Genomic DNA, 57,671 nt, shown 5'->3' with positions numbered 1-57,671 from the left:
CTGCGCCCGGACCGCTGGACGATCCGCACCGTGCTGGACCGCCTGGCCGAGCGCGGTGACCCGTTCCAGGCGCTGATCGGCGCGGCCCAGGAGCTGCCCGAGATCAGCTGACGGGGACCGGAGAGGGTGCGGCTCACAGCCGCGGGTCGACCGGCTCCGACTCCAGCGCGAGCACCGCGAACACCGCCTGGTGCACCTTCCACAGCGGCTCGTTGCCCACGAACGCCGTGAGCGCGTCGAGGCCCAGTCCGTGCTCGCGCAGCGCGAGCTGCCGCTTCCTGCCGAGGTGCCGCTGCCGCAGTACGTCGAGGGAGCCGGTGTAGTCGGGCCCGTAGATGATCCGCAGGTACTCCCGTCCGCGCACCTTCAGGCCCGGCTGCACGCGGGCGTCGACGAGATGGGCCGGCTTGACGACGATGCCCTCGCCGCCGGCGGCGGTGAGGTCGAGCCACCAGCGGGTCGCCGCCTCGCGGTCGGCCGGCGAGGACAGGTCGACCCGGCGGTACCGGGTCGGCGTGATCAGGTCGCCCTCCAGCGCGGCGAGCTGTGCCAGGTGCCACGGGTGCGGCTCGGTGTGCGCGAGCACCCGGCCCTCGGCCGCCAGGATCTGGAAGGGCGCGACAGTCACGCCGTCGAGGCCGTCGGTCGGCCGGCAGTACGCCGCGTACGCGTCCCGGAACGCGGCCGCGTCGACCTGGCGCTGCGCCACGCGGCCGGCCAGTGCCGCGACGTCGAGCCCCCGGGCGCCGGCCCGGGCGAGCACGTCCGCCGCCTCGGGGAGCACCGCGCGGGCGGCGGCCCCCACGGCGGCGTACTGGTCCTTGATCAGGTCCAGGGCCTTGGCCGACCAGGGCAGCAGCTCGCAGTCGAGCGCCAGCCAGTCGGTGTCGAGCGTCGCGAAGAGCGGCGCGGCGGCGGCCCGGAGCCGGTCGACCAGCGCGGCGGTGACCACGGGGTCGGCGAAGAAGGGCCGGCCGGTGCCGGTGTGGACGGTGCCCGACGAGCCGTCGCCCACACCGAAGCGGCGCTCGGCCACGACGGCGTCGCGCGCGATCACCGCGATCGCGCGCGAGCCCATGTGCTTCTCCTCGCACACGACCTCGGTGACGCCCCAGCCGGCGTACTCCTCGAAGGCCTGGGCGGGGTGCTCCAGGAAGCCGTCCTCCCGTGACGTGGCCACCGGCGACATCGTCGGGGGCAGGTGGAGCAGCCAGCGCGGGTCGACCGCGAACCGGCTCATCACCTCGAGCGCGGCCGCGGCGTTCTCCTCGGGCACCTTCACCTTGCCGGCGTGCGGCGAGTCGATCCAGCGGGTGCCGGCGACGTCGCCGATGGCCAGTACCGACGGCTCCCGGCCGGCGCCCGTGGGCGCGAGCGGCCGGACCGGCTCGTACCACTGCTGCTCGGCCGGCACGGACACGATCTCCCGCTCCGGGTAGCGCAGCGCGGTGAGGGCGCCGCCGAAGACGACCCCGGTGTCGAGGCAGATCGTGTTGTTGACCCACACAGCCGCGGGGACGGGGGTGTGGCCGTAGACGACCATCGCGTCACCGCGGTACTCCTCGGCCCAGGGATAGCGCACGGGCAGCCCGAACTCATCCGTCTCGCCGGTGGTGTCGCCGTACAGCGCGAAGGCACGCACCCGGCCCGACGCACGACCGTGGTAGGCCTCCTTGAGCCCGGCGTGCGCCACGACCAGGCGACCCTCGTCGAGGACGTAGTGGCTGATCAGGCCGTCCATGAACGCCAGCGCCCGCGCGCGGAGGTCCTCAGGCTCGGCGGCGAGCTGGTCGAGCGACTCGGCCAGCCCGTGGGCGACCGTGACGTTCGCGCCCTTCAGGGCCCGGACCAGCTTGGCCTCGTGGTTGCCCGAGACGCACAGCGCGGTGCCGGCGGCGACCATCCCCATCACCAGGCGGAGCACGCCGGGCGTGTCCGGGCCCCGGTCGACGAGGTCGCCGACGAAGACCGCCTGCCGGCCCTCGGGGTGGGTCGCCCCGACCGCGGTGCCCGCGTCGTCGTACTCCAGCCGCCAGCCGAGCTCGCCGAGCAGGGTCCGCAGCTCGCGAGCACAGCCGTGGACGTCGCCGATCAGGTCGAACGGCCCGGTCACGTCGCGCAGGTCGTTCCACGAGCGCTCGCGGACGATGGTGGCCGCGGCGATCTCGTCGGTGCCGCGCAGCACGTGGACGCGGCGGAAGCCCTCCTTGCGGAGCCGGCCCAGCGACCGTCGCAGGTCGCGGTGCTGGCGGGTGACGACGTGCTTGCCGAAGGTGCGGTCGGGCCGGGTCGCGTTGCGCTCGATCGCCGTCGCCTCGGGTACGTCGAGCACGATCGCGTCGACCATCACGTCGTGGCTCTTGGCGAGCTTGACCAGGGAGGCCCGCGCCGCCTGCTGGACGTTGGTGGCGTCGACGACGGTGAGCAGGCCGCGCCGCAGCCGGGTGCCGACGATGTAGTGCAACACGTCGAAGGCGTCACGGGTGGCCGACTGGTCGTTCTCGTCGTCGGCGACCAGGCCGCGGCAGAAGTCGCTCGAGACGACCTCGGTCGGCTTGAAGTGCTCGCGGGCGAAGGTCGACTTGCCGCTGCCGGACACGCCCACGAGCACGACGAGCCCCAGGGCGGGGATGCTGAGCTCAGTCATCGGTCGTCGTCTCCTTGCGGGTGAGAATCGCCAGCTGGGTGGGCGATCCGTGCGTGCTGTCGGCCTCGCCGACGCCCCACAGCTCCACGGCATAGCCGTACGTCGAGCCGACCCGCTCGCACCACGCGGCGAACTCCGCGCGGTCCCACTCGAAGCGGTGGTCGGGATGCCGCATCCCGACGAGGCCCTCGTAGAGCACGTTGTACTCCCGGTTCGGGGTGGTCACCACCACCGCTCCCGGCCGCGCGGCCCCGAGGACCACCTGCTCCAGCGCCGCGAGCCGCGGTGGGTCGACATGCTCGACGACCTCCATGAGCACCGCGGCGTCGTACCCGGCGAACCGCGGGTCCTCGTAGGTCAGCGCGCCCTGGAAGAGCTCGAGCCGGCCGGCCTGGCGCTCGGTCATCCGGTCGACGTGCAGCCGGCGGGCCGCCTGCTGGAGGGAGCGGGCCGACACGTCGCAGCCCGCGACCCGCTCGATGCCGGCGACCTTCAGCAGCCGGTCGAGGAGCTGGCCAGGCCCGCAGCCGAGGTCGATGACCGACCGCGCGCCGAGCTCCGCCAGCACCTGCAGGACGGCGTCGTGACGCTGGGCGTTGAGCGGCAGCCGCCGCTCCGCGGGCTGGAGCACGTCCTCCGCAGCCCCGTCGGCGTCGGCCACCCCGTCGGTCGTCACCTGCTCGTCGAGCTCGGCCAGCCGCGCGAGCGCGACCCGGGTCAGGCCGCCGCGGCGGCCGAGATAGCGCCGGGTGATCAGGGTCCGGTCCGGATGCGCCGCGAGCCAGTCACCGCCGGAGCGGAGCAGTTTGTCGACCTCGTCGGGCCCCTGCCAGTAGTGCTTCGACTCGTCGAGCACGGGCAGCAGCACGTGCAGCTGGCTCAGCGCGTCGGCCAGCCGCACGTCGCCGGTGAGCACCAGCCGCACGTAACGCGAGTCGCCCCACTCCGGGAAGCGCTCGTCGAGCGCGATCGCGGTGGCACCGACCCGCCAGCCGAGCGGCTCGAACAGGCGGTGCGCGATCTCCGCGCCGCCGCGGCAGGGCAGCACGGGGATCTCGATCTCCAGCGGGATCGCCCGGTCGGCCAGCTCCGGCCGCGCCTTGCAGATCCCGCTGCGGGCGGTGCTGAACACGTCGGCCAGCGCGACGCCGAGCAGCGACGACGCGGCGTAGGACCGGTCGTTGACGTACTGCGCCAGGCTGAAGTCGGGCGTGCTCCGCCCCAGCCGGCGGGCCAGCCGCACCGGGTCCACCTCCAGCAGCAGCGCCGCCGTGCACCGCTCCTCCCCCGCCTCCGGGTAGAGCACGGTCGCGGTCCCGAAGGACTGCGCGAACTCCTGGACCCGGTCGGGGTGCTTGTGCAGCAGGTAGCCCAGGTCCGTCGCGGGTCGGTGGGTCGTCGAGATGGTCAACAGCACCTCGCCATCCTGCCCGGACCCGCAACGGGTTTACGGGATCAGCCGGCGAGCACCGCGACGTACCGCTCCAGGTAGACCGGCCAACCCTGCGGACCGTCGACCCCTTCGCGCACCGACTCCCACCCGGCGCCGTGCCGCTCGAGGTGCCGGTGCTCGAGCTCGACCCGGGTCCGGTCGGGCCCGTCCGCGACGAAGCGCACCTCGACCTCGCTCGCCTCGGCCGGGTCGGTGACGACCTGCCAGGTGGGCGAGATGTCCCAGCTGATCACGAAGCGGGTCGGCGGGTCGAAGGCGAGCACGCGTGCCCAGCGGCACACCGAGCCGTTCTCGCCGCGGTCGTAGACGTGCCCGCCGACCCGGGCCTCGAAGACCGTCTCCGCGATCGCCTCGGGAGCGAGCAGGTTGTGCTCGCGCGGCTTGATCCGGTCGAACTGCTCGGTGAACACCCGGAAGGCGCGCTCGACCGGCGCCGCCACCGTCACCTCGAACCGCACCGCCTCACCCGATGTCGTACCACTCATGTCGTGCTCCGATCCTCCGGCTCGCCCTCGACGAGCTCCTTGAAGTTGGCCAGCGTCGCGCTCCAGAACCCCTCGAGCTCCGCGCGCAGCACCTGCAGACCCGCGGGGTCGGCGGAGTAGATCCGCCGGGTGCCCTCGGCCCGCACCCGGACCAGGGCGGCGTCCTTCAGCACACGCAGATGCTGGGACACCGCCGGCCGGCTGACCGGCAGCTCGCCGGCCAGATCGGTGACCGAGCGCGGGCGCCGCGCGACGCGGGCGAAGATCTCCCGCCGCGTCGGGTCGGCCAGTGCCGTCCATGCGTCGGCGACGTCCGTGGTCACAAAGCGTAAGTTACTGCTTACGGAAGGGCGGCACAAGGTTCAGAGGCCGGCCGTCAGCGGCCCGGCAGCACGAAGGTCTCGAGCCAGGCCTCGAAGACGGTGCTGGCCACCTTCCGGTTCGCCTCGGCGGTGTCGGCCAGCTCGTCGAGGACCCGCTGCGTGCCCGCCGCGCCGTAGAGCCGCTCGAGCGCGCTGCGGTAGGACTCGACGACGGCCCACTCCGCGGCGAGACCGGCACCGACCTCGACGTGGAACTGCACGCCGTAGGCCGAGCCGACCGCGAACACCTGGTTGTCGTAGGCCGCGGACGCCGCCAGGCGTCGCGCCCCGGCCGGGAGGTCGAAGGTGTCGCTGTGCCACTGGAAGACCGAGAACCGGTCGGGGAGCAGGCCGAAGACCGGGTCGTTCGCCGCCTCGGCGGTCAGTTCGACGTCATAGGTGCCGACCTCGGGGGACGCGCCGGTGTAGACGCGGGCGCCGAGGGCAGCCGCGAGCAGTTGGGCGCCCAGGCACACCCCCCAGTACGGCACCCCCGCGGCCACCGCGCGCGCGATGTAGGCGCGCTCGGCAGCCAGCCACGGGTGCTCGGCGTCGTCGAGCGCGCCCATCGGTCCTCCCATTACGATCAGCGCCGCGAAGTCGTGGTGATCGGGCAGCGGCCCGCCCTCGTCGAGCTCGACGCGGTGCACCCGGTAGCCGTGCGCGTCGAGGATCTCCTCGTAGGTGGCGGGCGGCTCGCAGCTGATGTGCTGCAGCACGAGGACGGTGGGGCGCTCGGTCGGGTTCATCTTCTCCGTCTTCTCAAGGGACGCCGGCCTGCTCGTCCGAGCAGGCCGGGCGGGGTTGTTAGAGTCCGGGCGGGTGGCTCACGAATGCTTCTACCGTTCGTGAGCCACCCGTGCTCCGGGGCGGTTCGGTCGCTCCGGCCGCTTCTACCGGCCGGTGCGGGTCAGTACATCCGGAAGTACTCGCGCTGCTCCCAGTCGGTGACCTCGTCCTGGTCGTCCGCGAGGCCGTCGGCGGCGAGGGCCTCGGTGTAGCGGCGCCACTCGTTGCGCTTGAGCCGCAGGTAGTAGTCGACGAACTCGTCGCCGAACTCCTTGCGGAACAGCGCGCTCTGGTCCAGCTCGTCGGCCGCCTCGGCCAGGCTGCCGGGCAACCGCGGCAGGCTGGTGTCATGCGGGTCGACCGACATCGGGCCCGGATCGATCCCCTCGTCGATGCCGTTGAGCCCGGCCACCAGCTGCGAGGCGATGTAGAGATAGGGGTTGGCCGCCGGCTCCCCGACCCGGTTCTCGAAGTGGGACGCCGGGTCGTCGACCTCGCCCAGCACCCGCAGGTAGGTGCCGCGGTTGTCCGCCGACCAGGTGGCCCGGTCCGGCGAGAGCGAGAACCGCTCGCTCAGCCGCTTGTAGCCGTTGACGGTGGGCGCGGCGAAGATCGTCGTCGCCGGCGCGTGCGCGAGCAGTCCGCCGGCATAGGCGCGGGCGAGGTCCGAGACGATCTGATCGCCACCGTTCGCCATGAACGCGTTGGTCGCGCTCGCGGTGTCGAAGATCGACTGGTGCAGGTGCCAGCCACTGGCGTCGAAGCCGGACAGCTTGGGCGCGCACATGAAGCTGGCGTGCAGTCCCTGCCGCGCGCTGATCTGTTTGGCCGCCGTCCGGAAGAGAACCATCGCGTCGGCGGCCGCGAGCGCATCCATCGGCGCGAAGGTGAACTCCATCTGCCCCGGCCCCGACTCGTGCTCGGTGGTGCGCAGCGGGAGGCCGAAGGCCGTGATCGCGCGGCGGAGCTCGCGAATGTGCTCCTCGGCCTCGTCGCAGAGGTTCTCGCTCATGAACTGGTAGCCGAGGTTGAGCGGTGCGACGACCGGTGCCTCCCCCGGGCTGCCGAAGCCGCCGATGGCGTCGACCTCGTAGCGGCGGTCGACGAGATGGGTGAGGTACCACTCGACCTCCAGCCCGACGACCATCTGCAGGCCGCGCTCGGCCAGCCGGGCCAACGCCTGCTTGAGCAGCAGCCGCGAGGAGTACGGCAGCGGCGTGGCGGACTTCAGGTACTCGTCGGCCAGGATCCAGCCGGTGCCCGCGCACCACGGCAGCACCTGGAAGGTGTCCGGGTCCGGGACCAGCAGGAAGTCGGCCGCGCCGGTCATCCCCTCGTTGCCGAGGCCGCCGCCTTCCTCGAACGGGTTGAACACCAGATCCAGCCCGGTGTCGAAGATGACACCGCCGGGGCTGGTGTCGATGCCGTTGCGCATCGTGGACCGGAAGGCCGCCGGCGACAGCGACTTGCTGCGGGTCAGCCCGTGCGGGTCGACGTACACGACCCGGATCACGTCCAGGCCCTGCTCGTCGACCGCGGCCAGCACCTCGTCGGCCTTGCGCTGCTGGTCCGCCGACCACAGCCCGTGGTCCGCGATGAAGCCCACACGGCCTGTGGCCAGGTCCTCCAGGCGGGGGTTGGTTCGTTGGTTCATCGGCCTTCGTCTCCTTCGGTTGGGTGGTCGATGTGCGGGTCGAGGCCGGGATAGTCGGGGCGCCACGGCCGGTTGGCCTCGTAGTCGGAGGCCGTGGCGAGCACGTCGCCGTCGCGGTGCAGCAGCCCCACCAGCTGGATGCCGAGCGGGAGGCCCGCGCGGCTGAGTCCGGCCGGGACCGAGACGGCGGGCTGCCCGGTCAGGTTGAAGAGGTAGGTGAACGGCGTCCAGCCGAGTCCCACCACGTCGGCCGCCGCCTCCTCCGGCGGGGCGTCGAGACCCAGCGCGAAGGCCGTGCCCGGCATGGTCGGGGTGAGCAGGACGTCGAAGGCCCCCATCTCCTCCCGCATCCGCTGGCGGAGCTCGGCGCGATCGGCGTGGGCTGCCGCCAGGTCGTAGGCCGAGAGGGTGCGGCCGTACCGGATCAGGGCGAGCAACCCGGGGTCGAGCCGGTCCGCGACCCGATCGAGGTCGGCGCCGTAGGACACCGACTCGTGGCCCGCCCAGAGGGTCATCATGGTGCCGAGCTGGTCGGGGAGGTCGAGGTCGCGCTCAACGACGTCGTGGCCGGCCCGGGCGAGCACGGCGGCCGCCGAGCGGGTCGCCGCGCAGGCCTCGGGACCCGCGGTCGCGAAGCCGAGCGAGGTCGCCATCCGGATCCGCAGCGGCCGTCCCGGCATCGGTACGACGGCGCCCCGGCCCGGCACACTCGTCGGGTCCCGCGGGTCGTAGCCGGCCATGTGGCGCACCGCCGTCGCTGCGTCGGCGACGGTGCGGGTGAGCGGGCCGATGTGTGAGAGGCCCTCCGGGGACGGCGGGTGGTACGGGATCCGGCCGAAGGTCGGCTTGTAGCCGACGACCCCGCAGTAGGCCGCGGGGATCCGGACGCTGCCTCCGCCGTCGGTGCCCACGGCGATCGGGCCGAGCCCGAGCGCGGCCGCCACTCCGGCGCCGCCGCTGGAGCCGCCGGACGTGAACCGCGGGTCCCAGGGGTTCGCGCTCGGGCCGATCAGCCGATTGCCGGCATCGCCCTTCCAGCCGCCCTCGCTGGTGTTCGTCTTGCCGACCACCACGGCGCCGGCGGCGCGCAGCCGGGCCACGGCCGGCGCGTCCTCGTCGGGCACATGGTCGGCGGTGAGCAGCGAGCCGCGGGTGGTGCGCAGCCCTTCGGTCCGCAGCAGGTCCTTGATCGTCACCGGGACGCCGAGTAGTGGTGGGGCCGGCACCTGCGCGCCACGGGCGTACCCGTCGTCGGCCAGCCGGGCCGCCCGGCGGGCACCGTCCGGGTCGACGGTGAGGAAGGGCTTGAGGGCGGCGAAGCGCTCGGCCCGGACCAGGATCTCGTCGAGGACCTCCGAGGGCGAGAAGTCCCGCGAGCGGAAGCCGGTCAGGAGCTCGTCGACCGAGCGGAAGGCCAGCTCGGCGCCCGTCGCCCGCTCCGCGGGTGCGAGAGGGCTCATGCGCTCGCGACCTCCAGCGTGGCGACCGGCCGGCGGATGGTCGCCACGGCGACGAAGACCACGACCACCGCGACCTGGGCGGCGACCACGACGCCCGTCGGCACGTCGTCCCAGCGGCCGGTCAGCATGAGCGCACCGGGGAGGGTCGTGGTCGTGAAGGCCTGGAGCACGGCGAGCCAGCCCGTCGCCACGGTCAGGCTGTCGAGACCGGCGGCGAGGACGAGGAAGAACGCCGAGAAGAGCACGGCCCACGACAGCCAGATCGCCCCGAACTTCGGGTCGTCGAACCTGTCGAAGTTGACCCAGGCCAGCATCAGCGAGACCAGCACCGCCCAACCGCAGTACCACCCCAGGCCCTGACCGGGCAGGTCGCGGAAGTTGTTGAGCGCGACGTAGAGGTAGGTGAACGCGAACAGCAGGAAGCCCGCGCTGCCGAGGACCGTCGAGAGCTCGGCGTCGCTGCTGCCCGCGACGGGCAGGGCGGTGACGCCGACGGTCGCGACCAGGGTGAGGCCGATGAAGAGGTTGATCGGCGCGGTGTCCTTGGGGCTGAGCCGCCCCAACAACCCGAGGCCGTTGCACAGCAGGACGGAACCCACGAAGAAGAGGGCCAGGCTACTCATAGTGAAACTCCTTGATGATCGTGCTGAGGGAGGACGAACGTGTCGAGCCACGTCGTGAGGAGGGCGCGCGCCAGCAGGTGGCCGGCGGGCGCGTGGACGGCGGTCGGGGCCAGGACGGCATCGACGTAGCCGGGGCCGTGCCGGGCCCGCAGGTCGGCCGCGAACGAGGGATGCTCGGCCCAGGTGCGCACCGCGTCGACCCCGACCTCGGCGTGGAACTGCACGCCGTAGGCCGAGCCGACGGCGAACGCCTGGTTCGCGTAGAGGTCCGAGCCGGCCAGCCGGCGCGCCCCCTCCGGGAACGTGAAGGTGTCCCGGTGCCACTGCAGCACCGGCATCCGGACGGGCAGCATCGCGCCGACCGGGTCGTTCTCGGCACCGGCCGCCCGGACGAGGTCGTGCATGCCGAGCTCGGGCCGCTCGCCGCGCCGGACATCACCGCCGAGCGCGGCCGCGAGCAGCTGGGCGCCGAGGCACACCCCCCACACGGGTACGCCGGACGCGACCGCCTCGGCGAGCAGTCGGCGCTCGTGCGCCAGCGCCGGCAGCACGTGGTCGTCGAGCGCACCCATCGGCCCGCCCAGCGTCACGATCCCCCGACAGCCGTCGAGCGGCGGGAGCGGCGCCCCCGCGTGCAGCTCGACGTGCTCGACCGGCGCCCCGCACCCGGCCAGCACGTCGCCGTACTCGCCCGACGGCACCGCCGCATCGTGGTGGATCACGAGGATCCGTCCAGAGAAGTCCATTTTGGCACCTCCATCACCTGTCCGATTGGCCCGAGGTGTCGGTATCGTTGCGATGTGACGGGGTTCATACAAGAGGCCAATTCGAGGTAATGGACGTCACATGATGGATCTGTCCGCGGCGTTGACCGCCGAGCTGAGCACCCGGCTGCGCCAGGACGGAGAGCGTCACCGGATCGTCAGCGACACCCTCCTGGAGCTGATCCGCGACGGTCGGATCGCGGCCGGGCAACGACTCCCCGCCGAGCGCCGGCTCGCCACCGCGCTCGGCGTCTCGCGCACGACCGTGGTCCGGGCCTACGCCAGCCTGGAGGCGATCGCCGTCCTCGACCGCCGGGTCGGCAGCGGCAGCTACGTGACCTCGACGCCCGGCGCCGCCAGACTGCCGCGGATGATGGACCTGACCGACGGCACGGCCGACCGCGAGCCGGCACACAGTCAGGGCCTGATCAATCTCTCGATCAGCACGCCGGCGGTGCTGGGCGAGATGCGCGACGCGATCCGCTCGACTGCCGACGAGGTCTTCGCCCGGGCCATGCTCGCGACCCAGCACACCGAGGGCGAACCAGAGCTGCGCGCCTGGGTGGCCGCCTGGTACACCCGACGCGGCCTGCCGACCGACCCGGCCCAGGTCCTGATCACCGCCGGCGCCCAACAGGGACTGGCGATGAGCACCCAGCTGCTGCGCCGTCGTACCGCACCGTTCGTGGTCGAGGCGCCGACCTACCTCGGCCTGCTCGACCTGGCCCGGATGCGTCGCGCCCGGCTGCTGAGCGTGCCCGCCCTGACCGACCCGCGGCGCATCGCCGCGGCGGCCGAGCACGTCGCCGGCCAGACACAGCCGCTGTTCTACGTGATGACGACCTGCCACACGGTGACCGGACACTCGATGCCCGCCGCCGACCGCGAGTTGCTCGCCCGGCTGGTCCACGACAGCGGCGGTCTCGTGGTCGACGACGACATCCTGGCCGACCAGCTCTTCGAGCCCGAGACCGCGCCGCCCCTGGCGGCCTTCCTCGACGAGCGGCGGGTGATCACCGTGGGTGGCACCAGCAAGCTGCTCTGGGACGGCCTGCGGGTCGGCTGGCTGCGTGCGCCGCAGTCACTGATCCAGAGCCTGGTGCGGATGAAGAGCGCCTACGACCTCGGCACCTCGGTCATCTCCCAGCTGGTGGCCCTCGACCTGCTCCAGCGGGCCGACGAGATCGCCGCGCGGCGGGTGGACGAGGCCCGCACGAAGCTCGAGCTCACCACCTCGCTGCTCCGTGAGCGGATGCCGGAGTGGCGCTGGCAGCAGCCGCACGGCGGGCGGTCGCTGTGGGTGGAGCTACCCACCGGCAGCGACGCGGCCCGCTTCGCCGCCCAGGCGGTCGGCGGCGGCGTCGCGGTCGCCACCGGCGAGACCTTCACCGGCAACGGATCGCACCACGACCACCTGCGGCTCGGGTTCGTGCAGCCGACCTCCGCGCTGACCGAGGGACTCGCCCGACTGGCGGCCACCTGGGCCGGCTACGGGAACGACGCCGACCGCTCCGCGACGAGGCCGGCCAGGCGGCGTACCCCTTCGGCGATCTGGGGTTCCGACGCCGCGCTGTAGGACAGCCGGACGTACGGCGCCGGCGGCTCGTCGACGAAGAAGTGCGCCCCGTCGCCAACGAGGACTCCGGCCGCCTGGGCGGCCACCGCGAGCCCGCCGGTGTCGATGCTCTCCGGGAGCCGGACCCACAGGTGGATGCCACCGCGCGGGGAATGCGTCAGCCGCAGCTGCGCGCCGTGCGCGTGCAAGTGACCGACCATCGCGTCGCGGCGCTCGGCCAGCCGGGAGCGCAGCAGCTTGAGGTGGCGCGGCCAGGCGGGCGACGTCAGCAGACCGAGCGCCGTCTCCTGGAGCAGCGCCGGCACGCACATGTCCTCCGCGATCCGCGCGGTCCGCAGCCGCTCCCCGGCCGGTCCGCGGGCCACGACGGCGGCGATCCGCAGGCCGGGCGCGACGACCTTGGTCAGCGTGGCGATGGCGAGGACGTGCCCGTGCGGGTCCTCGGTGAGCAGCGGCGGCGGGGGCGGCCCGTCCAGCCCGAGGTGCCGGGCCCAGTCGTCCTCGACGACGAAGGCGCCGTGCTCGGCGGCGAGAGCGAGCACCCGTGCTCTCCGTTCGGCGCTGAGGACCGCGCCCGTGGGGTTCGCGCAGCCGGGCTGGAGGTAGACGACCCGGGCCCGGGTCCGCTCCAGCACGTCGGCGAGCAGGTCCGGTCGGATCCCGTCGAGATCGGCCGGCACCGCGGCGAGCGCGAGGCCGGCGGCCTGGGCGGCGAGGACCATGCCCGGGTAGGTCGGGCTCTCGGTGATGACGGTGTCGCCTGGATCGGCCAGGGTGCGCAGCACGAAGACGAGCGCCTGCTGGCCGCCCGGCACGACCAGCACGTCGCCGGGCTCGGCGCCGTAGTCCGCGGCGAGCACCCGGCGCAGGTCGGGCAGGCCGGCGACCGGCACCATCGACCAGGCCCGGGCCCCGCGGGCGGCCCGCGACGCCTGCGCCCGCAGCGCCTCGGCCGGCTGCAGCTCGGCCGCGGTGTAGCCCCACGAGAGCTGGATGTCCTCCGCTCCCCCGTGGGCGCCCAGCCGGCCGGCGCGACGGGGGTCGACCCGGGCGCGGCCGAGGGCCGGGGACTGCCAGCTGTAGTCCGGGTCGGGGCTGCTCCGGCGGCCCGCGACGAAGGTGCCCCGGCCCGGCTCGGCGCGGAGCAGGCCGAGCGCGGCGAGCCGGGCGAGCGCCGCGGAGACGGTCGCGGCGCTCGCCGCGAACTCCCGCGAGAGCTGCCGGACACCGGGAAGCCGATCGCCGACCGCCATCGTCTCGGCGCGACGACGCAGGACCTCCGCGATCTCGGCAGCTCTGTTATCGTCATTCATGAAGGCAGTAGATAACGTTACCGTCCCTGTTCGCAAGGCGTTACGCACGGTCGCCCGCGACGCGTCGCTGTCCGCCGTCGTCGCCGGGATCATCTCGGCGCTGGTGAACTACTCCGGCCCGTTCCTGATCGTCCTCGCGGCCACCCGGGCGGCCGGACTGGACGAGGCGCACACCGCGTCGTGGGTGTGGGCGGTGTCGATCGGCAACGGGTTGTGCAGCATCGCGCTCAGCGCGTTCACCCGGATCCCGGTCATCGTCGCCTGGTCGACCCCCGGCGCGGCGCTGCTCATCGCCTCACTCGGCGGCTTCGCCTTCTCCGACGCCGTCGGCGCCTTCCTGGTCGCCTCGGTCGCCGCGGCGATCGCCGGCTGGACCGGATGGTTCGGCTGGCTGCTGGACCACGTCCCCGCCCCGGTACTGCAGGCCCTCCTGGCCGGCGTACTGCTGCCCTTCGTCGTGACCGCGACCGACGCGTTCGCCTCGGCGCCGCTGCTGGCCGGGAGCGTGATCGTCGCCTTCTTCGTCGGCAAGCGCCTCGTCGACCGGTACGCCGTCCCGCTCGCCCTGGTCGTCGGCATCGCCGTGGCGGCCGTCGCCGGCGCCTTCGAGCCGGTGACGACCGGCTTCTCCGTGACCGTCCCGGTGCTCACCGTGCCGACCTTCGACCCGGCCGCACTGGTCAGCATCGGGCTGCCGCTCTTCATCGTCACGATGGCCTCGCAGAACGCCCCCGGCCTCGCACTGCTGCGCTCCGAGGGCTACCGCCCCGACGACCGGCTGCTCGTCGGCTCGATCTCCACGGCCTCCGCGGTGCTGACGCCCTTCGGCAACCACGGCATCAACATCGCCGCGATCACCGCCGCCATCGCGACCGGGCCCGAGTCGCACCCGGACCGCAGCCGGCGCTGGATCGCCGGCCTCTCCGCCGGCACCGTCTACCTGCTGGTCGGCGTCTTCGGCGGCTTCCTGGTCGCGGGCTTCCAGTCGATCCCGGCCGAGACCATCACCGCGCTGGCGGCGGTCGCGCTGCTCGCCTCGACCCTCACCGCGCTGAGCGGCGCCGTGAGTGGGGCGACGAACGGCGCGCCGCACAGCGCGGTCGCCGCGCTCACCACGCTGGCCGTCACGATGAGCGGCGTCGTCCTGCTCAACGTCGGCAGCGCCTTCTGGGGCGTGCTGGCGGGCTCCGCGGTCTACCTGGCCCTGCGCCCGAGGTCGCCTCGACCGGAGCCGGCCGCGCTCAGCGGAACGCCGCGTGTCCCGTCATCGCATGTCCCAGGACCAGCGTGTGCATCTCGACGGTCCCCTCGTAGGTGAGCACCGACTCCAGGTTGTTCATGTGCCGGATCACCGGGTACTCCAGCGAGATCCCGTTCGCACCGAGAATCGTGCGCGCCGTCCGGCAGATCTCCAGCGCCTCACGGACGTTGTTGAGCTTGCCGAGGCTGACCTGCTCGGGGCGCAGCCGGCCGGCGTCCTTGCGGCGGCCGAGGTGGAGCGCCAGCAGGACGCCCTTCGTGTACTCCAGGTTCATGTCGACCAGCTTCTGCTGGGTGAGCTGGAAGGCGGAGATCGGCTTGCCGAACTGCATCCGGCTGTTGGCGTAGGCGAGCGCGGTCTCCAGCGACGACCGGGCAGCGCCCATCGCGCCCCAGACGATGCCGTAGCGCGCCTCGTTGAGACACGACAGCGGGCCCTTGAGGCCACGCACCTCCGGGAAGGCCGCCGAGTCGGGCAGACGGACGCCGTCGAGCACGAGCTCGCTCGTGACGGAGGCGCGCAGCGACTGCTTGTGCTTGATCTCGGGAGCAGCGAACCCCGGCGTGCTCGTCGGTACGACGAAACCGCGGACGCCCTCGTCCGTCTGGGCCCAGACGACGGCGACGTCGGCGACGGTGCCGTTGGTGATCCACATCTTGCGGCCGTCGAGCACCCAGTCGGATCCGTCCCCGGCGACCCGGCGGGCGCGGGTGCGCATGTCGCCCGGATCGGAGCCGACGTCCGGCTCGGTCAGGCCGAAGCAGCCGATCGCGTCACCGGCGGCCATCCGCGGCAGCCACTCGTTCTTCTGGTCCTCCGAGCCCCACCGCCAGATCGCGAACATCGCGAGCGAGCCCTGCACCGACACCAGCGACCGGATGCCGGAGTCGGAGGCCTCCAGCTCCAGGCAGGCAAGGCCGTAGTCGGTCGCGGACATGCCCGCGCAGCCGTAGCCCTCCAGGTGCATGCCGAGCAGACCGAGCGAGCCCAGCTCCTTGGCGAGCCCCCGGACGTCGGGCAGCGCGCCCTGCTCGAACCACTCGGCGACGTACGGGTCGATCCGCTCGGCGCACAGCTGACGGACCGAGGCGCGTACCGCCTTCTCGTCCTCGGTGAGCAGGTCGTCGATGCCCACAGGGTCGAGCGGGGCGAAGGGGGGCAGGGTGGTGGGGGTGCTCATCGCGGGGTCTCCTGATCGTCCTGAGAGGTGCTCAGCATCTGTCGTGCGTCGTCGTCGTGCTCCCCCGGGCGGGGTCGGCATGGGGCTGATAGGAGTCCGTCGGGCCTGCTCCTGCCTGATGACACGACCGTAGGGAGAACGCGGCGCGGCGAGCGCGAGGCGCGGCCGCCGCGGCACCTGCTCGACCATGACCCCGGTGCCGCGGCTGGGCGCTCCCCGCGCGGACTCGACCTGCCGGTCGAGCGGGACTGCGCGGTCCAGAAGGCCCGTGTCACCGTCAGGAAGGGGGTCGCGACTGGGACCACGAGCAACGGCAGGCCCGCCGTGCGGCAGGCGGCGACCAGCGGCTGGGCGGCTCCCCGTGGACCGGACCCAGCCCGAGCGCGCGCTGACGCCCGCCTCCCGCACCCGGGCGACGTACGCCGCGCAGCCCGCCTCGTCCACCGGGAGTGCCAGGCCGGTGGTGAGCAGCAGCTCGACCCCGCTCAGGTAGGCCTCCGGCTCCGGCAGCTCACTGATGTGGACCGCGGTGACCTCGGTGCGGGGCAGGTCGAAGCCCGCCAGGGGAACCAGGTGGTGCCCCAGCCCGGAGCACAGGGACGCGACGGTCGGTGCGGTCACCCGGCTCAGCGTGCCATGCCCGCCGACCGTGTCGCCGACGGGACCGTCTCTGCCACCCCGAGTCCTCAGTCCGCTACACCGCGGCCACCGTCAACGCCTGGTAGGAGACGTTCGCGGAGCTCACCGACGTCGAGGCGTTGGTGTCCAGCAGGACGACGCCCGGCACCGCCCACTCGAGCACGCGGGCGTTCAGGACGCCGCCGGAGGGACCGGCACCGGTTATCTTGATGTTCATCCCGGGCGGGATCGAGCGGTAGTCACTCGAACCGCCGGAGACGATCGTCATCTGGTTGGAGCCGGACGAGATGGTGCCTCGGACGATCACCGACGAGCTGTCGAGCGACCCGTAGCCGATCTTGGGCGCCGTCGCGATCCATGCGGCCTTGCCGCTGGTGTTGTAGATCAGGTCCCCGTAGGACTGGACGAGCAACGTCGTCGGTATCGAGGCGCGCTCGACCGGCAGCTGGCTCACCGTGTTGTAGGGCGTGCTCTGCTTGACGTTGAGGATCCGGTTGCCGCGGATCTGCCAGCTCTCGTACTGGCTGGCCGAGCGCACGAAGTAGTTGACCCGCTTGTTCATGGCGGTCGCGTCGACCGTGTTGTCCTCGACGCGCAGGCCGAAGGTACCAACGCTGACCACTCCGATCGCGGCACTGTTCGCGTTCGCCGCGGCCGACGCGTTCGCTCCGAAGAAGTAGTTGGAGCGGATGGTCGCGCCGTAGACGGCCTCCCAGAAGCAGATGCCGTAGATCCCGTGCTCCCAGATCTCGTTGTCCTCGATCCACACGTGCCGCACGCAGTAGAGGGTGATCGAGCCCGGCGTCGCGTCCTGGCCGGTGAACCCGGTGACGTCGTTGCCGACGATCCGGATCTTCTCCGTCATCCGATAGCTGTTGCCGACGACAGAGATGCCGGCTTGGCCGTTGTCCCCGTTGCCCTGCTCGATGGTGTTGTGGGCGATGAGGACGTTGCGGAGGACCTCCTGCGACTGGTCCGCGAGGTAGCCGTGTGCGTGCTGCAGGGCGATGCCGACCTTGCAGTTCTTGATGACGTTGCCCCGGATGATGATGTTCTCGCCGCCGTGGCAGTCGAGACCCTCCCAGCGGGGGTTGTTGAGGAAGACGTTGTTCTCGATGAGCATGTTGCGGACGAAGAACGAGCCCTCGTTGTTGGTCTCCGAGCCGGTCATGAGCGTGTAGCAGTCGGCGGTCACGGTGTTGGTGACGGTGTCGAAGGTCGACCCGGTCACCGTGATGCCGTCGACCTCGATCAGGATCGCCATCATGGTGTGGGCGCAACGGTAGAACTCCGAGTCGCGCACGACGACGTTCGTGCTCCGCACCACGCTCGCGCCGTAGTAGCCCTGCATCTCCGTGATGCGCACGCGGTCCAGGGTGAAGCCGTCGGTGTACTCGACCCGGACCCCGTCGCGGCCGCTCGTCGGAGAGCCCGTGCCGGCCGTGCCGTTGCGGATCGTGAGGTCCTGGATCGCGACGTTCTTCTTCCGGGTACCACTGGTGCCGATGACGTTGATCATCGTGTTGTTGCCCAGGTTCGCGTGGTCACGCAGCACGGTGGCCGTCTGGCCCGCGCCGGCCAGGGTCACGTTCGAGCCCAGGTTCAACGTCGACCCGAGATAGTAGGTGCCCGGTGGGATGCGGACGATCCCGCCATCGGCGCCGAGGGCCGTGATGGCCGCCTGGATGGCGGCCGACTCATCCCCCGATCCGGTGAGCGAGTCGAGCCACGTCTCACTCGTCGCCGCACTCGCTGGCGCCGCGACGCCCATCACGACGGCCCCCGCGCCAGCCGCGGCGACACCCGCCATGCCCAGCACCCTCCGGCGCCCGAATCCTGCTTCCGTGCTCATAGAACCTCCCACAGATGGGCCGCGCGAGACGCGCGGACTGGTTGATTTCCGATCACTGACGTCCGTGGCCACCGAGCTCGACGACCGGGTTGACGAGGCTGCCGATCCCCTCGATCCAGGCCTCGACACTGTCGCCGTCGTGGAGCGAGGTCTTCGGCTCCATGAACTCCCCGCAGCCCCACGGCGTACCGGTGAGCAGCACGTCGCCCGGTTGCAGGCTGAAGCTGTGGGAGCAGTAGGAGATCAGCTCGGCGACGCCGAACAGCATCTCGGCCGTGGAGGAGTTCTGCATGTCCTGCCCGTTGACCCGCAAACCGAGTCGCAGCTCCTGCGGTGACGGCACCTCGTCGGCCGTGACCACCACCGGACCGAGCGGGCAGAAGGTGTCGAGGCTCTTGCCGCGCACCCACTGGCCGTCGCTGAACTGGACGTCGCGGGCAGAGACGTCGTTGGCGACCGTGTACCCGTAGACGTGGTCGAGCGCCTGTTCCGCCGTGACACGCCGCGCCGGCCGGCCGATCACGACGGCCAGCTCGACCTCCCAGTCGACCCGCTCGGTGATGCTCCGGTCGACCTCGACGGCGTCGCCCGGCCCGACGACGCTGCTGGGGAACTTCGTGAAGACCAGCGGGGCGCCCGGACGCTCCGCACCCGCCTCCCGGATGTGATCGAGATAGTTGAGGCCGATCGCCACGATCTTCCCCGGGACCAGTGGCGCCACGAGGGTGCCCTCCACCGGGTCCCCGCGAAGGGGGGGCGGGCGGCCGGCCGCGACCTCCTGAAGCGTGACGCCGGGCGCCGCGATCCCGCGGTACACACCGGCCTCGACCTCCTCCACCAAGACGTCTCCCCCGACTGTCCGCATCCTGCCGACTCGCATGCTCGCCTCTCCGTACCTCTCCGGCTCGTCCCTCTGTCCGAGGTGCGGCGCGTGGGCGCCGCGTGGCATCTCACGCCTCGGTGAGGCGCAGTTCCTGATAGCGCACCGGCGCCGCCGCGACGGTCCGCGCCGCCGCCTTCTCCAGCCGGATCCGGGTCAGCTCCCGGTATTCGAGGATCCGGGTACTCAACACCGATCCCCCCGGTCCCGCGCCCGGGATCCGCACGTTCATGCCCGGCGGCAGCTTGCGCCAGTCTCCGCCGACCACCTCGACGACGTCGCTGCCGCTGGTCGTGTCGACCCGCGCCCACACGGTCGCGGTGTCGAGCGACCCGAAGCCGATCCGGGGCTCGGAGACCACCCAGCGCGGACGCCCACGGTCGTCGGTGACCACGTCACCTCGCTTCTGTACGAGGTGGTCTCGTGGCTTCGAACCACGGTCGATCGGGAGGTAGGCCGTGTTCCGGTACGCCGTGTCCTGCCGCACGTTGCGCACCTCGTTCGCGCCGACCTGGACGCTGACCGTCGGGCGGTCGACGTTGATGAACCAGTTCGGCCGACGCTCGGGCGCGGTGGCACCGACCGTGTTCCCCTCGATCCGGATCCCGTAGGCGCCGACGACGTCGTTGGTGGTGTCGCCATAGGCGCCCAGTCCGTCGATCCCGATGGCCGCGGTGGCGGCCTCCTGCCCGGCGGGCGTGTCGACCACGTCGTGGAAGCTGTTGCCGATCACCGACGCGCCGAACACCGCGTTCGTGAGGTGCACGCCGTAGACCGCGTAGTCACGGATCTCGTTGCGCTCCACCCGGACGTCCTTGACCAGGTACAGCGCGATCGATCCCGGCGCGTCGGGATGGCCCATGAAGCCCTGGATGCGGTTGTCGGCGATCGTGATGTTCTCGGAGAGCACGTCGAGGTTGCCCACGACCGTGATGCCGCGGTTGCCGGGCAGGCCGGTGCCGCGGAGGAGGACGTTGCCGACGACGTGCACGTTGCGCAGGACCGGCTCCTCGACGTAGCCACGTGCGTTCTGGACGGCCACGCCGATCTTGCAGTTCTCGACGTAGTTGTCCTGGATGAAGACGTTCTCCCCGCCGTGGCAGTCGATGCCCTCCCAGATCGGGTTGTTGCGCACGACATTGCGTTCGATCCACAGGTTCCTCAGCCAGTACCTGCCCTCGCCCTTCCTGTCCCCTCCAGTGCCGATGGCGTAGGTGTTGGGCGAGACCGTGCTGGTGAGGGTGTCGAACTCGTTCTCCAGGATCCGGATGTCCTCGCACTCCACCAGCACGTAGAGCATGCTGTAGTTGCACCGATGGAACCGGCAGTGCTGGACCAGGATGTTGCGGGAGTACTTGAAGGTGATGCCGTCACTGCCCTGGATCTCCCGGACGAGACAGCGCTCCAGCGTGAACCCGTCGCACCGGTCGACCACGACGCCGTCCTTGCCGTCGGTGTAGTCGCCGGTCGACGCCGTGCCGTTGCGGATCCCGAGGTCCGTGATCACCACGTCGACGAGCGGCTCGGCCGCCGACCCGACGACGGAGATCACGGGCCGGGCGCCGAGCGAGGCGTGGTCGCGCAGCAGCGTCGAGGACCGACCGGCGCCCCGGAGGGTCACCCTGCTGCGGAGCTCGATGGTCGTGCCGACGAGGTAGGTCCCCGCGGGCAGCAGGACGACACCGCCGGCCGCCGGGAGTGCGTCGATCGCCGCCTGGATCGCTGCCGACTCGTCGCCCGAGCCCGTCAGTGTCACCTCGGTCGTGACGGCGCCGGCCGGCGAGGCCCCCGCCAGCGCGGCGCCGACGGCGCCGGTCGCGGCGACCCCCAGGCCGCCCAGGACCCGGCGGCGGTTGATCCCCGTCTGCTCACCCATGCTGACTCCTTTGTACATGTTGCATGCAGCATGTAGATGGACGAGAGCGGTGTCAACCCCCTTCGCTCAGTCGCCGGCACGTCGGAGCGCGCGACGCAGCGCCCGCACCCGTGCTGCCTTCGCGGCGAGACTGACGGCCGCGGTGGGCGCCACCTCGTAGAAGCCGTGGTAGGCCCCGGGCCACACGTGCAGTTCCACCGGTACGCCGTGCTGGTCGAGCCGTTGCGCGTACGCGACGGTCTCGCGACAGAACAGGTCCGCGGAGCCGACGTCGAGGTAGGCGGGCGGCGACCCGTCCAGCGCGGCGGCACGGGCCGCGGACGCGAGGGGCGCGCTGGAGGCTTCCGGCCGCTGGTACAGCGCCCAGGCGCGGCGGTTCAGCTCGCCGCTCCACAACCCGAGCGCATCCACCGCCGGGCTCGTCGCCTCATCGGTGCGGTCGTCGAGCATCGGCGCGACCAGCAGTTGGAAGTCGATGTCCTTCGCGGCGAGCACGGTCGCCGCCGCCAGGCCCGCCCCCGCGCTCTCCCCGCCGAGCGCGACCCACGACGGGGCGCCCCCACCCCCACCCCCACCGTCGCGCAACCAGGCAAGGGTGAGCAGGACGTCCTCGAGCGGCGCGGGATGCGGGTGCTCGGGCGCCGTGCGGTAGTCCACCCCGACAACCGCGCAACCCACCCGATCGGCGTACTCCTGCTCCACCCGTGGATCGCTCGGGGCCGAGCCGAGCAAGTAGCCGCCGCCGTGCAGCCACACCAGGACCGGTCCGCCCGGGGCCGACGACCGGCGTGCTTCCCCGGCCGGTCGGTGCAACCGGAGATCGAGGAAGGTGTTGTCGGCCCGGACGATCCGCACCGCCTCGCTGCGCACCGGACGGCCGTCGGGGAGCTCCACAGCCCGCCGCAGGCGGGCCCGGGCTCCCTCGATCCGATCAGGGTCGATGGTCGCCTGCGGGCGCTCGTGGTGAGGGATGGCCTCCAGCGCCACCGCGAGCTCCGGATCGAGCCACGGTCCGTCCGTCCTCACCATGCGTCGGGCCTCCTGCCCCTAGGGTCGTGCCCGTGCCACCGCTCCGCCTCGCCGTCGCAGGGACCGACAGCACCCACACCTCCGACGCGCTCCGGCTGCTCAACGCCGAACGACGCATCACCGGTGTCCGCGTGGTCCACCTGGTCGCGGACCCGACGCCCGACGCGCTGGCTCTCGCCGCGAGCGGCGGCCTGGCCTCCGCCCAGGTCGCTCCGGTGCTGCCCGGTGCCGCCGTCGACGGCCTGCTGGTGCTGCACCGGGCGGGCGCCGACCACGTGCCGGCCGCGCTGCTCGGTCTCGGGGCCGGCCTGCCGGTCTTCGTGGACAAGCCGTTCGCCGCGACGGTCACGGCGGCGCACGCGCTCCTCGACCGGGCGGAGGCGCTCGGGCTCTCCGTGACGACGAGGTCCGCTCTCCGCTTCGGTGCCGTCCCTCGGCGGCTGCGCCACGACATCGGGCACGCCGTGCCGCGCGGTGTGAGCGTCCACGGCCCGGCAGACCTCCGCGCCGGAGCCGCCGGGCTGGCCTTCTACGGCATCCACGTCACCGAGCTCCTCCACGAGGTCCTCGGCGAGCTCCTGGACGGGGGTCGGAGCGTGGCCGTCGACGACGTCCGCGCCGGCCCCGAACAGCTGGTCGCCCAGGGGCACTGCGGCGAGCTGGCAGTCCGCATGGTGCTCCACGACCGCGCCGCCCGGATCGGTGGCTTCCGGGTCGTGGTCAACCACGACGACCGCCCGGAGGTCGTCGTCCCGGTGCCGCTGAACGACGACTACCTGCTGCCGGTCCTCGAGCATGCCGTCGCGGTGTTCCGGGGCGCGGCGCCCCCGGGACGCCGCGAACTGCTCGCCCCGCTCGCCCTGCTCCAAGAGATCTCCTCACGCAGCCCACGGTGAGCCTCCGGCCCACGCGAGCCACGACGGCCGGACGACGTCCAGCACCGGCTCCGAGTCGCCGAGGAGACCGGTGCCGTGCAGCGGCAGCCGCAGCACCCGGTCGTCGTCACGCGCCGCGCACCACAGGGCGTCCGGCCCGATCAGCAGGTGCTGCGGCCACCGTCCCACCGCGACCTCCTGGACGAGGACCGGTCGCGCCCGCACGTCGACCACCGACACCGTGTCGGCGCCCCGGTTGGCGACGTACACGAGGTCGCGTGACGGGTGCACCGCCAGGTCGCTGGGAAAGCTGCGGCCCTCCCGCAGCGCGCCGATCGCGACCGACCCCGCCGGCGCTCCCGCGGCGGTGAGCACCGTGAGCCGGGAGGCGAGCTCGTCGACGACGGCGACCCGGCCGTCGGCCAACCAGGCGAAGTGCCGCGGGCCCGACCCTCGCGCCACCGGTACGACGTCCGGCGCGCCCCCCTCCGGCGGGTAGCGGAGCAGCCGGTCGGTCCCCAGATCGGTCGCCCACAGGTCCCCCGACGCGCCGAACCGGACCTGGTGGGGGTGGGGTGCATCCTGTCGCCCGGGATCGGGACCGGTCCCGGCCGGGACGGGCAGCCACTCCCCCGGCTCGGGCACACCCTCCGGCCCGAGGGCGTGCAGCGAGATCGCGCCGGCGTCGTAGTGGGCCACGGCCAACCGCGTCGCGGAGGTGTCCAGCGCGAGCGAGCACGGCAGCGAGTCACCACCCGGGAGCCGGTCGCGGGCGTCGAGTCCTCCCCCGGCCGTGACCTCGAGGGTCAGCAGGGCCCCGTGCGCCGACGACGCGGCGTACAGGACCGGACGGAGGGGGTGCGCGAGCAGCGTGAACGCCCCCGGAAGCCGTACGGCCGCGACTCTGCGTGGCACGGCGCCGTCGAGCCGCCAGGCCTCGACGCCCCCCTCGGCGTGCTCGGCGGCGACCGCCAGCAGCGGCTCACCCGCGGTCACGGGAACCACGTCTCCTCGACCCGCACGATCCGGCCGCCGCGGACGAGTTGGAAGGTCCGCCACCGGTCGAGGACGGAGCACGGATGGGAGATGCCGAGCTCGACGGTGTCACCGACGGCGACGGCGGACTCCTCGGGCACACGCACGTAGGCGTGCTGGTCGTCGAGTCGGTCCACCGACATCCCCCGAACGGGCACGGCGCCGCCCCGGCAGGAGAGGAGGACCGGAAGGTCCTGGTCGTAGGCGAGGTCCCGGCGCCCGGCCCCCAGGATCACGAGACCGGCCTCCGGCCGGCTCTGCACGCGGGCGACGACCGCGACGGCGGACCGGAGCGGAGGGGCGTCGGGCACCCCGCGTGCATGCGGCGTCGTCCGGGCGTAGAGGCCGTCGTCGTGCAGGGCGTAGCAGCCGCTGCGCAGCAGGAGGCTGGTCGACCGGCCGCCCGCCAGCTCCAGGGCGTGCAGCCGGACGCAGCGGTCGAAGTACAGCGAGCCTCCCGCGGTGACCAGTACCTGGCGCTCGTCGGCGAACGCGCCGTCGGCGTCGATGCGTCGGATCACATCCTCGACGCGGTCGAGGAACCGGTCGACCGATGCCAGCGGATCGGGCCCGGTGCCGTAGGAGCCTTCGTAGGCCGCGATCCCCCGCAGCCGCAGGTGTCTCGACATCAGGACGCTCTGCGCGAGTGCCCGTGCCTGGTCCGGCCTACGGGTCCCGGCCCGGCCGCCGGACAAGCCGACCTCGACGAGCACGTCCAGCGGACGCGCCCGGCCCTCGGCCGCGGCCGCGAGGGCGTCGACCTGCGCGACCGAGTCCACCCAGGAGAGCACCTCCCCTGGCGCGCCGGCCAGCCACGTCTGCTCCGGCGCACCGACGACCTGGTTGGCGATCATCAGGGGCACGTCCGCCAGAGCGCGGACCGCCCGCGCCTGGGCGACGGTCGCGACCGTCAGGCCCCACGCTCCGGCGGCGAGCTGGGCCCGGAGGACGTACGGCGCCATCGTCGTCTTCGCGTGCGGCGCGATCGCCACGCCCCGCTCGCCGCACCACCGCGCCATCGCGGCGATGTTGTGCGTCAGCGCGTCGTCGTCGACGACGAGATAGGGACACACGAGGTCCTCCGCGCCGACGATCACGGGTGCTCCCCGTCACGGCGCAGGGCCCGGCCGGCGCGCCGGCCGGTGAGACGGCCGCCCTCGAGCACCACGACGCCGTTGACCAGCACCGTGTCGATTCCGGATGCCGGTCGTCGCGGCCGCTCGTACGTCGCCTCGTCGCGCACCCGGGCGAGGTCGGCGACGACCACGTCCGCGGCGGCCCCGGGCACCAGCACGCCACGACCGCGCAGCCCGAAGCGCCGGGCGGCGCGCCCCGACAGGTGCACTGCCGCGTCATCGAGCGAGTAGGCCCGGCCCTCGCCGGTGTGGGCCGCGAGGAGCCGGGCGAAGCCGCCCCAGGCCCGCGGGTGGGCCGCAGCTCCGACGAAGATGCCGTCGGAGCCCGCCAGATGCCAGGGATGTTCGAGCAGGCCGACGTAGTCGTCGTCGACGGTGTGCGGCGAGGCGGCGTACACCGCCGTGGCCGCCAGCCGGGTGGCCACCAGGAGCTCGTGCACAAGTCGAGCCGGCTCGTGTCCGGACGCCTCGGCGGCCTCGCGCAGGGACAGGCCCTCGAGGTGCGCGTACTCCGGCGCGGGCACGTGCGCCAGGCGGGTCTCGAGGAAGGCTCCGTCGGATGCGGCCACCGCCGCCGGGAACCATCGCCGCACGAACTCCTCCCGCGCCCCCGCCAACCGCGCGAGCACGGTGCATCTCTCGCCCGCAAGGACCTCCTCGGGGACGATCGGCATCGCGAGCAGCGAGAACCCGCGGCGATAGGGATAGGCGTCGAACGAACCGTCGACGCCACGCTCGGCCAGGTCGCGGAGCAGCGGCTCGACGAGAGCGCGGCGGGCGTGCAGGTGGGACACGTGCAGGGGTGCTCCGGCCGAGAGGGCCACGGCGGCGGCCTCCTCCAGCCCGGCGGCGACGTTCTCCTCGTAGCCCCCGCGCATGTGGGTGACATAGACGCCGCCGGAGCCGCACAGCGGCTCCACGACCGCGATGAGCTCGTCCGTGCCCGCGAACCTACCGGGGACGTAGTCCAGGCCGGAGGAGGCTCCGACGGCCCCGTCGGCCAGACCCTGCTCGACGAGCGAGCGCATCGCGCGCATCTGCGCCGTCGTCGCGCAGCCGGAGGCGTTGCCCAGCACCTCGAACCGCACCGTTCCCAGCGGCACGGCGTAGGCGACGTTGACGGCCACGGTGCCGTCGTAGGTCGCCAGCAGGTCCGCCACGGTCGCGCCGCGGTAGGTGGGGTGGTGGCCGTTCAGGGCGCCGAAGTACGAGTCGGCGTAGGCGCCGGGACCGGGTGCGAGCGAGACCCCGTCCTGGCCCAGGACGAGACTCGTGACCCCCTGGCGCAGCAACGCGAGCTGGACGTCGTCGTCGAAGACGCTGCCCTCGGCATGGCTGTGGGCATCGACGAAACCGGGGAGCAGCGTCCGACCGGCACAGTCGATGCGGACCCGGGCGGACACATCGGCGAGGTCGCCCACCTCGGCGATCCGACCGCCCCGCACCCCGAGGTCCGCCACCCGCGGCGTCGTACCGTCACCAGACACCACCGTGCCGCCCGTCAGGACGCAGTCGAACGCCGGGCTCATCGCGCCGCCCACGATGCGGCCAGGACGGCGCGGTCCATTCCCCACCAGTGTGCCGCATTCGCACCCAGCACCGCGGCGCGGTCGTCATCCGACCACTCCAGCGCCTCGTCGAGCGCCCGCGCCGTCGCGTCGTACGGGATCCCGGCAGCCACGAACGGCCAGTCGGTGCCGTGGAAGAGGCGGTGAGCACCCGCCTCCGTTGTCAGCGCGCGCACCAGTGACCAGAGGTCGCGGTGCGGCCAGTCCTCGTGGGAGAGGGCGCCCAGGGCCGACAGGCGTACGCCGACGTTGGGCGCCGCGGCCACCAGGTCGAGCAGAGGACGGGGGTCCTGACCGGCTCCGAGCAGCCCCAGGTGGTCGACGACCACCCGCACGTCAGGGCACCGGACGGCCCGGTCCCTGACCGCGGCCAGGTGGCCGGGACGGCACAGCACCGACAGCGGCTGACCGCGGCGCGCCGCGAGATCCCAGGCCGTGTCGCCGTCCGCGCCGGCGAACCACGGGAGGTCGTCAGGGTCGTGCTCCGCCGACAGCCGCAGGCCCGCAAGACCGTGTCGGTCCAGGTCGCGCTCCGCGGCGCCGGCCGGGTCGGACCGATGTCGGTCCCACAGCCCGATCCCCGCGTAGCGACCCGCCCCGGACGCCACGACCGCGCCGAGGAAGGAGTGGTCGCGGCCGTAGATCGACGGCTGGACGAGGACGGCGCCCGCGAACCCCGCTCCGGTCAGGGCGTCCGCGAGCAGCTCCGGGGAGGCGTCGTACGCGGCGTGTGGCGGATCCGGCAACGGTCGCCACGGATGGGTACGCCGATCGCGGGACCACACATGGACCGAGGCGTCCACGACGAGCATGCTCAGGCCTCGAGCCCTGGGTCGATACCGTCGACGAGCTCCACCAGTTGGATCGAGATGTCGTCGGGATCGCGGAAGTACGCGCTGCGCGCACCCTCGTAGATGCCGTAGTCGCTCTGCACGACCGACTCGCTGCGGAACCGTCCACCGATCGCGCTGATCCGCTCGAACTCCGCCTCCAGGTCGTCGACCTGGAGGCACAGGTGGGCGATGCCGGCGTTGTAGCTCTCCATGGCGACCACCTCCGGCTTCGGGTGCAGGTACTGGATCAACTCGAGGAAGAGCCCTTGCTCACCGGGCAGCCGGAAGAACGCGGCGTGCTGCACCGCGCCCGGGTAGCCGACGATCCGGCCGACGTACTCGACGTCGTAGACCTCGTTGAAGTACGGCGGGTAGCCGAACAGCTTCGTGTAGAACTCGACCGAGCGATCGAGATCGGCCACGGAGAATCCGATGTGATTGAGGCTGGTCAGCATCTCAGGCTCCTAGCGTGAGGATCGTGGGCGCGGACGGCGCCGACACCAGCTCGGCGCCGTCCGCGGTGACGAGGAAGTTCTCCTCGACGTTGAAGTACCCGTCGGGGCGGGCGATGCCCGGCTCGACGGCGAGCACCATCCCCGGCGCGAGCCGCACCGGCACGGACGGCAGCAGCGAGGGCGGCTCGGTCAGTTGCAGACCGAGCCCATGGCCGATGCGTGTCGCCGAGCCGATCTCCAGCCCCGCGTCGCGGAATGCCCGGGCCACCACGTCGAACAGGTCCGTCGTGCTCAGTCCCGGCCCGGAAGCCGCCATCACGGCGTAGGTCGCCGCCCGGGATGCGGCGTAAAGGTCCTGATGGCCCGCCTGAGGCTCGCCGACGGCGAAGGTACGCGTCACGTCGGACCAGTAGCCCCGCCACCGGGGTCCCCCATCGAGCCAGAGCAGGTCGCCCTCGGTCAGCACCCGGTCTCCGGCGAGGCCGCTGACCCTGCGGTAGTTGCCGGGCCCGGAGTGCATCGCCAAATAGCCCGGCGAGTCCGCGCCCGAGGCCATCACCGCCGACCCCCACACGGCGTAGACGTCCCGCTCGGTCATGCCCGGGCGGTACGCCGCGCGGGCCGCGTCGAAGGCCGCTCCGTTGATCCGACCGGCCTCTCGCAGGGCTGCGATCTCCCAGTCGGACTTGACCGTGCGCAGCTCCCACAGGCAAGGAGCCACGTCGGCGAGGGGACCGACGTCCCGCTGCAGCGTCATCAGCGAGGAGCCGCTGACGCCCGGTCGCGTGTCGTCGCCCAGCTCGGCAGCGACAGGTCCGACTCCGGCGCCCTGCAGGAGGTCGGTCAGCACGGTGACGGCCTCGGCCTCGAAGCCCTCGAAGGGCGCGATGTCCCCCACCCAAGCGGTCGCCTCCGCGTTCGGTGCCTGGCTGCGCGAGCAGACGAGGACCGTCGGCCCGTCCACCGGCACCACCAACGCCAGAGGTCGTGAGTTCGAGTGGAAGGACGGAGTGCGGATGCCGCTCAGGTAGTGCACATTCGGTTCACTGGTCAGCAGGGCGCGCTCCAGTCCAGCCGCGGCAAGTCGCTCACGCAACGCGCCGACCCGGCGCTCGACCTCGCCCTGCGGGACCTCGTGTGCCGCCGTCACGCCTCCTCCCGAGCTGCGGGAAGGTCGTGGGCGAAGACCACCGGCAGTCCGCCGGTGTGCACGAAGACCACCGGCCGGGCCTGGTCGATGCGGCCCGCGGCGACCTCCGCCAGCAGGCCCGCGAACGCCTTCGCGGTGTAGACGGGGTCGAGCAGTAGGCCCTCGGTGTGCGCAGCGAGGGTCGCCGCGGCGACCCCGGCCGGGTGCGGGACGCCGTACGCCGGCCCGCCGTGGTCGTAGGTCACGAAGTCGGCCGGCGTCGCACCGGGAAGATCCAGTCCCAGCAGCGCGGCGGTCTCGTCCGCGAGCTTCGCGAGCCGTTCCGCGAGATCGCGGTCGACGGGACGCCAGCCCATCGCGTGGACCGGCCAGTCCAGGCCGCAGGACGCGAACGCCAGCTGGAGTCCGACCCGCGTCGCGCCCATCGAGCTGACCACGACCTGGGCATCGCCGATCCCCCGGTCGTGGAGCTGCTCGGCCAGCTCGATCCCACCGTCGACGTACGCGGCCGCGGCGAGCCGATGGAAGGAGGAGCGCAGGAGATAGGGGCGGCGCCCCGCGGCCGTCAGCTCCTGCGCGACCGCCTCCATCGCCTCGGCCGCGGCCTCACGGTCCGCGAGGCCGGCGTCCACGTCGATCCAGCGGATGTCGTCGGCGAAGAGACCCGCGGCGAGGAGGTTGCCCGAGCGCCGCTCGACGTCGGCGGTGCGTCGCAGCACCAGCACCGGCTCCAGGCCCGCGCGTCGGGCGGCGGCCGCACACTGCCGGGCGTGGTTCGACTGGGTGCCGCCGCCACCCGCGACGAAGGTGTCCGCACCGGCCCGGACGGCGTCGGCGACGATGAGATCCAGCTCGCGCACCTTGTTCCCGCCGAACGCGAGGCCGGTGAGGTCCTCCCGCTTCACGTGCAGCGACGACAGGCCCGCGGCCGCGGCCAGGCGGGGGTACTCCTCGAGCGGGGTCGGCCGGCAGGCGAGGTCGAGCCGCGGCAGCCGGGCGACCTGCTCGCGCGTCCGCCGCCAGGCCGCGGGATAGTCGCTCACGCCGGCCCCCCGCCCGGTACGACGACCGCGCCGTCGCGAACGACCCGGATACCGCCCTGCCACACCTCGCGGCAGCTGCCGAAGCCATCGGGATCCGAGCGCAGGTCGCCCGCGAAGACGCTGAGATCCGCGCGGCGTCCGGGAACCAGGGTGCCGATCTCCGTGCCGAGCCCGAGGGCCTGGGCCGGCACGTCGCTGGCGCGGTGCACGACCTCCTCGGTCGCGATGCCGAGCTCGCGCGCCGCCCGGGCGAGCAGCTGCGGGAAGGTCGCGAGGTCCTCGCCGAACTCGTCGCTGCTGAACAGGATCCGGCCACCGGCGGCCCGGATCTCGCGGTGCAGCTCCCACCGGTTCGCCGGAGGGAGGTCCCATCCCTCCCACTCCTCCTCCAAGCCGTCGAACTCGGCGAGCGGCCGGATCGTGGCGGCGACGTTCAGGTCCACGAAGACCCCGCGGTCGACGATCTGGCGAGCCAGGTCGCGGTCGTAGTCGATCGTGCCCTCGACCTCACCCAGCCAGTTGCAGTGCGCGATGGTGTCGATGCCCGCCTGAACCGCACCCCGGATGCCCGCGGTCGCGTTGCAGTGGGCGACCACGGTCAGGCCCAGACGGTGGGCGTCGCCGATCACCGCGGCGAGCTCCTCGTCGTCGTACTGGGGGCGACGGCGGTTGGTGTGCGGGTCCATGTCGCCGCCGGTCGCCATGATCTTGATGTGGTCCACGCCGGCGACAGTCAGCTCACGGACCCGCTTGCGCAGCTCGCCCACGTCGTCGGCCGTGACGCCGATGAAGTCGCCGTGCCCGGCTGTCGTGGTCACGCACGGTCCGCACACCCGCATCCGCGGCCCGGGGTGCAGGCCCGTGGCGATCGCGTCCCGCACCTGCAGGGTCACCAGGCCGGGGCCGCCGCAGTCGCGCACCGTCGTGACGCCGGCCGCGAGGGCGGCACGCGCGCCGGCCAGTCCCCAGGCGAAATGCCCGACCGCACTGGTGCCCGCCCAGTCCCATCCCGCCTGGTCGTCGCGTCCCCACGACGTGTGCACATGGGCATCGACCAGTCCGGGAGTGACCGTGGCGTCGCGGTGGTCCGCCACTGCCGTGGCGGTGCTCATGTCGACCTCGGTCAGATCGGCGACCTCGACCACCACGCCGTCCTCGACCACGACGGCAGCGTTCGTGCGCGGCGGTGTGAGCCGCCCGTCGAACAGCACCCCGCACTGGATCACGGTCCTCGTCATGCCACTCCCTCTCCGCGTGCTGATCGGCGTACCTGGTCCAGGACCTCGATCGTGCGCCATCCGTCCTCGAAGGTGGAGGCGACCGAGGGTGTCTCCCCGGTGCGCACGCACCGGACGAACTCGTCGAGGAGCCGGACGAACGGCTGGGTGAAGGTGTCGTCCGCCCACCCGATCAGGGAGGGATCCGGCTCGAGGTCCCGGAACTCCTCGGGGACCTGCCCGCGGCGCGTCCCGGTGATGACGTCGTCGGCTCCGAGCACGAGGCTGCCGCCGGTGCCGTGGATCTCCAGCCTGCGCTCGGGGTAGGACGGCGCCGCCGACATCAGTACGTCGGCCGTCACCCCCGAGGCGAACTGCAGGTGGAGCTGCGCCAGATCGTCGCTGTCGACCGTCTCGACCCGGCCGTCGGCGCGCGCGCGGCGGTCACCGGCCACGGTGGCCAGCGCCCCGGTCGCCCAGGCCACCTCGCCGAGGATCCACCGCAGCAGGTCGACGGTGTGCGAGCCGTACTCGTTGAGCAGGCCGCCGCCCTGGTCCCGGCGGTGCCACCATGTCCACGGCTGGTCCACGAGCTTGGGGAAGTAGGCGACGCTGCTCACGTGGACCGGCGTCCCGACGTACCCGTCGGCCACCAGCTCACGAAGCCGGATGCGGGCCGGGTTGAACCGGAGCTGGTGGTCCACCACCGCGGTCCTGCCGGCCTCCTGGGCGGCCGCGGCCATCGCGCGGGCCTCGGGAGCCGACATCGCCATCGGCTTCTCGCAGAGCACCGAGCGACCCGCCCGCAGCGCCGAGATCGCGAGGGGCGCGTGGGTGGGCGGTGGGGTGGCTATCGCGACCACATCGGCCGACGTCGCCTCCAGCGTGGCCGAGGTCGCCGCGTCGGCCGCGGGCACGAACGGCACGCCTGCCGCGGCGGCGACCTCGGCCCCCAGCCCGGGGTCGGCCTCGCTGACGTAGGCCAGCTCGAGATCCGGTCGCTGCTGGACGGCGCGGACCATGACATCGCCCATCAGACCGAGCCCGACGACCCCGACCCGGAGCGGGAGGACATCCTCCACTCAGCTCTCCTCCGGCGTGGGGATCCAGATCACGGCGTCGATCTCGACATCGAAGCGTGGCAGCACCACAGGCACGGTCGTCCGCGTCGGGTAGGGCTCACTCAGCCGCTGGCCGCACACCTGGTTCCACTCGTCGAAGTAGGCGAGGTCCGACAGGAACGCGCCCAGTCGGACGGTGTGCTCCAGCGACGACCCGGCCTCCCGAGCGAGGTGCTCGATGTTATCGAAGACGACATGGGCCTGCTCCTTGAAGGTCGTGCCGAGCCGTTGCCGGTCCGGCCCGAACGGCCCGTGGCCGCTGACGAAGAGCAGGTCTCCGACGCGCAGCGCCGAGGTGTAGGGGCCTGCCGGCGGGGGCGCGAGCGGAGAGGTGACGGGCGTCGGCCGGGTGGTGGTCACGTTCAGGATCCTTCGGGGTAGTCGATGCGGATGGAGGAGATCTCGACGCGGCCGTCCGGGAGGTGGGCTTCGTCGATGGCGTAGTCGATCTCCGGGCGGAGACGGTGGATGTCGTCGGTCGGCTCCCGTGGGACGACGGTAAGCGGGTAGAGCACGAGGATCAGGTCGAGGTTGACGTCGGCGAGGACGTCCTCGATCGGGGCGTAGCCGTAGTCGGCGATGTCGTGGCGGGTGCCGAGGCAGCGCCATCGCGCCGGGTCGGGGTCGAGCTGCACCGTCTGCTCCGCCCAGTCCGCCGCGACGCCGATCGGCTGGTCGACGAGCACCCAGTTGGCGACCACGCCGTCGATCTCGCTCTGCACGAGCACGACCAGCTCGGCTCCGCGCAGCCGGAGGTGGCCGCGCAGCCGGACACTGAGACGGGCACCGCGCAGGTCGGTGGAGTGCCGTCCCTCGATGAACCGGTTGGGGCGCGCGAAGTCGGGGACGAAGCGGTCGTCGGTGTGCAGGTATGTGAGAAGCGCGAGGTACCCGCCACCGGGCGGGGCATGGTACGCATCGACACCCCAGGGACCCTCGATGACGAGGACCCCGTCCTCGACAGCGAGGGGGACGTGCTCACCCTGGCGGCGCCAACCGCCCCAGCCACCGACGCCGGATGAGAAATCCTCGACATAGCTCGGCCTCACGGTGCGCCACCGCCCGCGGGCAGCTGGTTGCCGGCGAAGTACGCCGCCAGGTCGGCGGCCACCGGAGGCACATCCTGCGGGGCACCGTCGGCGCGGACCGACCAGGTCCCGCAGACCCCGGCCGCCACGGCGTCACGCGCCTCGACCGGCGTGGTCGAGATCGGGCCGTCGTCGCGGACGAAGGAGAGGAACTCCGGGATGATCGAGGCGTCGGCGCCGCCGTGGGCGCCCTCCCCACCGAAGCCAACCTCGCGGTCGCCCCGCTCCTCGTAGTCACGACGCCGGTTCCAGAGCCGGACGACGCCGTTCTCGTCACCGAAGTTCTCCAGGCGGCCCTCGGTGCCGATCACGGTGTAGTTGCGCCAGTAGTCAGGTGTGTAGTGGCACTGCTCGTAAGTCGCATAGACCCCGTTGTCGAGCCGCATGGTGAGCATCGAGAGGTCCTCGACGTCGACGACCGGACTCAGGTCGCGGATCGCGAGCGGCGGCCAGTTGTCATAGGAGAACCAGTCGGTGCGCACCCGCTCGGAGTTGTCGGCACGGCTGTCGACGTCCCCGTAGAGAGTCAGACCGCCCATCCCCGTGACCCGGCGGGTGGTCGCACCAGCCAGCCAGTGGATCACGTCGATGTCGTGGACGCCCTTCTGCAGCAGCAGGCCGGTCGTGTTGCGGCGATCCGAGCACCAGTTCTTGAAGTAGTAGTCGCCGCCGTGGCTGACGAAGTGCCGACACCAGATCGCCTTGACGTCACCGATCGCACCGTCCTGGATGAGCTCGCGCATCCGGAGCACGACCGGCATGTGGCGCATGTTGTGGCCGACGTACAGCTTGGTGCCGGTCTCCCGCGCCGACGCGAGGATCGCGTCGCAGTCCTCGATCGTCGTCGCCATCGGCTTGTCGAGGTAGACCGCGACGCCGGCCTCGAGGAAGTCGGTCGTCATCGTCCGGTGCAGGTGGTCCGGAGTCAGGACCAACACCGCGTCCAGGCCGAGCCCGAGAAGCTCCCGGTGGTCGGAGGCGAGGGCGATGCCGTCGCCGAAGACCTCCCGCGCGCGGGCGAAGGCGTCCGGCCGGACATCCGTCCCGGCGACCACCACGCTGCCCGCACCAGGGCGGTGCAGGTACGGCGCGAGCGTCGCCGTCCGGGTGCCCAGACCGAGGATTCCGATCCGCAGATCAGTCGACAAGAGGGGTCCTTTCGCTTGGTGCGTTCGTGGTCTCGGTGCCGCGCGTGCCGACCGGACGCAGGGGCAGCACCGACCCGAGGAGCGTTCGGGTGTATGGGTGCGACGGCGCGCCGAACACCTGGTCGGTGGGACCGGCCTCGACGACGCGGCCGCGTTCCATCACCATCACGCGCGCGGCGAGCCGCTCGACGACGGCCAGGTTGTGGGTGATGAAGAGCATGGCGAAGCCGAGCTCCTCCTGTAGGCCCATGAGGAGCGAGAGGATCTGCGCCTGGATCGAGACGTCGAGCGCGGAGGTCGGCTCGTCGCACACCAGAAGCTCCGGCGACAGCGCGAGCGCACGGGCAATCGCGACGCGCTGCTGTTGACCGCCGGACATGGCGTGCGGGTAGAGATCGGCGTGCCGCCTCGCGAGGCCGACCGTCTCGAGCAGCTCCTCGGCGCGGGCCCGCCGGATGCGCCGGTCGCCCTGGCGGGTGATGCGCAACGGCTCGGTGACGTTGTCCGCCACGCTGAGGTGCGGGAGCAGCGAGCCGAACGGGTTCTGGAAGACCATCTGCCAACTGGACCGGCGGCGGCGCAGCTCGCCGGGCGACCAGGCGAGGACGTCCTCGCCGCGGTAGTGGATCTGCCCGCTCGTGGGCTCGATCAGCCGGATCAGGAGGCGCGCCAACGTGGACTTGCCGCTCCCCGACTCACCGACGACGCCGAGGGTCTCCCCGGCGGCCAGCTCCAGGGAGACCGCGTCGACCGCGCGGGTGCCCCCACCTCGGCCGCCGAAGTCCTTGACCAGGTCGACCGCGCGCAGCAGCGGCTCCGGCTCACTCATGACTCGACCTCCAGCATCGGACCTCGCGCGCGTCGGCCAGCCGCACGAGGGGTTGGACCTCGGCACACCGCTCACCGTCGGCCGCGGTGCACCGCGGCTGGAACGCGCATCCGGCGGGACGGTCCGCCAGATCGGGCGGGTTGCCCCCGATCGGGCGCAGTGGTGAGTCGTCGCCCAGCTCCAGCGCGGAGCCGATCAGCCCACGGGTGTAGGGATGACGCGGGTCCTCGACCGCGTCGACGAGCCGAGCGGACTCCATCACCTGCCCCGAGTAGAGGACCGCGACGTCCTCGCACAGGTAGCGCGCCACGCCGAGGTCGTGGGTGACCATGATGATGGCGGTTCCCCGGTCCCGGAGATCGATGAGCAGGTCCAGGATCTGCTTCTGCACCGTGACGTCGACCGCAGTGGTCGGCTCGTCGGCGATGAGCAGACGCGGGTCGGCCACCATCGCCATCGCGATCATCGCGCGCTGACGCATGCCGCCGGAGAGCTGGAACGGGTACATCCGGATCCGGCGCTCGGGGTCCGGGATCCCCACATCGCCCAGGGCACGCACCGCGCGCACCTCGGCCTCCGCCCGCGTGCACGACCCGTGCCAGCGCAGGTGCTCGGTCAGCTGTCGCTTGAGCGGGATCGTCGGGTTGAGGGCCTGCATCGCGTTCTGGAAGACCATGCCGATCTGGCGCCCCCGGATCGCTCGGAAGGCGCGCGGCGCGAGGCCGATCAGCTCGGTGCCCCCGGGCACGTCACCCTCACCGCTCCAGCGGGCGCTGCCGCCGACGACGGCGTTGGCCGGGAGCAGACCCAGCAGGGCACGCATCGAGACGCTCTTCCCGCTGCCGGACTCGCCGACCAGGGCGAGCGATCCCCCGGGATCGATGCTCACCGACAGCTCCTGCACCGCACTCAGCTGCTCGTGCCCGCGAGTCCGGAACGCGACGCTCAGGCCACGGACGTCGAGGAGGGGCTGGTCGTTCCTCACCATCTCAGTCGTCCTTCGGATCGAACGCGTCCCGGATGCCGTCGCCCACCCAGGTGAAGGCGAGCATTCCGAGGGCGAACACGGTGAACGGCCACAGGATCAGGTTCGGCTGGACGAGCACGTACTTGTAGCCCTCCGTGATCATCGTCCCGAGCGACGCCTCGGGCGGCGCGACACCCAGCCCCAGGATTGCCAGGCCCGACTCCGCGAGCATCGCCGCGGGGATCCCGAAGCTCGTCGCCACCAGGATCGGGCCCAAGGAGTTCGGCAGCAGATAGCGCAGGATCAAGGTGCCGGCGCCGGCACCCATCGAGCGGCCCGCTTCGACGTACTCGAAGGTCTTCAGCTTGATCATCTGCGCGCGGACCAGGCGCGCCTGCGTGAGCCAGGAGCCGATCGCGATAGCCAGGATGATCGACCAGGTGCTACGCCCCAGGACAGTGGCGAGGATGACGGCGAACAGGTACGTCGGGAAGGCGTACATCACGTCCGTCGCCGCCATCAGCAGCTGATCGAGTCGTCCGCCGAAGTAGCCGGCCAGCACCCCGACGATCAGCGCGCAGAGCAACGCCAGCAGCTCGGCGGTGAGTGCGATGAACAACGCGGTCCGCAGCCCGAACAGCAGGCGCGAGAACACATCGCGCCCCAGCACGTCCGTACCGAGCAGGTTTCCGTCCGTGAACGGCCCGGTCAGCCTCTTGCCGAAGTCGGGCTGGTTGGGATCGAACGGCGCGATCACCTCCGCGAAGACGGCCAGCAAGGCCAACACGACGATGAACGCGAGGCTGACCAGCGCCAGTCGGTTGCGCTGGAAGCGACGCCATCGGCGTCCCCACTCGCTGACGCCGTCGAAGCCGACGGCACCGCTGTCGGTGCTGTGCTGCGCCGTCACGGCTTGACCTCCTCGAGGATGGCGCCGGTCGTGTCCTCGGAGCGGTGCGCCGGGTCCACCGATAGCCCCAGGCCGGAGCGGGTGCGCGGATCGAGCACCGCGTAGGACAGGTCGACCAACAGGTTCATGAGCATGAGCAGGAGCGCGAAGGTGAGCGTCGTGCCCATCAGTAGCGGCATGTCTCGCACCTGAGCCGCCTGGGTGAACAGTCCACCGATGCCCGGCACCCCGAAGATGGTCTCGATGAAGATGGTGCCGACCACCAAGCCGGCGAGGAGTGGGCCGGCCACCGTGACCAGCGGCATCAGGGCATTGCGCAGCACGTGACGGCGCATCACGACGCCCCAGCTGCCGCCCTTCGCGACGGCGGCGACGACGTACTCCTCCCGCAGCACCTCGAGCACACTCGACCGGACGTAGCGGGCCATGATGCCCGCCGGTGCGATCGCGAGTGCCAGGACCGGCAGCAGTGCGTACTTCGGGCCGGCCCAGCCGCCGGTCGGCAGCCAGTGGAGCCAGCTACAGAAGATCAGCACCAGCAGGATGCCGGCCAGGTAGGTCGGGAAGGCCGTGGCCGTGGTGACCACGAACATCGAGCCGTGGTCCCAGGCACTGTTGCGGCGAGTGGCCGCGAGGATCCCGATGGGGATCGCGACCACGAGCGCCAGCCCCATCGCGATCAGGGCCAGCGCCAGCGACACCGGGAGCTTGTCCGCGATCAGCGCGCCTACGGTCGATTCCGGGTACTTGTAGCTGTAGCCGAGGTCTCCGGTGATCGCCGGGCCCAGCCAGTTGCCGTACTGCTCCCAGACCGGGACGTCCTCGCCGTAGCGCTGCTGGACCTGGCTGGTCAGGTCGACGGTGCGGCCGCTGGCCAGCCCCGTGGAACCGGCCCCGGCCGCCTGGATGCCGCCGAAGCTGCCCGGAGCCAGCGAGAGAAGACCGAACGTCAGCATGGAGACGACGAGAAGGGACAGGACGAGACGGACCAGGCGTCTCAGGAGGAACACCACCAGTTGCACGCCGCACTCCTCCTAAGACTGCCTGGGTCCGTTGTCGTTCACGTCGAGCAACAGGGTCAACTGATCGAGACGCCCTTGAAGTAGAAGCCCTCGATGGTGGTCCGCACGTTCACACCCTCGACCGAGGGCTTGACCAGGAACGCCTGGGGCTCCTCCAGGATCGGGATCTGCTCGCCGAGAGACTCCCGCAGGGTCGCTGCCTCGACATAGAGGGCCGTCCGCTCGGCAGGGTCCACCGCCTCCCGCGCCCGCTCGACGAGCTCTGCGAACTGCCGCGCTCCGGCAGACGACTCGCTGTCCAGGATCTCGGCCAGCTTCCGGCTCTTGGCCGCACCGTCGAGTGCTTCGTCGGTCTGGATGCTCTCGTACCGCTTCCAGGCGCCGGCGGGAAGACTGAACTGCTTGGTCGTCTCCGGGCCCCAGAACGTGTAGAGCCAGTTGTTGAGCGTCGGGATCCCGCCGAACGAGTTGATGTAGTAGCCCATCTTGTCGTCGTCGAGGACATTCCAGCGCGTGTCGGCCCAGACGCCGATGTCGACGATGTTGACCTTCGCGTCGATGCCGATCGCCTTCCACATCTCGACGATGGCGTCACTGACCGGCCGTGGCCGGTGGTCGAAGATCTGGATCTCGGGCAGACCCTCCCCACCGGGGTAGCCGGCCTCGGCGAGGAGGTCGGCGGCCCGCTCGGGGTCGTAGACCGAGGTCGCCATCGACTCGGTCCATCCCTCGACCCGGCGCGGGACGAGCGAGCTGCTCGGCGTGGTGCCTACCTGGACCGAGGCGAGCTTCTCGCGGTCGATCGCCAGGCTGAGCGCCTGGCGCACGCGCTCGTCCTGGGCTGCGGGATGGGTGGAGTACTGGAGGTTCAAGAAGTCGATCGCGTAGCCGTCGGCCTGCTCGACCTCCTCCAGGAGCGCCTCGTCGTTGCTGATCAGGTCCAAGGTGACGAGCGTGACATCGACCTCGTCGTTCTGATAGGCGAGGATCGCCGCCTGGGGGTCCTGGATCACCCGGATGTCGATCTCGTCGAGGGTCACGTTGTCGCGGTCCCAGTAGTGCTCGTTCGGCACCAGGTCCATGCCGGTCGTCGGGTCCCAGGACTTCACGGTGTAGGCGCCGCTGCCCACCCAATTCTCGGCCTTCGTCCAGTCCTTGGGGTTCTTCTCGATCGCTGCCGTGTCGACGATGAGCATCGAGTTGTCGGTCATGCCGAGGAGGAAGTCCGGGTTCGGTGCGTCGAGTGTGATCTCGACGGAGGAGGCGTCGGGGGCGCTGATGCCCACCTGGCTCCAGTCGCTGACCTCGCCGGTCTGGAACTCCGTGGCGTTCTCGATGCCGAGCCCGACCTGGTAGGCGTTCGCGTTGGCTGTGTTACCGCCACCGGAGCCGGTCGGAGTCAGGAGACGCTGGAAGTTGGCGACGACGCTCTCCGCAGTGATCGGGTCGCCGTTGCTGAACATCGCGTCGTCGCGGATCGTGAAGAGATAGGTAAGGCCGTCCTCGGACTCGGTCCACTCCGACGCGATCGCCGGGACGACGTCGTCACCGGCGTCGTTCTGGGCCACGAGACCCTCGAGCAGGCCAGCGGGCACGACATAGCCGCCGTTGTTGATGAAGTGCGGGTCCAGCGAGTCGATCGGTGCGCCGACACCGACGGTCAGCACCTGGGCCCCGTCCTCCTTCTTGGGGTCGTCGGAGAAGGAGCAGCTCGTCAGGGCCAGGGTCGCGATGACCGCGAGCGCGCCGGCGGCGCGCACGGGGCCTCGGCCGGACCGTCGGATGAGTGACATCACAGGTGAACCTTTCCATCGTTCTCGGGAGGGATCTGGACGTGAGGCGTGGACCCGTTCGTCGAGACGTCGGGGGCCGACGGGTGAAGCTCCGAGAACTCGGCGAGCGTGCGCTCGTCGGGCGGGTAGTTCCCCCGAAGGGGCTGGCCGGACTGGATCCGGCCCAGGATGAACTCCTCGAGCTCCTCCTGCTGGACGGCGGCGTGCGAGACCTCCTCCGCGAGATGGCGAGGCACGACGACAACGCCCTCGGCGTCTCCGACGACCACGTCGCCGGGGTACACCGGCACACCGGCACAGCCGATGGGCACCTGGACATCGACCGCGTGATGGAGCACCAGGTTGACCGTGGCGGACACGCCGGCGCAGTAGACGGGGAGCTCCAGCCCGGCGATCGCCGGCGAGTCACGCACGGAGGCGTCCGTGACCATGGCGGCGACTCCGCGTGCCTGAAGGCGCGTCATCAAGATGTTGCCTCCCGAGGCGGCGCGGGCGTCCTGGCGGCAGTCCATGACGAGCACCTGACCGGGAGGCACCGCCTCGACCGCAGCACGCTGCGGATGCGCCGGATCGTCGAACACGTCGAGGACGTCGAGGTCCTCCCGCGCCGGGATGTAGCGCAACGTGTATGCCTCCCCGGCGAACGACGCGCTCTCCGGGTTCATCGGCCGCAGACCGAAGAGAAACATGTCCCGGAGGCCGCGCTTGAACAGCTGGGACTGGATGGTGGCGGTCGAGGCTCGCCGCAGCCGGGCGAAGACCGCCGGATCGAGTGCTGGTTCCACATCTCTCCCTCGTTGGCGTGAAGGGAAGGTAGCATGCTGCATGCAGCATGACAATGCTTTCAGAAGACAGCGGCGAATGCCATCGCATGTCATCCTCCATGCAGCATGTCCCGAGGGTTCCGATCGCTCTCCGACCAGAACGACAGGCCCTGACCGTCCGCCCTTTCCTCCCCGAGGAGTCGCACCATGACCGATCAGCCCGAGAAGACCATGCCCTCCACCTCCGGCGGGCCAGGGGGTGCCATCGAGAGGATCAACCTCAAATCCCAGGTCCTGGAGGTGCTGCGGACCGCGATCTTCAGTGGCGAGCTGGCGCCGGGTGTCGTGCACACCAACGGCGAGCTCGCCGCCCGCTACGGCGTGTCCCGGACGCCGGTGCGCGAGGCCGTCCTCGAGCTGGAGAGCAAGGGACTCGTCACGATCGCCCGCGGGGTCGGCTTCCGGATCGTCGCCCCGTCCGACGACGAGAGCCGCGAGTTGAACGAGATGCGCCAGGTCCTGGAGGGCTGGGCGATGAGCAGGATCGCCGGTGAGCTCTCCGACGAGGCGCTCGTCGAGGCGGAGGCCATGCTGGCGCGGGTGACCGCGGCCGCCGAGGCCGCCGACCTCACGGCGTACTGGGCGCAGGATCGGGCGTTCCACGACTTCCTCGTGCGCCAGGCCGGCAACGTCCGGCTGGCCACGCTGCTGAGCGACTACCGCGACTCCCAGCGGATCCCGGTGCTGGCCCGGATCGCCCGAGAGGGAAATCTCCCGGCCCGCAATGTCGACCACGTCCGCCTGCTCGACGCCATCCGCGCGGGAGAGAAGGAGGCCGCCGGGGACCTGATCCGCGCCCACATCGGACTCAACCTCGAGTCCGCCGGCGCCTGAGGGGTCCCCGCGGCGACGGACTCGTGCCCTTGCGTTCCCGGTTGCCCTGTGTAACATGCTGCATGCAACCTGCAGAGGAGGATCCGTGACCGCCGAGATCGGTGCTCATCAGCTCGACCAGATCGCCGCCCACGTCCGGCAGCCGTCGGACGCACTCGTCGAGGCGCTCGCCCGCACCGACGGGGACATCGCCGTCATCGGTGCCGCCGGCAAGATGGGGGTGAGCCTGACCCGCATGGCGGCAGCCGCCCTCGACCGGCTGCCCGGTGGACGCCGCGTCGTCGCGGTCTCCCGCTTCTCCGATCCCGACGCGCGGGCCGAGCTCGACGCCGCCGGCGTGCGGACCGTCGTGGCCGATGTCGCCGACCCGGGCAGCTTGCAAGCTCTTCCCGACGCGGCGAACGTGGTCTACCTGGTCGGACGCAAGTTCGGCACATCGTCCGACTCGTCGGCGACCTGGTTCACCAACACAGTCCTGCCGAGCGTGGTGCTCGATCGGTATCGCGGTGCCCGTGTGGTCGCCCTGTCCTCCGGCAACGTCTATCCGTTCTCGGCACCGGTGACCGGCGGCTGCGCCGAGGAGACGCCGTACGGACCGGTCGGGGACTACGCGCAGAGCTGTGTCGGGCGCGAACAGGTCATCGTCCACCGCAGCGTGACCCAGCAGACGCCGACGACCCTCGTCCGCCTCAACTACGCCGTCGACTGCCGCTACGGAGTCCTCACCGACATCGCCCGCGCGGTCCAGGCCGGCGAGGCGGTCGACCTCTCCCAGGGTGCGGTCAACGTCGTGTGGCAGGGCGACGCCAACCGCTACTGTCTCTCCGCACTCACGCTCGCCGACGTGCCTCCGGCGATCCTCAACGTGACCGGGCCGGAGACCGTCTCCGTGCGCTGGTTGGCCGAGGAACTCGGCCAACGGCTCGGCCGCTCGCCCGTGCTGACCGGTGAGGAAGCGCCCACCGCACTGCTGTCGAACGCGTCCCGGTGCCACGCTCTCTTCGGCTACCCCGACGTCCCGCTCGCGACCATGCTGGACTGGACGGTCGCCTGGCTGACCGGCGGCGGCGCCCTGCTCGACAAGCCGACCGGCTTCGGCACGCGCGACGGGCGGTTCTGAGGTGGACGCCGATCAAGCGCGGCGCCTGCGCACAGGCCTGGTCATCCCGGCGCACCCCCTGGCGCTGCGCGAGGACCGGACCCTCGATGTCGCTCGGCAGCGCGGCCTGACCCGCCACTACCTCGACGCGGGCGCCGGAGGCCTCGCCGTCGGCGTCCACACGACCCAGTTCGAGATCCGCGACCCCGGCGTCGAACTGTACGACGAAGTCCTGCGTCTCGCGGTCGAGGAGGTCCGGGCCTCGCAACGGACGGACCGCCCACTGATGGTCGCGGGCGTCCGGGGGCCCACACTCGCGGCACTCGTCGAGGCCAGGATTGCCGCCGATCTCGGCTACGACGCAGCGCTCGCCATCATGACCGGCTGGCGCGACGCGCCGGAGGCGACGATCCTCGCGGGCATCGAGGAGATCTCGGAGGTGCTCCCCGTCATCGGCTTCTACCTCCAGCCCACGCTGTCCGGGCGCCGGTTCGGCTACGGATTCTGGCGGCGACTCGCCGAGATCCCCGGCGTCGTCGCGATCAAGATCGCCCCGTTCGACCGGTACGCCACCCTCGATGTCGTGCGGGCCGTGGTCGATGCGGGCCGGGCGGGCGATGCCGAGGACTCCGTCGCGCTCTACACCGGGAACGACGACACGATCGTCGCCGACCTGCTCACGCCGTACCGATTCGGCGACACCACCGTGCACATCGTCGGCGGCCTGCTCGGGCAGTGGGCAGTGGGCACGGCGGCCGCCGTGCGCCTGCACCGGGAGATCAGGGCGCTGGTGACCGCGCAGCCCGACTCCCCCTTCCTCGAGCTCCTCGCCCGCGGCGCACGCCTGACCGACGTGAACTCGGCGGTCTTCGACGTGGCCCACCGGTTCGCGGGCAGCATTGCGGGCGTCAACGAGGTCCTGGTGCGCGAGGGCATCCTCGCCACCCACCGCTGCCTCGCCGACCACGAGGTCCTCTCCCCCGGCCAGTCGGCCGAGCTCGACCGGGTGCTCGCCGCGCACCACGACATCCTCGCCGAGGAACGGACCCGATGACCCTTGCCTCCCAGGGCGGCACCCCCGCCCGGATCCAGCCCCTACCCGACGTCAACGACGCCCGGGGACGCACCCTCGGCGAGGAGGAGATCGCCGCGGCGCGCCGGGTCATCGAGTCCGGCACGCTGTGGCGGGTCACGGGCCACGAGGCATCCCTTCTCGAGGGGGAGTTCGCCGAGCTAATCGGCAGCCGGCACTGCGTCGCCAGCACGTCGGGAACCGCTGCGCTCCACCTCGCCGTCGCTGCGCTCGGCCTCGAGCCGGGCGACGAGGTGATCGTCCCGCCGATCACCGACTTCGGCACTGTCATCGCCGTCCTCGCGTGCAACGCGGTCCCGATCTTCGCCGATGTCGACCCGGAGACGGGTTGCCTGACCGCGGCCTCCGTCGCGGCCCGGATCACCGCTCGCACGCGGGCGGTCATCGTCGTCCATCTCTTCGGAGGACCGGCCGACGTCGATGCCATCGTCAACACCTGCCGCCCGCGCGGGATCAGGGTCATCGAGGACTGCGCCCAGGCCTATCTGACCGTTCCGCCCGGCGGCAGCGGCTACGCCGGGACCCGTGGCGACATCGGCTGCTTCAGCCTGCAGCAGTCCAAGCACATCACCGCCGGTGACGGTGGCCTCACCGTCACCGAGGATGTCGACCTGGCCCGCCGCATGCGGCTCTTCGCCGACAAGGGCTGGCCGCGAGAGACGGGCGAGCGCACGCACCTCAGCTACGGCGTCAACTACCGCATGACGGACCTGACCGCGGCTGTCGCGCGCGAGCAGGTCCGCAAGCTGCACGGTGTCGTCGAGGCCCGCCGCGCGGTCGCGCGGGCCCTCTCCGCCTCGCTCGGCGGACTCCCCGGCCTCACCGTCGTCAAGGACCCGGCGATCGAGCGGCACAGCTTCTGGCTCTACCCGATGCTCCTCGACCAGGCCGTCGTCGGCATCGACCACCACCGCTTCGCCGCGGAGCTGACCGCCGAGGGCATCCCCGTGACAGCCGGCTACCTCGTGCGGCCCGTCCACCTGGTCCCGGCCCTGACCGAGCGCCGCATCTTCGGGAGCCACGGATTCCCCCTCACCAGTCCGCCCGCCGACCGCGACGTCCACTATGCCGCGGGCGACTGCCCGATCGCGGAGTCGATGGTCGGGGAGACGCTGCTGCCGCTGCCCTGCAACGAGCGGTTCGAACCGGGCGACGTCCGCGACCTGGTCCACGCGGTCGCGAAGATCCACGCCTGGGCGGCGACCGCATGACCGGACGGATGCCCCCCGGCTCCTCGCCGGCTGACACCGGAGCGGCCATCGGGCTGCTCGTCGACGGCACCGCGACGCGCTCGACGGACGAGCCGGGATGGCCCGCCTACGCCCCTGAGGTGCTCGCCCACCTCGGGCTGCACCATGATCTGGTCGACGACCGGTCCCGCCGCCGGCCCGTCGTGCTCCTCGCGGCAGGTCCCGGAGACCTGCCGCGCGACCTCACGACCGTGCTCGCCTGGGTCCGGCAGGGCACGGTGCTCGTCGCCTGCGGCGCCACCGAGGAGATCGCAGGCGCGCTCGGTATCGACTACGCCCCGGCGCCCGCCGCCGGTCGGGTCCGATTCATAGGGGCGCCGGAGGACCTGTCGTCGTTCGGCGGCGTGGCTCTTCGCGCAGCGCCCGAGCACGAGGTGCTGGCGACGTACGCCGACGGTTCGACCGCGATCGTGTCGACCTCGGTCGGCGAGGGCCGGGTCGAGCTGTGGGGCCTCGACCTGTGGCAGACGATCGTGCGGATCCAGCAGGGGTGGCCGGTCGACCGGCCGGGCACGGCAGCACCCGACGGCAGCGTGCCGAAGCGGGACACCATCCTGCGTGCCGACGACGGGCTCGCGCTCGGCTACGACCGACGTACCCTGCCGGCGGGCCACGAGGCGCTGGAGCAGTACGAGCACGTGTACCCGCCGTCGCGGCCCAGTCCCATCTTCGCCCGACCCGAGGCCGACCTGTGGCGCGCCGAGCTGCTCCGCGCGCTCGATCGAGCCCGGGCCACGGGCACGCTCGGCTACGCCTGGCTCGACTACTGGCCCGACGGAGCCCCCGGGGTTGCGCACATGTCGCACGACTCGGACCGCAATGTGGACAGCCAGGCGCAGGCGGCGCTCGACGCCTTCGCCGAGGCCGGGGTCGCCGTCACGTGGTGCCACTGCCACCCCGGCGGCTACACCGCGGAGACGGTCGCCGCGATCGCGGCGGCGGGGCACGAGCAGGCCTTCCACTACAACGCGATCGAGGACACCGATCACGACCGGTGGGGCAAAGAATTTGCGGCGTACCAGCTCGCTTGGACGCGTGAGCTCACGGACACGACGATCTCGACGAACAAGAACCACTACACCCGCTGGGAGGGGTGGACCGAGCTGTACGAGTGGTGCGACGAGCTCGGCATCCTGGTCGACCAGTCCCGTGGCGGTTCCAAGCAGGGCACCGTCGGCTTCCCCTTCGGGTCCGCACACCTGTGGCGGCCCCTGCTCCCTGCCCCCGGCACCAGTCGGCTGGGCGAGGTCCTGCAGCTTCCGCTGCACACACAGGACCTCGTGTTCTTCGCGCACGAGAGTGTCCGCGACCCGATCATCGACGGCGCTCTCGCTGTCCACGGCGTGGCGCACTTCCTGTTCCACGGCTCCAACATGGAGGACCACCCGGAGGTGGCGCGGGCTGTGGTGCGGACCGCCGATGCCGCCCGCGAGCGCGGACTCCCGTGGTGGACCGCCTCCGAGATCGGCGCCTGGGAGCGAGCTCGCCGCTCAGTCCGGATCGCCACGCACCCGGTCGGCGACCAGGTCGCGTTGATGCTCACCACACCGACCGTAGTCCGCGGCCTGACCGTCCTGCTGCCCGCCGACCACGGGGCTCCCCCACCCCGGGTCACCCACCCCTTTTCGGCGACGGCCCTGCCCGTCGCCAGCGTCGCCCGGCACGGCCTCCGGCACTGGGCGGTCCCCTGTGACCTGCCGGCCGGCACCACCACGCTCCACGTCGAGACGAGGGACCCCGCATGAAAGCACTCGTGTTCACCGCCGCCGGACAAGTCGACTACCGCGAGGTTCCCGAGCCCGTCGCCGGCCCGGGTGAGGTGCTGGTCGACGTCAGGGTCGCCGGTGTCTGCGGCAGTGACGTGCACGGCGTGCACTCCCCCGGTTTCCGGGTGCCGCCGCTCGTCCTCGGGCACGAGCTCGCCGGCGAGGTCGGCAGCCGGCGGGTCGCGGTCAACCCGCTGCTGACCTGCGGCCGCTGCGCGGCCTGCGGCACGGGCTCGTCCTTCCTGTGCGCCGAGCGAGCGCTGATCGGGGTTCACCGCCCGGGTGGGCTCGCGCCGCGCATCGCCGTTCCGGCGGACAGCCTGGTCGACCTCGGGGCCGGCACGTCCTGGCGGGCCGCCAGCGCCGTCGAACCCACCGCGAACGTCGTCCACGCGCTCCGGATCGCCGGGTCCGACCTGTCTCCCCGGGCCCGGGTCGCCGTCCTCGGTGCCGGTGCCATCGGCCTGCTCACCCTCCAACTCCTGCGCCGCCGTGGCGTGGAGGACGTCACCGTCGTCGACCTCGCCGAAACGCGGCGGCGAGAGGCGGTCCGGCTCGGCGCCCGGGCCACCGACCTCCAGGGCACCTACGACGTCACGATCGACGCAGCCGGTACGGCGGCCACCCGCTCGGGCGCCCTGAGCCACCTGCGGCCCGGCGGGCTGTCCGTCTGGATTGGGCTGGCCAGTGCCGAAGCGGGCTTCGACGCGACCGACCTGGTCCGGCAGGGCAAGCGGGTGTCCGGCTGCTTCGCCTACAGCCGGGAGGACTTTCGGGCCGCGGTCGCCGAAGTGGACCATCTCGACCTGACCTGGGTCGACCTGCTGCCGATGACGGACTGCGCCGAGGAGTTCCGCGAGCTGCTGGCCGGCCGTAGCTCCCGCCTCAAGGCGGTTTTCCGGACCGACAGTGTGCCGGAGGACGGAGATGCATGAGCTCGCGGGGCGTACCGCACTGGTGACGGGCGGCGGGTCCGGGATCGGCGCCCGGATCGCCGCGTTGTTGGCGACCCAGGGGGCACGTGTCGCTGTCGCCGATCTGGACGCCACGGCAGCCGAGCGGATCGCGACCGGCCTGCCCGGCCCGGCCGGGACCCATCTGGGGATCCGGGCCGACGTGGCCGCGGAGGACGACGTGGTCGCGATGGTCCAGGCCCTCCACGAAGCAGACATGCGGCCCGACCTCCTGATCAACAACGCGGCGACCTGCTCCGATCTCGCCTACGAGGAGCTCCCGCTCACCACCTGGCGGCGCGACCTCGACGTCTCCCTCACCGGAGCTTTCCTGACGACCCGGCACCTGTCTGCCGACCTGCGTCGTTCGGGGGGAAGCGTCGTCAACATCGCCTCGGTCAACGCCGTTCGATCGTTCGGCAACGAGGCCTACAGCGCGGCGAAGGCTGGGTTGGTGTCCCTCACCCAGGGCCTGGCGGTGCGCTGGGCATCCTCTCGGGTCCGGGTCAACGCCGTGCTCCCGGGCACGATCCGAACGCCCATCTGGGACGAACGCCTGAGCCGCGACCCCGACGTCCTCGTTCGGGCCGCCCGGATGTATCCGCTCGGTCGGATCGGCGAGCCCGAGGACGTCGCGCAGGCCGTAGCCTTCCTCGTCTCGGACCGGGCCGCGTGGATCACCGGCGTCGCGCTGCCCGTCGACGGTGGTCTGCTCGCCGTCGGCTCGACCGCCTTCGCTAGCGACATCGAGGAGATCCGATGACCGATGTCGTCGTCGGGTTCGACCCCCGGACGGGCCGGCCACGGGCGCGGGTCCCCGTGACCGGCATCGCCGAGACCGAACGCCTGCTCGACGCGGCGGCCGGCGCCGCGGACGCCTGGGCGAGCACCCCACGGTCCGATCGGGCCGCTCTGCTCCGGCGAGTCGCGGACGGCCTGGAGCGCGACGCGGCGCGGATCGTGTCCACCGCTGACGCCGAGACCGCCCTCGGCACCCCAAGGCTCGAGGGCGAGCTCGGCCGCACGACCGGCCAGCTCCGGATGTTCGCGTCGGACATCGAGTCCGGGCACCACCTGCAGGTGCTCCTCACCCCGGCGGACCCGGAGGCCGGGGTGCCCGATCTGCGGCGGATGCGCATCCCGCGTGGCCCGGTCGTGGTGTTCGCGGCGAGCAACTTCCCGCTCGCCTTCTCCGTCGCGGGAGGGGACACCGCCTCCGCCCTCGCTGCCGGCTGCCCGGTGGTCGTCAAGGCACATGAGAATCACCCCCGCACCTCCGAGCTGGTGGCCGCGGTCCTCACCAGCGTGCTGCCTGACGGCGTGTTCGGGGTGTGCCACGGTCGTCAAGCCGGACTTCGGGCGGTGGCCCACCCCGCTGCGACGGCGGTTGGCTTCACCGGCTCGCTCGCCGGCGGCCTCGCGCTGGCCGAGGAGTGCCGCCGCCGGCCCGTCCCGATCCCGTTCTTCGGCGAGCTCGCCAGCCTCAACCCCGTCGTGGTGATGCCTGACGTGGCAGCCGCCGACGGCGAGCGGGTGGCGCGCGAGTTCGTGGCCTCGATGACTCTCGGCAACGGCCAGTTCTGTACGAAACCGGGTCTGCTGTTCGTCCCGGACGACGGACTGATGCCTCGCCTGGTCGCCACCGCGGTTCGCCGGGCGGTGACGGGCCCCTTGCTGACGCCCGGCATCCGGGAGAGCTACGTCGGCCACGAGGGTCACCGACGGCTGACCCTCCTCGCAACAGGAACGGGAGACCCGGAGATACCGATGGCGGTCGCCCCGGAGCTCCGGCTGGTCCGGTCGGAGGACTTCGATCTGTCGCTGGCACACCTGTCCGCCGAGCGGTTCGGGCCGGCCGCGGTCGTGGCGACGTACACCTCGCAACAGGACCTTCTCGACAAGCTGGCTCGCCTCCCCGGCTCCCTCACCGCCGCGGTGCACAGCATCGCCACCGGTTCCGAGGTGCGCAGCGTCGCGGCGGTCCTCCAGCGGCGTGCGGGCCGCCTGATCCTCAACGGTTGGCCGACCGGCGTCGCCGTCCGCCTCGCACAGCATCACGGCGGCCCGTTTCCCGCAACGACGGACGCCGCGGCGACCTCGGTGGGCAGCGCCGCGATCGACCGGTGGCTGGTCCCCATGGCGTTCCAGGGGTGGCCCGAGGAGCTCCTGCCTCCCGAGCTGCAGCACGCGAACCCGATGAGGGTGCCACGTCGGGTCGAGCCTACGGTGCCCTCGTGACGCAGCCACCGGACTCCAGCACGCTCCACGCCCTGCTGGCGGACCTCCCTGCCGAGATCGTGACCACGGATCGGGACCGCGTCCTGGGGTTCGTCAGGGACGAGTCGCGGTTCACCGCACACGACTCACCGCTCGCGGTCGTGACGCCGCGCTCGACCGCGGAGGTCGCGCAGGTCCTGCGGGCCGCTCACCGACATGGGATCGGTGTGGTGACGCGAGGGGCCGGATCCGGCCTCAGCGGTGGTGCCAATGCCGTGGCCGGATGCGTGGTCCTGAGCACCCATCGCCTCGACCGCATCCTGGAGATCGACACGGCCGAGCGAGTCCTGGTCACCCAGCCCGGGGTGGTGACCTCGGATGTGCGCGCCGCCGCGGCAGCCGAGGGACTCTTCTATCCACCAGACCCCGGGAGCGTGGCCTTCTCCACGATCGGCGGCAACGTGGCCACCAACGCAGGCGGCATGTGCTGCGTGAAGTACGGCGTAACCGGTGACTATGTCCTCGGGCTGGAGGCCGTGCTGGCCGACGGCCGCATCCTGCGGACCGGGCGGCGGACCGCGAAGGGGGTTGCCGGCTACGACCTGACCCGGTTGCTGGTCGGGTCCGAGGGCACGCTGGCGGTGATCACCGAGGTCACGCTGCGTCTGGTGCCGGCGCCGCGGGCACCACGGACCGTCCTGGCGACGTTCCCCGGTCTCCTGCAGGCCGGAGACGCGATCGCGACGATCGCGTCCGGCGCCGTGGTCCCGTCCGTCTTCGAGCTCCTCGACCGGGTCACGCTGCGCGCCATCGAGGAGATGGAGCCCTCGGGCTTCGACGACGAGATCGGCGCCGTCCTGATCCTCCAGAGCGACTCCGCAAGCGCGGCGGAGGACTCCGATCACCTGGCGCAGCTGTGCAGCGCCGCGGGCGCCGTCGACGTCGCGGTGAGCGAGGACGCACAGGAGGCCCATCTGCTGCTGCAGGCTCGTCGTCTGGCTCTGCCGGCGCTGCAGGCCCGGGGCGACTGGCTGCTGGACGACGTCTGCGTGCCCCGCAACCGGATCGTCGAGCTCCTCCGGAGGATCGAGGAGGTGGCCTCGGCCGAGCAGGTGACCATCGGCGTCTTCGGCCACGCCGGCGACGGGAACATGCACCCCACGGTGGTCTTCGACGAGGCGGACGAGACCGGCGCGGCGGCTGCCACCAGGGCGTTCGACCGGATCACCGGGGCCGCGCTGGAACTCGGTGGCACGGTGACCGGCGAACACGGCATCGGGCGGCTGAAGGCTGCGTGGCTCGGACGGGAGCTCGGAGACGTCGCGCGTGACGTCCATCGAGCGCTGAAGCACGCGTGGGATCCGACGGGAGTCCTCAATCCGGGCGTGATGGGCCTTGCGCCCAGGCCGGTACGGGACTGAAGGGCCGGGCGAGCATCATGTTCAACCTCGACCAGCTGCGCGGATTCGTGGCGGTGGCCGAGGAGCTGCACTTCGGGCGAGCGGCCGCACGCCTCTCGATGACACAGCCACCGCTCAGTCGGTCGGTGCAGCGGCTCGAGAGCGAGCTCGGCGTCCGGCTCTTCGACCGGGACAGCCGCGGGGTCGCCCTCACTCCCGCCGGCGCCGTCTTCGTCGAGGAGGCTCGCGCGCTGCTGCGCGATGCCAGCGGTGCTCGCGACCTCGTCCGGCGCGTCGCGTCCGGGGAGGGCGGAACGCTGCGGATCGGCTTCACGGCCGGGTCCGCGTCCGTGGCGCTCCCCGACCTGCTGGAACAGCTCGCGCACCGGGTGCCTGGGGTCGAGGTGGAGCTGGTCGAGATGGTGACCGGTGAGCAGATCGACGCCCTGTCCCGGCAGGAGACCGATCTCGGACTCGCCCGCCCTCCCTTCCGCCCCGCGGGCCTGCGCAGTAGGGAGTGGCATCGTGAGGCGCTGGTCGCCGCGGTGCCCGCCGAGCACCCGCTCGCCCTCTCGGAGCAGCCGTTGCGTCCGGCCGACCTGATCGGCCACCCGATCATCCTGCACGAACCCGACCGGGCGGCGTACTTCCACCGCCTGGTCACCACGCTCGTGCCGATCCGGGACGAGGATGTCCGGCACACCGTCAGTCAGATCCTGACGATGATCTGTCTGGTGGCCGCCGGACGTGGGATCGCCCTCGTTCCCTCCAGCGCGGCGTCCCTGCGCATGGAGGGCGTCAGCTACCGGCCGCTGGCCACCCGCCCGGAGAGACCTGTCGAGCTCCACCTCGCTTGGAGCCCGCACTCGCTGAACCCTGCGCTGCCCGTCGCGCTGCGCGGACTGACGCCGCTCACGCCGAGTCCGTCCGATGCCAGGTCCCGTCCCCACCGAGCTCCGAGATGAGCGCGGTCAGCCTGCCGAGCGCGACCGGGTCGAGGTCGGAGATCGGGGCACGCACGGATCCGGCGGGGCGCCCGACCACGGTCAGCCCCGCCTTGATGATGCTCACCGCGTAGCCCGGCTTCTCCTGACGGATGTCGCAGTACGGGATAACGAACTCGTTGAGCGCACGCACAACGAACCCGTCGTCCCGGCGACGGACCGCGTCATAGAAGGCGAGCGCGAAGTCCGGCATGAAGTTGAAGATGGCGGAGGAGTAGGTGGTGATGCCCATGCTGAGATACGGCGCGGCGAACAACTCGGCCGTCGGCACGCCGCCGATGTAGACCAGCCGGTCGCCCACCAGGGACGTCAGCCGGACCAACTGCTCGACCCCGCCCATCCCGTCCTTGAAGCCGATCAGGTTCGGGCAGTCCTCCGCGAGGCGCTCGACGGTCTCCTCGGCGTAGGCCGCGTTCGACCGGTGATAGACGATGACGCCGAGCGATGTCGCGGCGCAGACGGCGTGGACGTGCGCCTCGAGCCCCTCCTGGCTGACCTCGGTCAGGTACGGCGGGAACAGCAGGATTCCGTCCGCACCGTCCCGCTCGGCACTCCGAGCCATCTCACGCGCGGTGTGGGTCCCGTAGCCGGCGGGAGCGATGATCGGCGTGGTCACGGGGGCCGCGGCGATGGCGGTCCGCACGGTGGAGGACACCTCGTCCGGGGTCAGCGAGAAGAACTCGCCGGTCCCTCCGGCGGCGAAGAGCCCGGCGGCCGGATAGCTCGCCAGCCACGCCACGTGCTCGGCGTACGCCGACGGGTCGAGTGCGCCCTCCCCGTCGAAGTGCGTGACGGGGAACGAGAGAAGCCCCGTTCCCAGGCGCACAGCCAGCTCGCTCGCGGACATTCCTGACACGTTCCACGTCCTCCTCGATGGTGGTCCCGGGCCCGGACGGTACGCCCGGCTCGCCATACCGGTCCAACACCGATGCGGCATCCAGCGATGCCCAGATGGCATCGGGCCAGCCCGTTGACACGGTCGAGGACAGCGAGGAGCATCCATGCTCCATGCAGCATGCAGATGACGGTCAAGGAGGCGAGCCGATGAGCATCAGCCCGGACGACAGCGCGAAAGGCCGCCTGCCACGCCGTCGCGTGCTCGGGATGGCCGGGGCGGCGGTGGCCGGAGCGGGAGCCGTCGTGGTCGGCACGGCCGTCGCGGCGAACGCCGCAGCGGAGACCTGGCTCGACACCCTGACCGGGACGGGCGACGAGTCGGCGACGATCCAGGCCGCCATCGACGCACTCGGGAGCACCGGCGGCATCATCCGGCTGCCCGCGGGCACCTTCCAGGTCGGCAGGACGATCGAGCTGCGCACGAACGTCACGATCACGGGAGCCGGGGCGAGGGCGACCGTCCTGCGCGAGCACAGCAGCCTCGGGAACAAGGCGATCCTCCGAGCCGCCGGCAGCGTCGGCACCCGCCTCACCAACGTCGCCGTCACGGATCTGACCATCCGCAACGCCACCGCGGGGACGACGCCGGCAGACGGTCCCGACGGGATCTTCGTCGACCTGGTCGACGGGTTCGCGCTCGAGCGGGCGCTGGTGACCGAGATCAAGGGCTACTACGGCCTCAAGGTCCAGCGCTCGACCGACATCGTTGCCCGTGACTGCGAGTTCTACCGCTGCGCCAACGCCATGATGGCGGTGCTGGTCGAGGTCGACGGCGTCACCGTCACGGGGTGCCGCTTCGACACGCTCACCGACACAACGACGCCGAACTGCTACACCTTCATGACCGGCGCGGAGACGGCGAACTTCGGCTCCTTCTACGTCCGCAACGTCCTCGTGGAGAACAACCAGTTCCTCAACAACCCGCGGTGGGAGGGCATCGACTGCCACGGCGGCGAGAACATCATCATCCGCGGCAACACGATCAAGAACTGCAAGGTGGGGATCTCCCTCCAACACGCCCTGGGCTTCCTCGCCGACCCCTCCCAGGAGACCTTGCGCAACGTGCTGATCGCCGACAACACGATCGAGCAGGGGTCCGGGAACAACGACCAGGCCGGGATCTCGGTGGTGGGCAACATCTACCGGATGTCGGAGAAGATCCGGATCATCGGCAACGACATCACCGGCTTCACGGGGCAGACCGACGCACCCGGCTCGATCACGGTCTACGAGGTCCGGCACGTGTGGATCGAGGACAACGAGCTCTGGAACCACGGTCGCTACGGCATCTGCATGTACGAGGCGGTCTTCGGCGCGACCATCCGCGGCAACTACTTCTTCGGCGCCAACCCGACCGCCGCCGCCAACGCGAACTCCGCGGCGATCGGGGCTGTCGGACCGGGGATCTACGGACTCGTGGTCGAGGACAACACCGTCGACGCCACCACGATGGACCGGCGAGTCAACTACTTCATCCGGGCGCACAGCCAGTACGAGAGCTGGCAGGTCCGCAACAACCGCATCCTGAACGTCAAGCAGGCGACGCCGTACAACGACGTCTCGCTGCTCCCCGTCGAGCGTTCCGCAGTGCCGACGACCACGCTCGTCCAGCGCTTCGGCGACATGGTCTACGACACCAGCGGCCGCCCGGCCTGGGCCGTGACCGCACCCAAGATCGGCTACGGGTCGCTCGATACGTCGACCGTCATCGTGAAGGGCACCATCGCCTCCGGGTCGAACACGATGACCCTGGTCTCCGGCGGTGCTCTCGACTGGCGTGCCATGCCGGCCGGCATGAACGTGACCGTCGCGGGTGCCGGCGCCTCGGGAGCCGCCCTCAACGCACGAGTGCTGGAGTGGGCGGTCCCGGGGATTGGTCCTTCTCGACAAGACCGCGTCGACCTCCGTCACCGCGGCCAACGTCCGCTACCAGGCCTGCACGCTCGCAGCCGTCTAGACAGGAAGCAGGCCGACCATTCTCGACGACATCCCCGCGTCCGTGCTCGAGTGCGGCCGGTGTCACCGCCGCACCGCGCTGGGGCGCCGCTATGCCGGATGCGCGGCGTGCGGCGGCGCACTGTTCGCCGTCGTACCTCGATCCTGGTTCGCCGCGCAGGTCGACAGCCACCTGCGCGGCGAGGCAACGGGCAGCGCTGCCTTCGCCCTCCCCGAGGCGGCCGGCGCCCCGCACTGGGGCGAGGGCTCGACCCCACTCCTCACTGCGGACGACCTCGGGGCGCAGGTTGGTCTCGGCCGCCTGTGGCTCAAGGACGAGACCCGCAACCCCACGGGGAGCTTCAAGGACCGCTTGAACGCGGTCGCCGCGCGCATGGTGGTGACGTTCGGCGCGGGGCGCCAGGTCACGTCGAGCACCGGCAACCAGGCCGTCTCCGCGGCCTGGTACGGCGCGCGGCACGGTCTCGAGACGCTGGCGTTCCTGCCCGACGACGTGCCCGCGGTGGCCGCGGACGTGGTCGCGCTCTACGGCGGCTCGCCGCGTGTGCTGCCCTTCGACGAGCGAGCCGCGGTGATCACCAGGCTCGTCCGCGACGAGGGATGGGACTACGTCGGTCGCAACGCGCCCCGGCCCTACGCCAACCCCTACGGGGTGGACGGCTATCGCTCCATCGCGGTGGAGATCTACCGCGACCTCGGGGGTCGCGCGCCTGACATCGTGGCGATGCCGGTGTGCGGCGGCGACAGCATCACGGGGACCGTGCGCGGCTTCCACTGCCTGCGGATCCTGGGACTCACGGACCGCGTGCCGCGCTTCGTCGCCGTCCAACCCCGCGCTGCGGACTCCCTGGCACGCGCGCACCACCGGGGTGAGAGCACGGTGTCTAAGGTGCCCATGGGGCGCACGATCGCGCACTCCCTGCGGGACGGACGGGCGACCATGCGCTCGCCGCACTGCGGTCGACCGCCGGCACGGCCCTCGCCGTGGACGACCGCTCACTCGCCCGGGGACTGCACGTGCTCGGTCGGTCGGGGATCTTCGCGGAGCCCTCGGCCGCCGCGGGGCTCGCCGGGCTCGCCGCCGGCCTGGCCTCCCTCGACCTGCGCACCGACACGCACGATCTCGAGGTCGTCGTCCTCGTCACCGGCTCCGGAGCGCGGTGGCCGGACTCGTTGCCGGCCGCGCTCGCCGCGGGCGCGACCGTGGATGTGACGCGATGATCCTGCAGCGGGTGGGGCCGCCGGGAGCGGAGCAGCTGGTGACCCGCACGCCCGACGGCCGGCTGCACGACCTGGGCTCGATGGACCCGCTGCTCGCGGCCTCGCCCGAGGGCCGCGCCCAGGTGGAGCACGCGGTTCGCGCCGGACGTCCGCTCCCTCGATCGCCGCAGGCACGCGTCGGCGCGCCGGTGCCTCGCCCCGGGAAGCTGATCACGGTCGGGCTGAACTACGCCGACCACGCGGCTGAGGCGGCCATGGACCTGCCGGAGGAACCGGTCTACTTCCTCAAGGACCCGGCCACCATCGTGGGATCGACCGACGACATCCTCCTGCCGGAGGACTCGACGGCGCTGGACTGGGAGGTCGAGCTCGCCGTCGTCGTGGGTCGTGACGCCCACCGGCTCGCCACACCGGCGGAGGCGGCCGCCCACATCTGCGGCTACACGATCAGCCACGACGTGTGCGACCGGAACTGGCAGCTCTCGGGCGCACCGGGCTGGGACCGGAGCAAGGTCACGCCGACCTTCAACCCGCTCGGGCCGGTGCTGGTGACACCCGACGAGCTGGGCGATGTCGGGGCCCTGCGGATGCGCACCTGGGTCGACGGGAGGCTCCGCCAGGACGGCATCACCGCGGACATGCGCTTCTCACCTGCCTACCTCGTGTGGCACCTCAGCCAGATCACCACACTGCAGCGTGGCGATGTGATCAGCACCGGCACCCCGGCCGGGTCCGGCCTGGGTCACTCGGCGGAGCACTACCTCCGGGACGGTGACGTCGTCGAGCTGGAGATCACCGGGCTGGGCCGGATGCGGCAGCGGGTACGGACCGTGCCGACCGGACCGACCCGACCGACCGGGAGCGATGAGGGATGAGCACACCTGCCCCTCGCCACGAGTCGACCCTGATCCGGTGCGGCACCCTCATCGACGGCACCGGCGGACCGCCCGCGCGCGAGGTGGGCGTGCTCGTACGCGACGGCCGGATCGCCGAGGTCCGGCCCCTGGGCCAGGACCCGCCCGCGGCACAGGTGATCGTCGATGCCACCTCGAGCACCCTGACTCCGGGACTGGTCGACGCCCACACCCACCCGGCGTGGTCGACCGACACCGACCCGTCGGAGT

At 71.9% G+C, this 57,671-nt stretch carries 51 protein-coding genes and 3 pseudogenes (2 of these 54 cut by a window edge); 19 read left to right on the top strand and 35 right to left on the bottom strand.

Annotated features, from left to right (window positions below):
- A protein-coding gene (locus RB608_RS12970) for a DNA polymerase ligase N-terminal domain-containing protein (RefSeq protein WP_308088357.1) crosses the window boundary here: on the top strand, positions 1-111 show its final stretch. Its footprint begins 1,455 nt before the window's first position; only the last 111 of its 1,566 coding nucleotides appear in the window; its start codon lies off the left edge, out of view; the stop codon is at positions 109-111.
- A gap of 22 nt (positions 112-133) precedes the next feature.
- On the opposite strand, the gene RB608_RS12965 is transcribed toward RB608_RS12970, so the two are convergent.
- The 9 genes from RB608_RS12965 to RB608_RS12925 form a co-directional block, all read right to left on the bottom strand.
- On the bottom strand, positions 134-2,647 hold the full coding sequence (locus tag RB608_RS12965; protein ID WP_308088356.1) for a polynucleotide kinase-phosphatase: 2,514 nt from the start codon (positions 2,645-2,647) through the stop codon (positions 134-136).
- Positions 2,640-4,064, bottom strand: a complete 1,425-nt coding sequence (locus tag RB608_RS12960; RefSeq protein WP_308088355.1) for a 3' terminal RNA ribose 2'-O-methyltransferase Hen1 — start codon at positions 4,062-4,064, stop codon at positions 2,640-2,642. The genes RB608_RS12965 and RB608_RS12960 overlap by 8 nt, the downstream gene beginning before the upstream one ends.
- 38 nt (positions 4,065-4,102) lie before the next feature.
- Positions 4,103-4,585 carry an SRPBCC family protein gene (locus RB608_RS12955; RefSeq protein WP_308088354.1) on the bottom strand — a complete coding sequence of 161 codons (483 nt, stop codon included), beginning with the start codon at positions 4,583-4,585 and terminating at the stop codon, positions 4,103-4,105.
- Positions 4,582-4,908: a metalloregulator ArsR/SmtB family transcription factor gene (locus RB608_RS12950; RefSeq protein ID WP_308088353.1), complete on the bottom strand. Its 327-nt coding sequence runs from the start codon at positions 4,906-4,908 to the stop codon at positions 4,582-4,584. Before RB608_RS12950 ends, RB608_RS12955 begins: the two co-directional genes overlap by 4 nt.
- A 53-nt stretch (positions 4,909-4,961) precedes the next feature.
- The gene (locus tag RB608_RS12945) at positions 4,962-5,696 is read right to left on the bottom strand and encodes a type 1 glutamine amidotransferase (RefSeq protein WP_308088352.1); all 735 of its coding nucleotides are present in this window, start codon (positions 5,694-5,696) and stop codon (positions 4,962-4,964) included.
- 161 nt (positions 5,697-5,857) lie between these two features.
- A complete protein-coding gene (locus tag RB608_RS12940; protein ID WP_308088351.1) occupies positions 5,858-7,390 on the bottom strand; it encodes a glutamine synthetase family protein in 1,533 nt (510 codons plus the stop codon).
- Complete coding sequence (locus RB608_RS12935) at positions 7,387-8,850, bottom strand: amidase family protein (RefSeq protein ID WP_308088349.1); 1,464 nt, start codon at positions 8,848-8,850, stop codon at positions 7,387-7,389. Before RB608_RS12935 ends, RB608_RS12940 begins: the two co-directional genes overlap by 4 nt.
- The gene (locus tag RB608_RS12930; RefSeq protein WP_308088348.1) at positions 8,847-9,473 is read right to left on the bottom strand and encodes an AmiS/UreI family transporter; all 627 of its coding nucleotides are present in this window, start codon (positions 9,471-9,473) and stop codon (positions 8,847-8,849) included. Before RB608_RS12930 ends, RB608_RS12935 begins: the two co-directional genes overlap by 4 nt.
- The gene (locus tag RB608_RS12925; RefSeq protein ID WP_308088347.1) at positions 9,470-10,219 is read right to left on the bottom strand and encodes a type 1 glutamine amidotransferase; all 750 of its coding nucleotides are present in this window, start codon (positions 10,217-10,219) and stop codon (positions 9,470-9,472) included. The genes RB608_RS12930 and RB608_RS12925 overlap by 4 nt, the downstream gene beginning before the upstream one ends.
- Before the next feature lie 100 nt (positions 10,220-10,319).
- Here RB608_RS12925 and RB608_RS12920 point away from each other — a divergent pair, with 100 nt between their 5' ends.
- The gene (locus tag RB608_RS12920; protein ID WP_308088345.1) at positions 10,320-11,813 is read left to right on the top strand and encodes a PLP-dependent aminotransferase family protein; all 1,494 of its coding nucleotides are present in this window, start codon (positions 10,320-10,322) and stop codon (positions 11,811-11,813) included.
- Here the strand turns inward: RB608_RS12920 and RB608_RS12915 are convergent.
- Positions 11,726-13,126, bottom strand: a complete 1,401-nt coding sequence (locus tag RB608_RS12915; RefSeq protein WP_308088344.1) for a PLP-dependent aminotransferase family protein — start codon at positions 13,124-13,126, stop codon at positions 11,726-11,728. The genes RB608_RS12920 and RB608_RS12915 overlap by 88 nt on opposite strands.
- Here RB608_RS12915 and RB608_RS12910 point away from each other — a divergent pair.
- Complete coding sequence (locus RB608_RS12910; protein ID WP_308088343.1) at positions 13,125-14,444, top strand: benzoate/H(+) symporter BenE family transporter; 1,320 nt, start codon at positions 13,125-13,127, stop codon at positions 14,442-14,444. The two genes, RB608_RS12915 and RB608_RS12910, sit on opposite strands and share 2 nt — an antisense overlap.
- Here RB608_RS12910 and RB608_RS12905 read toward each other — a convergent pair.
- The 6 genes and pseudogenes from RB608_RS12905 to RB608_RS12880 form a co-directional block, all read right to left on the bottom strand.
- On the bottom strand, positions 14,368-15,567 hold the full coding sequence (locus RB608_RS12905) for an acyl-CoA dehydrogenase family protein (protein ID WP_308088485.1): 1,200 nt from the start codon (positions 15,565-15,567) through the stop codon (positions 14,368-14,370). The genes RB608_RS12910 and RB608_RS12905 overlap by 77 nt on opposite strands.
- A 396-nt stretch (positions 15,568-15,963) precedes the next feature.
- A pseudogene (locus tag RB608_RS12900) lies at positions 15,964-16,188 on the bottom strand (PucR family transcriptional regulator ligand-binding domain-containing protein); the annotation flags it as partial.
- Between the two features lie 73 nt (positions 16,189-16,261).
- On the bottom strand, positions 16,262-18,058 hold the full coding sequence (locus RB608_RS12895; RefSeq protein WP_308088342.1) for a right-handed parallel beta-helix repeat-containing protein: 1,797 nt from the start codon (positions 18,056-18,058) through the stop codon (positions 16,262-16,264).
- A gap of 52 nt (positions 18,059-18,110) precedes the next feature.
- The gene (locus RB608_RS12890; RefSeq protein WP_308088341.1) at positions 18,111-18,896 is read right to left on the bottom strand and encodes a fumarylacetoacetate hydrolase family protein; all 786 of its coding nucleotides are present in this window, start codon (positions 18,894-18,896) and stop codon (positions 18,111-18,113) included.
- Between the two features lie 112 nt (positions 18,897-19,008).
- Complete coding sequence (locus tag RB608_RS12885; protein ID WP_308088340.1) at positions 19,009-20,814, bottom strand: right-handed parallel beta-helix repeat-containing protein; 1,806 nt, start codon at positions 20,812-20,814, stop codon at positions 19,009-19,011.
- Between the two features lie 66 nt (positions 20,815-20,880).
- Positions 20,881-21,843: an alpha/beta hydrolase gene (locus tag RB608_RS12880; protein WP_308088339.1), complete on the bottom strand. Its 963-nt coding sequence runs from the start codon at positions 21,841-21,843 to the stop codon at positions 20,881-20,883.
- A gap of 32 nt (positions 21,844-21,875) precedes the next feature.
- Here RB608_RS12880 and RB608_RS12875 point away from each other — a divergent pair, with 32 nt between their 5' ends.
- Positions 21,876-22,739, top strand: coding sequence for a Gfo/Idh/MocA family oxidoreductase (locus tag RB608_RS12875; RefSeq protein ID WP_308088338.1), 864 nt, complete (start codon positions 21,876-21,878; stop codon positions 22,737-22,739).
- Here RB608_RS12875 and RB608_RS12870 read toward each other — a convergent pair.
- Genes RB608_RS12870 through RB608_RS12785 form a run of 18 tightly spaced genes read right to left on the bottom strand, consistent with a single transcriptional unit; the run spans position 22,722 to position 40,818 of the window.
- Positions 22,722-23,714, bottom strand: a complete 993-nt coding sequence (locus RB608_RS12870; RefSeq protein ID WP_308088337.1) for a beta-propeller fold lactonase family protein — start codon at positions 23,712-23,714, stop codon at positions 22,722-22,724. The genes RB608_RS12875 and RB608_RS12870 overlap by 18 nt on opposite strands.
- Entirely contained in the window at positions 23,711-24,850 is a 1,140-nt protein-coding gene (locus RB608_RS12865; RefSeq protein ID WP_308088336.1) for an alanine racemase, read from the bottom strand. Before RB608_RS12865 ends, RB608_RS12870 begins: the two co-directional genes overlap by 4 nt.
- Positions 24,847-26,418: an amidohydrolase family protein gene (locus RB608_RS12860; RefSeq protein ID WP_308088335.1), complete on the bottom strand. Its 1,572-nt coding sequence runs from the start codon at positions 26,416-26,418 to the stop codon at positions 24,847-24,849. The genes RB608_RS12865 and RB608_RS12860 overlap by 4 nt, the downstream gene beginning before the upstream one ends.
- A complete protein-coding gene (locus RB608_RS12855) occupies positions 26,415-27,269 on the bottom strand; it encodes an amidohydrolase family protein (RefSeq protein WP_308088334.1) in 855 nt (284 codons plus the stop codon). The genes RB608_RS12860 and RB608_RS12855 overlap by 4 nt, the downstream gene beginning before the upstream one ends.
- A 2-nt stretch (positions 27,270-27,271) precedes the next feature.
- A complete protein-coding gene (locus RB608_RS12850) occupies positions 27,272-27,745 on the bottom strand; it encodes a VOC family protein (protein WP_308088333.1) in 474 nt (157 codons plus the stop codon).
- Between the two features lies 1 nt (position 27,746).
- Positions 27,747-28,895, bottom strand: a complete 1,149-nt coding sequence (locus tag RB608_RS12845; RefSeq protein ID WP_308088332.1) for a Xaa-Pro peptidase family protein — start codon at positions 28,893-28,895, stop codon at positions 27,747-27,749.
- Positions 28,892-29,938 carry a pyridoxal-phosphate dependent enzyme gene (locus RB608_RS12840; protein WP_308088331.1) on the bottom strand — a complete coding sequence of 349 codons (1,047 nt, stop codon included), beginning with the start codon at positions 29,936-29,938 and terminating at the stop codon, positions 28,892-28,894. The genes RB608_RS12845 and RB608_RS12840 overlap by 4 nt, the downstream gene beginning before the upstream one ends.
- Complete coding sequence (locus RB608_RS12835) at positions 29,935-31,176, bottom strand: amidohydrolase family protein (RefSeq protein WP_308088330.1); 1,242 nt, start codon at positions 31,174-31,176, stop codon at positions 29,935-29,937. The genes RB608_RS12840 and RB608_RS12835 overlap by 4 nt, the downstream gene beginning before the upstream one ends.
- Positions 31,173-32,237, bottom strand: coding sequence for a Gfo/Idh/MocA family oxidoreductase (locus tag RB608_RS12830; RefSeq protein ID WP_308088329.1), 1,065 nt, complete (start codon positions 32,235-32,237; stop codon positions 31,173-31,175). The genes RB608_RS12835 and RB608_RS12830 overlap by 4 nt, the downstream gene beginning before the upstream one ends.
- A complete protein-coding gene (locus tag RB608_RS12825) occupies positions 32,238-32,636 on the bottom strand; it encodes a Rid family hydrolase (protein ID WP_308088328.1) in 399 nt (132 codons plus the stop codon). It lies immediately after the preceding gene.
- A 2-nt stretch (positions 32,637-32,638) separates the two neighbouring features.
- Positions 32,639-33,325, bottom strand: coding sequence for a hypothetical protein (locus tag RB608_RS12820; protein WP_308088327.1), 687 nt, complete (start codon positions 33,323-33,325; stop codon positions 32,639-32,641).
- On the bottom strand, positions 33,322-34,512 hold the full coding sequence (locus RB608_RS12815; RefSeq protein ID WP_308088326.1) for a Gfo/Idh/MocA family oxidoreductase: 1,191 nt from the start codon (positions 34,510-34,512) through the stop codon (positions 33,322-33,324). Before RB608_RS12815 ends, RB608_RS12820 begins: the two co-directional genes overlap by 4 nt.
- Positions 34,502-35,341, bottom strand: a complete 840-nt coding sequence (locus RB608_RS12810; protein ID WP_308088325.1) for an ATP-binding cassette domain-containing protein — start codon at positions 35,339-35,341, stop codon at positions 34,502-34,504. The genes RB608_RS12815 and RB608_RS12810 overlap by 11 nt, the downstream gene beginning before the upstream one ends.
- Complete coding sequence (locus tag RB608_RS12805; protein WP_308088324.1) at positions 35,334-36,329, bottom strand: ABC transporter ATP-binding protein; 996 nt, start codon at positions 36,327-36,329, stop codon at positions 35,334-35,336. Before RB608_RS12805 ends, RB608_RS12810 begins: the two co-directional genes overlap by 8 nt.
- A 1-nt stretch (position 36,330) precedes the next feature.
- Positions 36,331-37,218 (bottom strand): ABC transporter permease, encoded by an 888-nt coding sequence (locus tag RB608_RS12800; protein ID WP_308088323.1) that lies wholly within the window; start codon positions 37,216-37,218, stop codon positions 36,331-36,333.
- The gene (locus tag RB608_RS12795) at positions 37,215-38,240 is read right to left on the bottom strand and encodes an ABC transporter permease (protein WP_308088322.1); all 1,026 of its coding nucleotides are present in this window, start codon (positions 38,238-38,240) and stop codon (positions 37,215-37,217) included. The genes RB608_RS12800 and RB608_RS12795 overlap by 4 nt, the downstream gene beginning before the upstream one ends.
- A gap of 56 nt (positions 38,241-38,296) precedes the next feature.
- On the bottom strand, positions 38,297-40,033 hold the full coding sequence (locus RB608_RS12790) for a peptide ABC transporter substrate-binding protein (RefSeq protein WP_308088321.1): 1,737 nt from the start codon (positions 40,031-40,033) through the stop codon (positions 38,297-38,299).
- Positions 40,033-40,818: a ribonuclease activity regulator RraA gene (locus RB608_RS12785; protein ID WP_308088320.1), complete on the bottom strand. Its 786-nt coding sequence runs from the start codon at positions 40,816-40,818 to the stop codon at positions 40,033-40,035. The genes RB608_RS12790 and RB608_RS12785 overlap by 1 nt, the downstream gene beginning before the upstream one ends.
- A 186-nt stretch (positions 40,819-41,004) precedes the next feature.
- Between RB608_RS12785 and RB608_RS12780 the strand changes: the two genes are divergently transcribed.
- From RB608_RS12780 to RB608_RS12735, 10 genes are all read left to right on the top strand, one after another.
- Entirely contained in the window at positions 41,005-41,691 is a 687-nt protein-coding gene (locus tag RB608_RS12780; protein WP_308088319.1) for a GntR family transcriptional regulator, read from the top strand.
- Positions 41,692-41,776: 85 nt separating this feature from the next.
- On the top strand, positions 41,777-42,811 hold the full coding sequence (locus RB608_RS12775; protein WP_308088318.1) for an NAD(P)-dependent oxidoreductase: 1,035 nt from the start codon (positions 41,777-41,779) through the stop codon (positions 42,809-42,811).
- A 1-nt stretch (position 42,812) separates the two neighbouring features.
- The gene (locus RB608_RS12770; protein WP_308088317.1) at positions 42,813-43,844 is read left to right on the top strand and encodes a dihydrodipicolinate synthase family protein; all 1,032 of its coding nucleotides are present in this window, start codon (positions 42,813-42,815) and stop codon (positions 43,842-43,844) included.
- Positions 43,841-45,094 carry a DegT/DnrJ/EryC1/StrS family aminotransferase gene (locus RB608_RS12765; protein WP_308088316.1) on the top strand — a complete coding sequence of 418 codons (1,254 nt, stop codon included), beginning with the start codon at positions 43,841-43,843 and terminating at the stop codon, positions 45,092-45,094. Before RB608_RS12770 ends, RB608_RS12765 begins: the two co-directional genes overlap by 4 nt.
- The gene (locus RB608_RS12760; RefSeq protein WP_308088315.1) at positions 45,091-46,878 is read left to right on the top strand and encodes a hypothetical protein; all 1,788 of its coding nucleotides are present in this window, start codon (positions 45,091-45,093) and stop codon (positions 46,876-46,878) included. The genes RB608_RS12765 and RB608_RS12760 overlap by 4 nt, the downstream gene beginning before the upstream one ends.
- Complete coding sequence (locus RB608_RS12755) at positions 46,875-47,834, top strand: alcohol dehydrogenase catalytic domain-containing protein (protein WP_308088314.1); 960 nt, start codon at positions 46,875-46,877, stop codon at positions 47,832-47,834. The genes RB608_RS12760 and RB608_RS12755 overlap by 4 nt, the downstream gene beginning before the upstream one ends.
- Positions 47,827-48,615: an SDR family NAD(P)-dependent oxidoreductase gene (locus RB608_RS12750; protein ID WP_308088313.1), complete on the top strand. Its 789-nt coding sequence runs from the start codon at positions 47,827-47,829 to the stop codon at positions 48,613-48,615. The genes RB608_RS12755 and RB608_RS12750 overlap by 8 nt, the downstream gene beginning before the upstream one ends.
- On the top strand, positions 48,612-50,090 hold the full coding sequence (locus RB608_RS12745; RefSeq protein ID WP_308088312.1) for an aldehyde dehydrogenase family protein: 1,479 nt from the start codon (positions 48,612-48,614) through the stop codon (positions 50,088-50,090). Before RB608_RS12750 ends, RB608_RS12745 begins: the two co-directional genes overlap by 4 nt.
- Positions 50,087-51,490, top strand: a complete 1,404-nt coding sequence (locus RB608_RS12740; RefSeq protein ID WP_308088311.1) for an FAD-linked oxidase C-terminal domain-containing protein — start codon at positions 50,087-50,089, stop codon at positions 51,488-51,490. Before RB608_RS12745 ends, RB608_RS12740 begins: the two co-directional genes overlap by 4 nt.
- Positions 51,491-51,507: 17 nt before the next feature.
- The gene (locus RB608_RS12735) at positions 51,508-52,434 is read left to right on the top strand and encodes a LysR family transcriptional regulator (RefSeq protein ID WP_308088310.1); all 927 of its coding nucleotides are present in this window, start codon (positions 51,508-51,510) and stop codon (positions 52,432-52,434) included.
- Here RB608_RS12735 and kdgD read toward each other — a convergent pair.
- Entirely contained in the window at positions 52,382-53,320 is a 939-nt protein-coding gene (gene kdgD / locus RB608_RS12730) for a 5-dehydro-4-deoxyglucarate dehydratase (protein ID WP_308088309.1), read from the bottom strand. The two genes, RB608_RS12735 and kdgD, sit on opposite strands and share 53 nt — an antisense overlap.
- Before the next feature lie 26 nt (positions 53,321-53,346).
- On the opposite strand from kdgD, the pseudogene RB608_RS28305 reads away from it, so the two are divergent.
- The 5 genes and pseudogenes from RB608_RS28305 to RB608_RS12710 all read left to right on the top strand — a co-directional run.
- Positions 53,347-54,501, top strand: a pseudogene (locus RB608_RS28305) (glycosyl hydrolase family 28-related protein); the annotation flags it as partial.
- An 868-nt stretch (positions 54,502-55,369) separates the two neighbouring features.
- A pseudogene (locus tag RB608_RS28300) lies at positions 55,370-56,203 on the top strand (pyridoxal-phosphate dependent enzyme); the annotation flags it as partial.
- A gap of 107 nt (positions 56,204-56,310) precedes the next feature.
- Positions 56,311-56,547: a hypothetical protein gene (locus RB608_RS12720; protein WP_308088307.1), complete on the top strand. Its 237-nt coding sequence runs from the start codon at positions 56,311-56,313 to the stop codon at positions 56,545-56,547.
- A complete protein-coding gene (locus RB608_RS12715) occupies positions 56,544-57,422 on the top strand; it encodes a fumarylacetoacetate hydrolase family protein (protein WP_308088306.1) in 879 nt (292 codons plus the stop codon). The genes RB608_RS12720 and RB608_RS12715 overlap by 4 nt, the downstream gene beginning before the upstream one ends.
- Positions 57,419-57,671, top strand: the 5' portion of a protein-coding gene (locus RB608_RS12710) for an amidohydrolase family protein (RefSeq protein ID WP_308088305.1). The gene runs 1,067 nt beyond the window's last position; 253 of the gene's 1,320 nt are visible here — the first part of the coding sequence; it begins with the start codon at positions 57,419-57,421; its stop codon lies beyond the right edge, outside the window. The genes RB608_RS12715 and RB608_RS12710 overlap by 4 nt, the downstream gene beginning before the upstream one ends.

The sequence above is a fragment of the Nocardioides sp. LHD-245 genome, from assembly GCF_030929495.1.
GTDB lineage: Bacteria > Actinomycetota > Actinomycetes > Propionibacteriales > Nocardioidaceae > Nocardioides.
This window is presented reverse-complemented; position numbering and strand designations above follow the sequence as displayed.

Bases quoted from the DNA above. Each gene is read 5' to 3' on its own strand.
- RB608_RS12965 (WP_308088356.1), bottom strand. From the start codon at position 2,647: ATGACTGAGCTCAGCATCCCCGCCCTGGGGCTCGTCGTGCTCGTGGGC.
- RB608_RS12955 (WP_308088354.1), bottom strand. From the start codon at position 4,585: ATGAGTGGTACGACATCGGGTGAGGCGGTGCGGTTCGAGGTGACGGTG.
- RB608_RS12945 (WP_308088352.1), bottom strand. From the start codon at position 5,696: ATGAACCCGACCGAGCGCCCCACCGTCCTCGTGCTGCAGCACATCAGC.
- RB608_RS12940 (WP_308088351.1), bottom strand. From the start codon at position 7,390: ATGAACCAACGAACCAACCCCCGCCTGGAGGACCTGGCCACAGGCCGT.
- RB608_RS12935 (WP_308088349.1), bottom strand. From the start codon at position 8,850: ATGAGCCCTCTCGCACCCGCGGAGCGGGCGACGGGCGCCGAGCTGGCC.
- RB608_RS12930 (WP_308088348.1), bottom strand. From the start codon at position 9,473: ATGAGTAGCCTGGCCCTCTTCTTCGTGGGTTCCGTCCTGCTGTGCAAC.
- RB608_RS12925 (WP_308088347.1), bottom strand. From the start codon at position 10,219: ATGGACTTCTCTGGACGGATCCTCGTGATCCACCACGATGCGGCGGTG.
- RB608_RS12920 (WP_308088345.1), top strand. From the start codon at position 10,320: ATGATGGATCTGTCCGCGGCGTTGACCGCCGAGCTGAGCACCCGGCTG.
- RB608_RS12910 (WP_308088343.1), top strand. From the start codon at position 13,125: ATGAAGGCAGTAGATAACGTTACCGTCCCTGTTCGCAAGGCGTTACGC.
- RB608_RS12915 (WP_308088344.1), bottom strand. From the start codon at position 13,126: ATGAATGACGATAACAGAGCTGCCGAGATCGCGGAGGTCCTGCGTCGT.
- RB608_RS12905 (WP_308088485.1), bottom strand. From the start codon at position 15,567: ATGAGCACCCCCACCACCCTGCCCCCCTTCGCCCCGCTCGACCCTGTG.
- RB608_RS12895 (WP_308088342.1), bottom strand. From the start codon at position 18,058: ATGAGCACGGAAGCAGGATTCGGGCGCCGGAGGGTGCTGGGCATGGCG.
- RB608_RS12885 (WP_308088340.1), bottom strand. From the start codon at position 20,814: ATGGGTGAGCAGACGGGGATCAACCGCCGCCGGGTCCTGGGCGGCCTG.
- RB608_RS12880 (WP_308088339.1), bottom strand. From the start codon at position 21,843: ATGGTGAGGACGGACGGACCGTGGCTCGATCCGGAGCTCGCGGTGGCG.
- RB608_RS12860 (WP_308088335.1), bottom strand. From the start codon at position 26,418: ATGAGCCCGGCGTTCGACTGCGTCCTGACGGGCGGCACGGTGGTGTCT.
- RB608_RS12855 (WP_308088334.1), bottom strand. From the start codon at position 27,269: ATGCTCGTCGTGGACGCCTCGGTCCATGTGTGGTCCCGCGATCGGCGT.
- RB608_RS12850 (WP_308088333.1), bottom strand. From the start codon at position 27,745: ATGCTGACCAGCCTCAATCACATCGGATTCTCCGTGGCCGATCTCGAT.
- RB608_RS12835 (WP_308088330.1), bottom strand. From the start codon at position 31,176: ATGACGAGGACCGTGATCCAGTGCGGGGTGCTGTTCGACGGGCGGCTC.
- RB608_RS12810 (WP_308088325.1), bottom strand. From the start codon at position 35,341: ATGAGTGAGCCGGAGCCGCTGCTGCGCGCGGTCGACCTGGTCAAGGAC.
- RB608_RS12805 (WP_308088324.1), bottom strand. From the start codon at position 36,329: ATGGTGAGGAACGACCAGCCCCTCCTCGACGTCCGTGGCCTGAGCGTC.
- RB608_RS12790 (WP_308088321.1), bottom strand. From the start codon at position 40,033: ATGTCACTCATCCGACGGTCCGGCCGAGGCCCCGTGCGCGCCGCCGGC.
- RB608_RS12780 (WP_308088319.1), top strand. From the start codon at position 41,005: ATGACCGATCAGCCCGAGAAGACCATGCCCTCCACCTCCGGCGGGCCA.
- RB608_RS12765 (WP_308088316.1), top strand. From the start codon at position 43,841: ATGACCCTTGCCTCCCAGGGCGGCACCCCCGCCCGGATCCAGCCCCTA.
- RB608_RS12760 (WP_308088315.1), top strand. From the start codon at position 45,091: ATGACCGGACGGATGCCCCCCGGCTCCTCGCCGGCTGACACCGGAGCG.
- RB608_RS12755 (WP_308088314.1), top strand. From the start codon at position 46,875: ATGAAAGCACTCGTGTTCACCGCCGCCGGACAAGTCGACTACCGCGAG.
- RB608_RS12750 (WP_308088313.1), top strand. From the start codon at position 47,827: ATGCATGAGCTCGCGGGGCGTACCGCACTGGTGACGGGCGGCGGGTCC.
- RB608_RS12745 (WP_308088312.1), top strand. From the start codon at position 48,612: ATGACCGATGTCGTCGTCGGGTTCGACCCCCGGACGGGCCGGCCACGG.
- RB608_RS12735 (WP_308088310.1), top strand. From the start codon at position 51,508: ATGTTCAACCTCGACCAGCTGCGCGGATTCGTGGCGGTGGCCGAGGAG.
- kdgD (WP_308088309.1), bottom strand. From the start codon at position 53,320: ATGTCCGCGAGCGAGCTGGCTGTGCGCCTGGGAACGGGGCTTCTCTCG.
- RB608_RS12715 (WP_308088306.1), top strand. From the start codon at position 56,544: ATGATCCTGCAGCGGGTGGGGCCGCCGGGAGCGGAGCAGCTGGTGACC.